Annotated in this window: 57 protein-coding genes and 1 pseudogene (2 of these 58 only partly in view); 31 read left to right on the plus strand and 27 right to left on the minus strand. The window is 49.4% G+C overall.

The window, feature by feature from the left end:
- On the plus strand, positions 1-1,864 hold the 3' portion of the coding sequence (acnA, locus tag C0K55_RS05435) for an aconitate hydratase AcnA (RefSeq protein WP_001516489.1). Its footprint begins 812 nt before the window's first position; only the last 1,864 of its 2,676 coding nucleotides appear in the window; its start codon lies beyond the left edge, outside the window; it ends in the stop codon at positions 1,862-1,864.
- 63 nt (positions 1,865-1,927) lie between these two features.
- Here acnA and ribA read toward each other — a convergent pair whose 3' ends face one another.
- On the minus strand, positions 1,928-2,518 hold the full coding sequence (gene ribA / locus C0K55_RS05440) for a GTP cyclohydrolase II (RefSeq protein WP_001176295.1): 591 nt from the start codon (positions 2,516-2,518) through the stop codon (positions 1,928-1,930).
- A gap of 169 nt (positions 2,519-2,687) precedes the next feature.
- Between ribA and pgpB the strand changes: the two genes are divergently transcribed.
- The 5 genes from pgpB (at position 2,688) to yciH (ending at position 6,341) form a co-directional block, all read left to right on the plus strand.
- Entirely contained in the window at positions 2,688-3,452 is a 765-nt protein-coding gene (pgpB, locus tag C0K55_RS05445; RefSeq protein ID WP_085448987.1) for a phosphatidylglycerophosphatase B, read from the plus strand.
- Between the two features lie 148 nt (positions 3,453-3,600).
- Complete coding sequence (gene lapA / locus C0K55_RS05450) at positions 3,601-3,909, plus strand: lipopolysaccharide assembly protein LapA (protein ID WP_000876278.1); 309 nt, start codon at positions 3,601-3,603, stop codon at positions 3,907-3,909.
- Between the two features lie 6 nt (positions 3,910-3,915).
- On the plus strand, positions 3,916-5,085 hold the full coding sequence (gene lapB, locus C0K55_RS05455) for a lipopolysaccharide assembly protein LapB (protein ID WP_000891363.1): 1,170 nt from the start codon (positions 3,916-3,918) through the stop codon (positions 5,083-5,085).
- Positions 5,086-5,277: 192 nt separating this feature from the next.
- Complete coding sequence (gene pyrF / locus C0K55_RS05460; protein WP_000176253.1) at positions 5,278-6,015, plus strand: orotidine-5'-phosphate decarboxylase; 738 nt, start codon at positions 5,278-5,280, stop codon at positions 6,013-6,015.
- The gene (yciH, locus tag C0K55_RS05465) at positions 6,015-6,341 is read left to right on the plus strand and encodes a stress response translation initiation inhibitor YciH (protein ID WP_001516486.1); all 327 of its coding nucleotides are present in this window, start codon (positions 6,015-6,017) and stop codon (positions 6,339-6,341) included. The genes pyrF and yciH overlap by 1 nt, the downstream gene beginning before the upstream one ends.
- A gap of 127 nt (positions 6,342-6,468) precedes the next feature.
- Here yciH and osmB read toward each other — a convergent pair whose 3' ends face one another.
- From osmB to C0K55_RS05480, 3 genes are all read right to left on the minus strand, one after another.
- Positions 6,469-6,687 (minus strand): osmotically-inducible lipoprotein OsmB, encoded by a 219-nt coding sequence (gene osmB / locus C0K55_RS05470; RefSeq protein WP_000498252.1) that lies wholly within the window; start codon positions 6,685-6,687, stop codon positions 6,469-6,471.
- A 268-nt stretch (positions 6,688-6,955) separates the two neighbouring features.
- Positions 6,956-7,705: a DNA-binding transcriptional regulator YciT gene (gene yciT, locus C0K55_RS05475; RefSeq protein WP_001088603.1), complete on the minus strand. Its 750-nt coding sequence runs from the start codon at positions 7,703-7,705 to the stop codon at positions 6,956-6,958.
- 88 nt (positions 7,706-7,793) lie between these two features.
- Entirely contained in the window at positions 7,794-7,967 is a 174-nt protein-coding gene (locus tag C0K55_RS05480) for a YciZ family protein (RefSeq protein ID WP_001288366.1), read from the minus strand.
- Between the two features lie 38 nt (positions 7,968-8,005).
- Between C0K55_RS05480 and C0K55_RS26490 the strand changes: the two genes are divergently transcribed.
- On the plus strand, positions 8,006-8,134 hold the full coding sequence (locus C0K55_RS26490; RefSeq protein ID WP_214678595.1) for a hypothetical protein: 129 nt from the start codon (positions 8,006-8,008) through the stop codon (positions 8,132-8,134).
- On the opposite strand, the gene pdeR is transcribed toward C0K55_RS26490, so the two are convergent.
- Positions 8,116-10,101, minus strand: a complete 1,986-nt coding sequence (pdeR, locus tag C0K55_RS05485; protein ID WP_000849463.1) for a cyclic di-GMP phosphodiesterase — start codon at positions 10,099-10,101, stop codon at positions 8,116-8,118. The genes C0K55_RS26490 and pdeR overlap by 19 nt on opposite strands.
- Positions 10,102-10,154: 53 nt before the next feature.
- On the opposite strand from pdeR, the gene C0K55_RS05490 reads away from it, so the two are divergent.
- Positions 10,155-10,277, plus strand: coding sequence for a hypothetical protein (locus tag C0K55_RS05490; RefSeq protein WP_000323866.1), 123 nt, complete (start codon positions 10,155-10,157; stop codon positions 10,275-10,277).
- Positions 10,278-10,339: 62 nt separating this feature from the next.
- Here C0K55_RS05490 and C0K55_RS05495 read toward each other — a convergent pair whose 3' ends face one another.
- From C0K55_RS05495 to fabI, 3 genes are all read right to left on the minus strand, one after another.
- The gene (locus C0K55_RS05495) at positions 10,340-12,274 is read right to left on the minus strand and encodes an exoribonuclease II (protein WP_000484960.1); all 1,935 of its coding nucleotides are present in this window, start codon (positions 12,272-12,274) and stop codon (positions 10,340-10,342) included.
- 67 nt (positions 12,275-12,341) lie between these two features.
- Entirely contained in the window at positions 12,342-13,481 is a 1,140-nt protein-coding gene (locus C0K55_RS05500; protein WP_105265993.1) for a CMD domain-containing protein, read from the minus strand.
- Positions 13,482-13,623: 142 nt separating this feature from the next.
- Positions 13,624-14,412 carry an enoyl-ACP reductase FabI gene (gene fabI / locus C0K55_RS05505; RefSeq protein ID WP_000506507.1) on the minus strand — a complete coding sequence of 263 codons (789 nt, stop codon included), beginning with the start codon at positions 14,410-14,412 and terminating at the stop codon, positions 13,624-13,626.
- 423 nt (positions 14,413-14,835) lie between these two features.
- On the opposite strand from fabI, the gene C0K55_RS05510 reads away from it, so the two are divergent.
- The 5 genes from C0K55_RS05510 to C0K55_RS05530 all read left to right on the plus strand — a co-directional run bounded on the left by C0K55_RS05510 (position 14,836) and on the right by C0K55_RS05530 (position 22,328).
- Positions 14,836-15,402, plus strand: a complete 567-nt coding sequence (locus tag C0K55_RS05510) for a TetR/AcrR family transcriptional regulator (RefSeq protein WP_000202112.1) — start codon at positions 14,836-14,838, stop codon at positions 15,400-15,402.
- 148 nt (positions 15,403-15,550) lie between these two features.
- A complete protein-coding gene (locus C0K55_RS05515; protein WP_001516483.1) occupies positions 15,551-16,672 on the plus strand; it encodes an efflux RND transporter periplasmic adaptor subunit in 1,122 nt (373 codons plus the stop codon).
- Positions 16,672-19,779, plus strand: a complete 3,108-nt coding sequence (locus tag C0K55_RS05520) for an efflux RND transporter permease subunit (protein WP_000492824.1) — start codon at positions 16,672-16,674, stop codon at positions 19,777-19,779. Before C0K55_RS05515 ends, C0K55_RS05520 begins: the two co-directional genes overlap by 1 nt.
- A gap of 3 nt (positions 19,780-19,782) precedes the next feature.
- On the plus strand, positions 19,783-21,156 hold the full coding sequence (locus C0K55_RS05525; RefSeq protein ID WP_000946209.1) for an efflux transporter outer membrane subunit: 1,374 nt from the start codon (positions 19,783-19,785) through the stop codon (positions 21,154-21,156).
- Between the two features lie 8 nt (positions 21,157-21,164).
- A complete protein-coding gene (locus C0K55_RS05530) occupies positions 21,165-22,328 on the plus strand; it encodes a multidrug effflux MFS transporter (protein ID WP_061090512.1) in 1,164 nt (387 codons plus the stop codon).
- A 61-nt stretch (positions 22,329-22,389) separates the two neighbouring features.
- Here the strand turns inward: C0K55_RS05530 and sapF are convergent, their stop codons facing one another.
- The 7 genes from sapF to pspF all read right to left on the minus strand — a co-directional run bounded on the left by sapF (position 22,390) and on the right by pspF (position 29,422).
- Complete coding sequence (gene sapF / locus C0K55_RS05535) at positions 22,390-23,196, minus strand: peptide ABC transporter ATP-binding protein SapF (protein ID WP_000573415.1); 807 nt, start codon at positions 23,194-23,196, stop codon at positions 22,390-22,392.
- A 1-nt stretch (position 23,197) separates the two neighbouring features.
- Positions 23,198-24,190, minus strand: coding sequence for a peptide ABC transporter ATP-binding protein SapD (sapD, locus tag C0K55_RS05540; RefSeq protein WP_001128856.1), 993 nt, complete (start codon positions 24,188-24,190; stop codon positions 23,198-23,200).
- Positions 24,190-25,080 (minus strand): peptide ABC transporter permease SapC, encoded by an 891-nt coding sequence (gene sapC, locus C0K55_RS05545; RefSeq protein WP_001146144.1) that lies wholly within the window; start codon positions 25,078-25,080, stop codon positions 24,190-24,192. Before sapC ends, sapD begins: the two co-directional genes overlap by 1 nt.
- A complete protein-coding gene (gene sapB / locus C0K55_RS05550; RefSeq protein WP_000583280.1) occupies positions 25,067-26,032 on the minus strand; it encodes a putrescine export ABC transporter permease SapB in 966 nt (321 codons plus the stop codon). Before sapB ends, sapC begins: the two co-directional genes overlap by 14 nt.
- Positions 26,029-27,672 carry an ABC transporter substrate-binding protein SapA gene (gene sapA / locus C0K55_RS05555; protein WP_001250188.1) on the minus strand — a complete coding sequence of 548 codons (1,644 nt, stop codon included), beginning with the start codon at positions 27,670-27,672 and terminating at the stop codon, positions 26,029-26,031. The genes sapB and sapA overlap by 4 nt, the downstream gene beginning before the upstream one ends.
- 300 nt (positions 27,673-27,972) lie before the next feature.
- Positions 27,973-28,218, minus strand: a complete 246-nt coding sequence (locus C0K55_RS05565; RefSeq protein WP_001015094.1) for a YmjA family protein — start codon at positions 28,216-28,218, stop codon at positions 27,973-27,975.
- A 226-nt stretch (positions 28,219-28,444) separates the two neighbouring features.
- Positions 28,445-29,422, minus strand: coding sequence for a phage shock protein operon transcriptional activator (gene pspF, locus C0K55_RS05570; RefSeq protein ID WP_001516479.1), 978 nt, complete (start codon positions 29,420-29,422; stop codon positions 28,445-28,447).
- 165 nt (positions 29,423-29,587) lie between these two features.
- Between pspF and pspA the strand changes: the two genes are divergently transcribed.
- The 8 genes from pspA to tyrR all read left to right on the plus strand — a co-directional run bounded on the left by pspA (position 29,588) and on the right by tyrR (position 35,777).
- Positions 29,588-30,256: a phage shock protein PspA gene (pspA, locus tag C0K55_RS05575; RefSeq protein WP_000511027.1), complete on the plus strand. Its 669-nt coding sequence runs from the start codon at positions 29,588-29,590 to the stop codon at positions 30,254-30,256.
- 54 nt (positions 30,257-30,310) lie between these two features.
- Positions 30,311-30,535, plus strand: a complete 225-nt coding sequence (gene pspB, locus C0K55_RS05580; RefSeq protein WP_001274965.1) for an envelope stress response membrane protein PspB — start codon at positions 30,311-30,313, stop codon at positions 30,533-30,535.
- Positions 30,535-30,894 (plus strand): envelope stress response membrane protein PspC, encoded by a 360-nt coding sequence (gene pspC, locus C0K55_RS05585; protein ID WP_016248746.1) that lies wholly within the window; start codon positions 30,535-30,537, stop codon positions 30,892-30,894. The genes pspB and pspC overlap by 1 nt, the downstream gene beginning before the upstream one ends.
- A gap of 8 nt (positions 30,895-30,902) precedes the next feature.
- Positions 30,903-31,124 (plus strand): phage shock protein PspD, encoded by a 222-nt coding sequence (pspD, locus tag C0K55_RS05590; RefSeq protein ID WP_105265994.1) that lies wholly within the window; start codon positions 30,903-30,905, stop codon positions 31,122-31,124.
- A 74-nt stretch (positions 31,125-31,198) separates the two neighbouring features.
- Positions 31,199-31,513 carry a thiosulfate sulfurtransferase PspE gene (gene pspE / locus C0K55_RS05595; protein ID WP_000473116.1) on the plus strand — a complete coding sequence of 105 codons (315 nt, stop codon included), beginning with the start codon at positions 31,199-31,201 and terminating at the stop codon, positions 31,511-31,513.
- A 119-nt stretch (positions 31,514-31,632) separates the two neighbouring features.
- The gene (locus tag C0K55_RS05600) at positions 31,633-33,030 is read left to right on the plus strand and encodes a YcjX family protein (RefSeq protein ID WP_016248745.1); all 1,398 of its coding nucleotides are present in this window, start codon (positions 31,633-31,635) and stop codon (positions 33,028-33,030) included.
- Entirely contained in the window at positions 33,027-34,088 is a 1,062-nt protein-coding gene (locus C0K55_RS05605; protein WP_000138736.1) for a YcjF family protein, read from the plus strand. Before C0K55_RS05600 ends, C0K55_RS05605 begins: the two co-directional genes overlap by 4 nt.
- A 147-nt stretch (positions 34,089-34,235) precedes the next feature.
- Positions 34,236-35,777, plus strand: coding sequence for a transcriptional regulator TyrR (gene tyrR, locus C0K55_RS05610; protein WP_001516475.1), 1,542 nt, complete (start codon positions 34,236-34,238; stop codon positions 35,775-35,777).
- A gap of 44 nt (positions 35,778-35,821) precedes the next feature.
- On the opposite strand, the gene tpx is transcribed toward tyrR, so the two are convergent.
- Positions 35,822-36,328: a thiol peroxidase gene (gene tpx / locus C0K55_RS05615; RefSeq protein ID WP_000078458.1), complete on the minus strand. Its 507-nt coding sequence runs from the start codon at positions 36,326-36,328 to the stop codon at positions 35,822-35,824.
- Positions 36,329-36,446: 118 nt separating this feature from the next.
- Between tpx and ycjG the strand changes: the two genes are divergently transcribed.
- A complete protein-coding gene (ycjG, locus tag C0K55_RS05620) occupies positions 36,447-37,412 on the plus strand; it encodes an L-Ala-D/L-Glu epimerase (RefSeq protein WP_001516473.1) in 966 nt (321 codons plus the stop codon).
- Here ycjG and mpaA read toward each other — a convergent pair.
- Positions 37,387-38,115, minus strand: a complete 729-nt coding sequence (mpaA, locus tag C0K55_RS05625) for a murein tripeptide amidase MpaA (protein ID WP_105265995.1) — start codon at positions 38,113-38,115, stop codon at positions 37,387-37,389. The genes ycjG and mpaA overlap by 26 nt on opposite strands.
- A gap of 182 nt (positions 38,116-38,297) precedes the next feature.
- On the opposite strand from mpaA, the gene mppA reads away from it, so the two are divergent.
- The 3 genes from mppA (at position 38,298) to C0K55_RS05640 (ending at position 43,111) form a co-directional block, all read left to right on the plus strand.
- Positions 38,298-39,911, plus strand: coding sequence for a murein tripeptide ABC transporter substrate-binding protein MppA (gene mppA, locus C0K55_RS05630; protein ID WP_016262045.1), 1,614 nt, complete (start codon positions 38,298-38,300; stop codon positions 39,909-39,911).
- A 188-nt stretch (positions 39,912-40,099) separates the two neighbouring features.
- On the plus strand, positions 40,100-41,182 hold the full coding sequence (locus tag C0K55_RS05635; protein ID WP_233432056.1) for a glycoside hydrolase family 25 protein: 1,083 nt from the start codon (positions 40,100-40,102) through the stop codon (positions 41,180-41,182).
- Positions 41,183-41,185: 3 nt separating this feature from the next.
- A complete protein-coding gene (locus tag C0K55_RS05640) occupies positions 41,186-43,111 on the plus strand; it encodes a GH25 family lysozyme (protein WP_105265996.1) in 1,926 nt (641 codons plus the stop codon).
- 58 nt (positions 43,112-43,169) lie between these two features.
- Here C0K55_RS05640 and ynaI read toward each other — a convergent pair whose 3' ends face one another.
- The gene (ynaI, locus tag C0K55_RS05645; protein WP_001516470.1) at positions 43,170-44,201 is read right to left on the minus strand and encodes a low conductance mechanosensitive channel YnaI; all 1,032 of its coding nucleotides are present in this window, start codon (positions 44,199-44,201) and stop codon (positions 43,170-43,172) included.
- 244 nt (positions 44,202-44,445) lie between these two features.
- On the opposite strand from ynaI, the gene C0K55_RS05650 reads away from it, so the two are divergent.
- Positions 44,446-44,703 (plus strand): DUF2534 family protein, encoded by a 258-nt coding sequence (locus C0K55_RS05650; RefSeq protein ID WP_000605648.1) that lies wholly within the window; start codon positions 44,446-44,448, stop codon positions 44,701-44,703.
- Between the two features lie 51 nt (positions 44,704-44,754).
- Here C0K55_RS05650 and uspE read toward each other — a convergent pair whose 3' ends face one another.
- The 4 genes and pseudogenes from uspE to C0K55_RS27105 form a co-directional block, all read right to left on the minus strand.
- Positions 44,755-45,714: a universal stress protein UspE gene (uspE, locus tag C0K55_RS05655; RefSeq protein ID WP_001516469.1), complete on the minus strand. Its 960-nt coding sequence runs from the start codon at positions 45,712-45,714 to the stop codon at positions 44,755-44,757.
- Positions 45,715-45,865: 151 nt separating this feature from the next.
- Positions 45,866-46,618 carry a fumarate/nitrate reduction transcriptional regulator Fnr gene (fnr, locus tag C0K55_RS05660; RefSeq protein WP_000611910.1) on the minus strand — a complete coding sequence of 251 codons (753 nt, stop codon included), beginning with the start codon at positions 46,616-46,618 and terminating at the stop codon, positions 45,866-45,868.
- Between the two features lie 194 nt (positions 46,619-46,812).
- Positions 46,813-47,328, minus strand: a complete 516-nt coding sequence (gene ogt / locus C0K55_RS05665; RefSeq protein ID WP_001516468.1) for a methylated-DNA--[protein]-cysteine S-methyltransferase — start codon at positions 47,326-47,328, stop codon at positions 46,813-46,815.
- A 10-nt stretch (positions 47,329-47,338) separates the two neighbouring features.
- Positions 47,339-47,493: pseudogene (locus C0K55_RS27105) on the minus strand (p-aminobenzoyl-glutamate transporter); the annotation flags it as partial.
- Between the two features lie 447 nt (positions 47,494-47,940).
- Here C0K55_RS27105 and smrA point away from each other — a divergent pair.
- The gene (gene smrA, locus C0K55_RS05670) at positions 47,941-48,504 is read left to right on the plus strand and encodes a DNA endonuclease SmrA (protein ID WP_001516467.1); all 564 of its coding nucleotides are present in this window, start codon (positions 47,941-47,943) and stop codon (positions 48,502-48,504) included.
- 30 nt (positions 48,505-48,534) lie between these two features.
- On the opposite strand, the gene C0K55_RS05675 is transcribed toward smrA, so the two are convergent.
- On the minus strand, positions 48,535-49,767 hold the full coding sequence (locus C0K55_RS05675) for a sensor domain-containing diguanylate cyclase (protein ID WP_000207190.1): 1,233 nt from the start codon (positions 49,765-49,767) through the stop codon (positions 48,535-48,537).
- Positions 49,768-49,962: 195 nt separating this feature from the next.
- On the opposite strand from C0K55_RS05675, the gene C0K55_RS26495 reads away from it, so the two are divergent.
- The 4 genes from C0K55_RS26495 to dbpA all read left to right on the plus strand — a co-directional run bounded on the left by C0K55_RS26495 (position 49,963) and on the right by dbpA (position 52,858).
- Positions 49,963-50,010: a hypothetical protein gene (locus tag C0K55_RS26495; protein WP_214678597.1), complete on the plus strand. Its 48-nt coding sequence runs from the start codon at positions 49,963-49,965 to the stop codon at positions 50,008-50,010.
- 13 nt (positions 50,011-50,023) lie between these two features.
- Positions 50,024-51,007 carry a zinc transporter ZntB gene (gene zntB / locus C0K55_RS05680; protein ID WP_000452014.1) on the plus strand — a complete coding sequence of 328 codons (984 nt, stop codon included), beginning with the start codon at positions 50,024-50,026 and terminating at the stop codon, positions 51,005-51,007.
- A gap of 274 nt (positions 51,008-51,281) precedes the next feature.
- Positions 51,282-51,455, plus strand: a complete 174-nt coding sequence (ynaL, locus tag C0K55_RS26080) for a proline-rich small protein YnaL (protein WP_001296046.1) — start codon at positions 51,282-51,284, stop codon at positions 51,453-51,455.
- 29 nt (positions 51,456-51,484) lie between these two features.
- Positions 51,485-52,858, plus strand: a complete 1,374-nt coding sequence (gene dbpA / locus C0K55_RS05690) for an ATP-dependent RNA helicase DbpA (protein WP_000123768.1) — start codon at positions 51,485-51,487, stop codon at positions 52,856-52,858.
- Between the two features lie 94 nt (positions 52,859-52,952).
- Here the strand turns inward: dbpA and ttcA are convergent, their stop codons facing one another.
- The 4 genes from ttcA to nifJ form a co-directional block, all read right to left on the minus strand.
- Positions 52,953-53,888, minus strand: a complete 936-nt coding sequence (gene ttcA / locus C0K55_RS05695; RefSeq protein ID WP_038354511.1) for a tRNA 2-thiocytidine(32) synthetase TtcA — start codon at positions 53,886-53,888, stop codon at positions 52,953-52,955.
- A gap of 176 nt (positions 53,889-54,064) precedes the next feature.
- The gene (gene uspF / locus C0K55_RS05700; protein WP_010376343.1) at positions 54,065-54,499 is read right to left on the minus strand and encodes a universal stress protein UspF; all 435 of its coding nucleotides are present in this window, start codon (positions 54,497-54,499) and stop codon (positions 54,065-54,067) included.
- 140 nt (positions 54,500-54,639) lie between these two features.
- A complete protein-coding gene (gene ompN, locus C0K55_RS05705; RefSeq protein ID WP_000837952.1) occupies positions 54,640-55,773 on the minus strand; it encodes a porin OmpN in 1,134 nt (377 codons plus the stop codon).
- Positions 55,774-56,138: 365 nt separating this feature from the next.
- Positions 56,139-57,486, minus strand: the end of a protein-coding gene (gene nifJ / locus C0K55_RS05710; protein ID WP_000628247.1) for a pyruvate:ferredoxin (flavodoxin) oxidoreductase. The gene runs 2,177 nt beyond the window's last position; only the last 1,348 of its 3,525 coding nucleotides appear in the window; its start codon lies beyond the right edge, outside the window — the gene reads right to left on this strand; its stop codon occupies positions 56,139-56,141.

The following is a 57,486-nucleotide window of genomic DNA, read 5'->3' on the forward strand; positions in this document are numbered from 1 at the left end:
CACTCAGATGCTGCGTAAACATGGCGTAGTGGGTAAATTCGTCGAATTTTACGGCGATGGACTGGATTCGCTGCCGCTGGCAGATCGCGCGACAATTGCCAACATGTCACCGGAGTACGGCGCGACCTGTGGCTTCTTCCCAATAGATTCGGTTACCCTCGATTACATGCGTTTAAGTGGACGCAGTGAAGATCAGGTCGAACTGGTCGAAAAATACGCCAAAGCGCAAGGAATGTGGCGTAACCCGGGCGATGAACCGATTTTTACCAGTACATTAGAACTGGATATGAATGACGTTGAAGCCAGTCTTGCCGGACCAAAACGGCCGCAGGATCGCGTTGCGCTGGCAGATGTACCAAAAGCTTTTGCCGCCAGTAACGAACTGGAAGTGAATGCCACGCATAAAGATCGCCAGCCCGTCGATTATGTTATGAACGGGCATCAGTATCAATTGCCTGATGGCGCAGTGGTTATTGCCGCAATAACATCGTGTACCAACACGTCTAACCCCAGCGTGTTGATGGCTGCCGGGTTGCTGGCGAAAAAAGCCGTAACTCTGGGGCTGAAACGACAACCGTGGGTTAAAGCGTCGCTGGCTCCCGGCTCGAAAGTGGTTTCTGACTATCTGGCAAAAGCCAAACTGACACCGTATCTCGATGAACTTGGCTTTAATCTTGTAGGTTATGGCTGTACAACCTGTATCGGTAACTCTGGCCCATTACCCGATCCTATCGAAACGGCGATCAAAAAAGGTGATTTAACCGTTGGAGCGGTGCTGTCTGGTAACCGTAACTTTGAAGGGCGTATTCATCCACTGGTTAAAACCAACTGGCTGGCCTCGCCGCCGCTGGTTGTTGCTTATGCGCTGGCGGGCAATATGAACATCAACCTCGCTTCCGATCCACTTGGACATGATCGCAAAGGCGATCCGGTATATCTGAAAGATCTCTGGCCATCAGCACAAGAAATTGCTCGCGCGGTTGAGCAAGTCTCAACAGAAATGTTCCGTAAAGAATATGCGGAAGTTTTTGAAGGCACGGCGGAGTGGAAAGAGATTAACGTTGCGCGATCAGATACCTACGGATGGCAGGATGATTCGACCTATATTCGGTTATCGCCTTTCTTTGATGAGATGCAGGTAACACCAGCGCCAGTGGAAGACATTCACGGTGCGCGAATCCTGGCAATGTTGGGGGATTCGGTTACCACTGACCATATTTCTCCGGCAGGCAGTATTAAGCCCGACAGCCCGGCAGGGCGATATTTGCAGGGTCGTGGCGTTGAGCGTAAAGACTTTAACTCCTACGGTTCGCGGCGTGGTAACCATGAAGTGATGATGCGCGGCACGTTTGCCAATATTCGCATTCGTAACGAAATGGTGCCTGGCGTTGAAGGAGGGATGACGCGCCATTTGCCTGCCAGCGAGGTTGTCTCTATTTACGATGCAGCGATGCGCTATAAGCAGGAGAAAACACCGCTGGCGGTGATTGCCGGGAAAGAGTATGGATCTGGTTCCAGCCGTGACTGGGCAGCAAAAGGTCCGCGTCTGCTCGGTATTCGTGTGGTTATTGCCGAATCGTTTGAACGTATTCACCGTTCGAATCTAATTGGTATGGGTATTCTGCCGCTGGAGTTCCCTCCAGGCGTGACGCGTAAAACGTTAGGGCTGAGCGGGGAAGAAAAGATTGATATTACCGATCTACAAAGTCTACAACCGGGCGCGACGGTTCCGGTGACGCTAACGCGAGCGGAGGGGAGTCAGGAAGTTGTGCCGTGCCGTTGTCGTATCGACACCGCGACGGAATTAACCTATTACCAGAACGACGGTATTTTGCATTATGTCATTCGTAATATGTTGAAGTAACTGTGCTTTACTTGCCGGATGAGGGGCATCCGGCAAGCAGGCCGAATTTGCATTAAACGAGGATTATTTGTTCAGCAAATGGCCCATTTTTTCCGCTTTGGTATCGAGATAATGCTCGTTATTTGGGTTACGACCGACAATCAACGGCACGCGTTCAACAATGTTAATCCCTGCTTCGGTCAGAATTTCGACTTTTTTCGGGTTGTTGGTTAACAGACGGACTTCGTTGACACCAAGTAACTTGAACATATCGGCGCAAAGAGTGAAATCGCGTTCATCAGCGGCGAAGCCTAACTGGTGATTAGCCTCTACGGTATCGTAGCCTTGATCCTGCAACGCGTAAGCGCGAATTTTATTCAGCAGACCAATGTTACGTCCTTCCTGACGGTGATACAGCAAAATACCACGGCCTTCTTCGGCTATTTGTGTCAGTGCCGCTTCAAGCTGGAAGCCACAATCGCAGCGCAAGCTGAACAGGGCGTCACCGGTCAGACATTCGGAATGGACGCGCGCAAGTACCGGGGTATGCCCGGAAATATCGCCATAGACTAGCGCGACATGATCGTGTCCGGTTGCCAGTTCTTCAAATCCCACCATCAGGAAATCGCCCCAGGGGGTTGGCAGTTTAGCTTCTGCCACACGTTTAAGCTGCATGAAATTCTCCAGATAATGCTGGTTCTGTATCGGCTTATTTTGCCATAACGCGAAGGTGTTCACCTAATCACGACGCGTCAATCGTTCACTGAATGGCACAAATCTGTCAATTTTTCCAGGTCAGAGCATTTTCAGTTATGATTGTGAGACTTATAAGGAAGGAGAGACCATGCGTTCGATTGCCAGACGTACCGCAGTTGGAGCAGCACTATTACTTATCATGCCGGTAGCGGTATGGATTTCTGGCTGGCGTTGGCAACCTGGAGATCAAAGTTGGCTGTTAAAAGCGGCCTTTTGGGTCACTGAAACCGTCACTCAGCCCTGGGGCGTCATTACGCATCTTATTTTATTCGGCTGGTTTCTCTGGTGTCTGCGTTTTCGCCTCAAAGCCGCAGTTATGTTATTTGCTATTCTGGCAGCGGCAATTCTTGTCGGACAGGGAGTTAAATCCTGGATCAAAGGTAAAGTTCAGGAGCCACGTCCTTTTGTTATCTGGCTGGAAAAAACACATCATATTCCGGTTGATGAGTTCTACACTTTAAAGCGAGCAGATCGCGGTAATTTAGTGAAAGAACAGTTGGCTGAAGAAAAAAATATCCCGCAATATTTACGTTCTCATTGGCAGAAAGAGACGGGGTTTGCCTTTCCTTCCGGCCACACGATGTTTGCCGCCAGTTGGGCCTTGCTCGCCGTTGGGCTGTTGTGGCCACGTAGGCGAACTTTAACCATTGTGCTCTTGCTGGTCTGGGCAACGGGAGTAATGGGAAGCCGCTTGCTGCTGGGGATGCATTGGCCGCGCGATCTGGTGGTGGCTACGTTGATTTCGTGGGCGCTGGTGGCGGTGGCAACCTGGCTCGCGCAACGTATTTGTGGGCCATTAACACCACCGCCGGAAGAAAATCGTGAGATAGCGCAGCGAGAACAAGAAAGTTAAAACTGGTTGAATTTCCGAATTTAACCCTCAAATCATCAACAATGATTGTGGCTACCATTTCGCAGACGTCGTGAAAATGGTACTTTAAAGGGCTATTGCGGTAAGTTGACCATAATTTATTCGCTCTAACCACATAACGGGAAGTAATGTGAAATATTTACTCATTTTCTTACTGGTGTTAGCGATTTTTGTGATTTCTGTCACGTTAGGTGCGCAGAATGATCAGCAGGTAACGTTTAATTATCTGTTAGCGCAAGGGGAGTATCGTATCTCTACTTTGCTGGCGGTATTGTTTGCTGCGGGGTTTGCTATCGGTTGGTTGATTTGTGGCCTGTTCTGGCTGCGAATTCGTGTTTCTCTGGCACGCGCTGAACGTAAAATAAAGCGACTGGAAAACCAGCTTTCACCTGCGACTGGCGTGGCGGTAGCGCCTGATTCGTCAGTAGCGAAGGAATAACTTTCTATGCTGGAGTTGTTGTTTCTGCTCTTGCCTGTAGCCGCTGCCTATGGCTGGTATATGGGCCGCAGAAGTGCGCAACAAAACAAGCAAGATGAAGCCAACCGCCTGTCACGTGATTACGTAGCAGGGGTTAACTTCCTGCTTAGTAATCAACAGGACAAAGCGGTGGATCTGTTCCTCGATATGCTGAAAGAGGATACAGGCACCGTTGAAGCCCACCTTACGCTCGGAAACTTATTCCGTTCGCGTGGCGAAGTCGATCGCGCTATTCGTATTCATCAAACCTTAATGGAAAGTGCCTCGTTGACCTATGAGCAGCGTCTGCTGGCAATTCAGCAACTGGGGCGTGATTACATGGCGGCGGGTTTATACGATCGCGCGGAAGATATGTTTAATCAACTGACTGATGAAACCGACTTCCGAGTTGGCGCATTGCAACAACTGTTGCAAATCTATCAGTCCACCAGTGAATGGCAGAAAGCAATTGATGTTGCAGAACGCCTGGTGAAGCTTGGTAAAGATAAACAGCGAGTCGAAATCGCCCATTTCTACTGTGAATTAGCCCTTCAGCACATGGCCAGTGACGATCTCGATCGCGCTATGGCCTTGTTGAAAAAAGGGGCGGCAGCCGACAAAAACAGCGCCCGCGTGTCCATTATGATGGGACGTGTTTTCATGGCAAAAGGGGAGTACGCAAAAGCGGTCGAGAGCCTGCAACGCGTTATCTCCCAGGACAGAGAGCTGGTCAGCGAAACGCTGGAAATGCTGCAAACCTGCTATCAGCAACTGGATAAAACTGCCGAATGGGCAGAGTTTCTCCAGCGTGCGGTGGAGGAGAATACGGGGGCAGATGCTGAACTGATGCTTGCCGACATCATTGAAGCGCGCGATGGCAGCGAAGCCGCACAGGTCTATATTACGCGCCAGCTACAACGCCATCCGACGATGCGCGTGTTCCACAAGTTGATGGATTACCACCTTAACGAAGCGGAAGAAGGGCGCGCCAAAGAGAGCCTGATGGTGTTGCGTGACATGGTGGGCGAGAAGGTGCGTAGTAAGCCGCGTTACCGCTGCCAGAAGTGTGGTTTTACTGCATACACGCTTTACTGGCATTGTCCGTCCTGCCGTGCCTGGTCAACCATTAAACCGATTCGTGGCCTGGATGGACTGTAATTTATAAAAAAAACTATCTTTAGTTACAACATACTAATGGTTATTTTTACAAATAGCTTCGGTAACGCCTGAGCAGAAAAAGACTGGCAGGGGGAAAATCGTAACTGTTAATTTTTTATTTCCACGGGTAGAATGCACGCCGTTTACCTGTTTTGCGCCACTTCCGGTGCCCATCATCAAGAAGGTCTGGTCATGACGTTAACTGCTTCATCTCCTTCCCGCGCTGTTACTCATTCTCCTGTTGTTGTTGCCCTTGATTATAATAATCGTGACGCTGCGCTGGCGTTTGTCGACAAGATCGACCCACGCGATTGCCGTCTGAAAGTAGGCAAGGAGATGTTTACCCTGTTTGGGCCGCAGTTTGTTCGTGAACTGCAACAACGTGGTTTTGATATCTTCCTCGACCTGAAATTCCACGATATTCCCAATACCGCAGCGCACGCCGTGGCAGCGGCGGCTGACTTAGGCGTGTGGATGGTAAACGTTCATGCCTCTGGCGGCGCACGTATGATGACCGCAGCACGTGAGGCGTTGGTTCCGTTTGGCAAAGATGCGCCGCTATTAATCGCTGTGACTGTACTCACTAGTATGGAAGCCAGCGATCTGGCCGATCTTGGTGTGACACTGTCACCGGCAGATTATGCAGAGCGTCTGGCGGCGCTGACGCAAAAATGCGGCCTTGACGGTGTTGTGTGTTCAGCCCAGGAAGCTGTGCGGTTTAAACAAGCATTTGGTCAGGATTTCAAACTGGTGACGCCGGGTATTCGCCCGCAGGGGAGCGACGCTGGCGATCAGCGCCGCATTATGACCCCGGAACAGGCGCTGGCGGCAGGCGTTGATTATATGGTGATTGGTCGCCCGGTAACGCAATCGGCGGCCCCGGCGCAAACGCTGAAAGCGATCAACACCTCGTTACAACGGAGTGCATGATGAGTGATTCTAACAGCCGTCTGGTCTACTCAACGGAAACTGGACGTATTGATGAACCCAAAGCGACCCCTGTACGACCAAAAGGCGACGGAGTGGTGCGCATCCAACGGCAAACCAGTGGGCGTAAAGGTAAGGGCGTATGCCTGATTACCGGCGTCGATCTCGATGATGCCGAACTGATAAAGCTGGCGGCTGAACTGAAGAAAAAATGCGGCTGCGGCGGGGCAGTAAAAGATGGAATTATCGAAATCCAGGGGGATAAGCGTGATTTATTAAAATCACTGCTTGAAGCGAAAGGGATGAAGGTAAAACTCGCAGGCGGTTAACAAAAAAAGCCACGGAAATATTTTCGTGGCTTTCGTTTATTTCACTGTGTGTATTATTCAGTTATTTCGTACTGAACCGAGTCAAGCGTATTATAATAGCGAGTTGCTAATCGACATTTATTTACGATTATTTACCGACCTGGTGACCGATAATACCACCAACTGCTGCACCACCTAATGTACCCAGCGTGCTGCCATCAGTCAGTACTGCACCGCCTAAAGCCCCTGCACCTGCACCGATTGCGGTGTTTCGGTCCCGTTTAGACCAGTTAGAACAGGCACTTAGAGACATTGCCAGTGTAATTGCCAGAACAGCCGCGGTCATTTTTTTGCTCGTTACAAACATAATACTCTCTCCTGAATTTATGATTCACGGAAGTAAGCTCTCTATAACTATAATAGTTCAGAATAGGCCATGTAAAATTATTCCGTGAAATCCTCTCGCGCGCAGGGTTATATCACGCAGGTGATAGTGACTTCCTGTTATATCGCTGATAATAAGTTTATAACGTTAGGGTGTTAATAACAGGTAAATAGTCTTAATTATCAACCAGGAATCATCTTAGTGCGGATGATTTGCGTTAGAGCAAATCATCCGTAAGGAAGGAAAGTGATTATATGTCAACGACGTGAACGATTAATTTACTGTGTTCCAAAGACATCAGATCGCTGGCGCTAATCTTTGAATCGGTTATAACGCGTTTGATTCTCTCAACAGGGCCGATGGAGTAAGAATGTACGGCACCAAACTTTGAGCTGTCAGTCAGGACAATGGTTTCGCACTCTTTTTCCAGTACAGCATTGACCACATCGGTACGCATCATGTCGCGACCTGTAAACCCGGTTTCAGGTTGCCAGCCATCGATACCAATAAATGCCTTACTGAAATGCACCTGTTGGATACACTGACGTGTCAGAGGACCAACCATACTTTCGCTTTTTTTCTGGTACACACCGCCAAGTAAAATGACTTCACAAGGGGCGTCTTTCAATAAATGCGCTATATAGCTGCTGACCGTAATGATGGTGACATTTTTCTTTTGCTCACCCAATGTGCGGGCCAGAAGGGCATTACTGCTGCCATTCTCGATAAAGATGGTTTCTCCCGCTTGAACCAGTGAGGCGGCAAACTCAGCGAGTTCACGTTTCAGCGTATAATTATTCATCATACGGGTTTCGACATCATCGCTATCAAGCGAAACAGCAAAACCATGTGCACGGCGTAGATAGCTAAGTTTTTCGAGGGTGTTGAGATCCTGGCGGATAGTAACTTCGGAAACTCCAGTGGCTTTCGCCAGATCGGTTACGCTAACCTGACCCTGGTCAATGACCATCTGTAGAATAGTTTGTTGTCGGGAATTCATCGCTGTAATTCTTATAACGTTATAATACTCAATAAAAAATGCTGACGCGCCGGGCATCCTTAAATAGGGAAAACTGAAAGCACGATTGTTAAATCTCCCATGGTGCCTTCGGGATGTCTGGCGTAGATGCAGCAACCTGGCGCAAGAGTTCTGCTTTAAGTATCTCAAGATTATGGATCGCAGAGTGGTAATCGCCTGCCACAAGGATATCTAACACAATATCAATACGTTCGGCAACGCGCTGGGCATCAAATTCAGACATCAAGGGTATCCTTAAGGCAAAAAAGGTGAAAATAAATAATGCAAAAATTGCCGCTAAAAGAGAAGTGCTTAACGGCAAAGGTTAATTATCATTCACGAATACGATATGTAATGGAATTATATACCGTTAAATATATATATTCGTCTCTTTATGCGCGTTTCAGATAACGTTTATACCAGCGTTCAAACGCTACGGCGGGCATCGGTTTGGCAAACAAGAATCCTTGTCTCTCATTGATGCCGTTTTTGGTTAAAAAAGCATCTTCTTTTGCGCTTTCTACGCCTTCGGCAATAACCTGCAGGTTCAAGGCCTGAGCTACGGCGACAATTGCCCGTACCAGCGACTGTGAGACAGGTTGTTTGTGAATATCACGGACAAAAACCTGGTCGAGTTTAATGGCATCGATAGGAAATCGTGCCAGTTGAGAAAGGGAAGAGTAGCCAGTGCCGAAATCATCCAGGTGAACCTGTGCGCCTAATTGACTGAATTGCTGAATAACGGAAAGCGCCAGCTCGTCGTTTTCAATCAGGCAGCTTTCAGTCAGCTCGACATCAATAGGGCAATACTCAAATTTAAGTTCCTGGAGTACCTGTTTCAGGTCAGTGAAAATAGTTTGATCAGCGAGTTGGCGTGCTGAGACATTGACTGCCACCCGAAGATTGATGCCTTTATCTCGCCATTTTGCCACCTGGCGAACGACGTCAAGAATAACCCAACGACCCAGAGGCACAATCAGACCGGACTCTTCCGCATAGGAAATAAAGTCCAGTGGGGGAATTAGTCCGCGTTCGGGCGACTGCCAGCGCACCAGAGCTTCCAGACTGCGCACTTCACCGCGCCAGGTGATTTTCGGTTGATAGTGAATAACTAACTGATCGTTTTCCAGTGCTTTACGCAGGTTGGTATCCAACCACAGATATTCAAATACCCGTTGATTCATTTCTGGTGAAAAAACGCAAAATTGCCCTCGACCGCCTTCTTTGGCACTGTACATTGCCGTATCGGCGTGGCGAATAATTGCCGCACTGTCTGGGCCATGTTGCGGTGAAAGTGAAATACCGATCGAACAGCCAGTATAAACTTCGATTAAACCAATGCGAAAAGGCTGACGCAGGCGGGTCAAAATCCGCGATGCCATTGCTTCCAGGGCACTTTGTGAGGTGTTTGGTGCGAGTACCAGAAATTCATCGCCGCCAGAGCGCGCCAGTACCTGATCCGGCTCAAGACAGCTTAAAATGGCCAGTGAAACCTCGCGTAACAACTGGTCGCCAAACAAATGCCCGTAGGCATCGTTCACTTTTTTAAAATTGTCTAAATCGAGATAAACCACGCCGACTTTACTTTCATCCACCTGATTAATGGCGTGATCGATTAATTCCTGCATAGCGTTACGATTCGGCAGCCCTGTAATGCTGTCGGTGTTAGCCAGAATTCGCAAGCGCTCCTGGGCGTGGCGTTCTTCGGTGATATCGGTGCCGGAGCAGATTAAATAGATCTCATTTTTGCCGCTGCCGCTATGCACGAATTTGTTGCGAAACAGAAACAGCCGCTGGCCTTTACGCGTGGGTATCCAGATTTCTACCTCATATGCATTGCCGTTTCGAAAAAATCCACGGTTATTGCGCATGGATGCCGCAGCTTCACGACGACTCATAAACAGTTTAAACACACTTTGCCCGATGACATCGTGTTCTTTCAGCCCCGTGTACTCTTCACATAACCGGTTAAAACGCTGGATATTTCCCCGACTGTCCAGAATCACTATTGCAGAGTGGGCTTCAGAAACCACTTGTTCTGCAAAGGACAGTCCGTGTGATAAATCACGAGCTACCGCCGGTGTGTCATGCCATGCTGACGCGTTTCCACCCCATTCACGCTTATTGATTTTTCGTCCCACCAGATGAACAGAAAGATCACTCTCATCGACTGTCAGGCTCATCATCAGGCTGGAGGTGATAACCGTCATTTCCCGGATACGAGCAGCCTGTTCGGCAGATAACTGCAGAGTACGTTCAGGTTCCGTTGTTTCGGTGGCGGAAAAACGCAAAACATCACTGTTTTCCGACAACCGCCAGTATGGGTTGTGCGATCCGAGAAAGTTGTACAACGTTGTGGACTCCCTAATGGTTTTCATGATGCATACCCTCCGGTTAACAGCGGAGTCCCGCAGTTAAATGAACGGTTCATATGGCTTACATGAAATTAATGGCGGTTAAACGTATTGTTTTTTTTATATATTTATTTGTAATCCAGTTTTGGGAAAACGCCAGTTTTCAAACGGATGTCATTAAAAAAAATCTGCTGAGATAAACGAATGTGGGGGAAGGGAAAGGCAAACGGCCCATCCGTAATGAATGGGCCGTAAAAAGAGATTACGCGACAGGGCGCGCAATAATGCTGCGGGTTTCCATGCGTACTTCGGCAATGGTGACGTCGATAACGTCGGTTACTTTGTAAACTGTTTCACCTTTAATTTGTACGGTGCCGTTTTCCTGACTGCAAACCAGCTCATCGCGCACGGCGTGTAAGAACGGTGCAGGGATAAAGGCGATAGCGCCGTTATCGACCAGACGCACACGCATACCGCCCCGGCTGATATCGACGATTTCTGCCGCAAAACGGGTGTCAGTGCCCGCTTTGTCTTTCAGGAAACGCGCGTACAACCAGTCCCCGACATCACGTTCTGCCATCCGGTTGAGACGACGACGCTCTGCCATTTGGGTGGTGATCTCATCCTGCGGACGCGTCGCCGTTTCGCCTTTGATGATCGCTTTCAGCAAACGATGGTTGATCATGTCGCCATACTTGCGAATTGGTGAAGTCCAGGTGGCATACGCTTCCAGACCGAGGCCAAAGTGAGGACCCGGTTCGGTGCTGATTTCCGCAAAAGACTGAAAACGGCGAATGCGGCTGTCGAGGAAGCCAGTCGGTTGCGCATCCAGCTCACGACGCAGTTTGCAGAAACCGTCCAGTGTGAGCACTTCTTCGGCATCAACATGCAGGCCATGCGTTTTCAGCAATGCTGCCAGCGCCTCGGCATTTGCCGGATCAAAGCCCATATGCACGTTATAGATACCGAAACCGAGCTTATCGCGCAGCACGCGGGCCGCACAAATGTTAGCGGCGATCATCGCTTCTTCGACAATACGGTTAGCAATACGGCGTGGTTCAGCGACGATATCCAACACTTCACCTTTTTCACCGAGAATAAAACGGTAATCCGGGCGATCTTTAAACACCAACGCATGGTTATTACGCCATTCGCCGCGACGCTGGCAAATTTGCGCTAACAGGCGGATTTGTCCGGCAATCGCATCACTTTCTGGCTGCCAGTCGCCGGTGTTTTCCAGCCAGTCGGAAACCTGGTCATAAACCAGTTTGGCTTTGGATTCGATGGTAGCGGCAAAAAATTCGATGTTGTCTTCAATGGTGCCATCAGCAGACAACGTCATCCGACATGCCAGTACCGGGCGCACTTCATTGGCACGCAGTGAGCAGAGATCGTCAGAAAGCTCGCGCGGCAGCATCGGGATGTTGAAGCCCGGCAGATAGTTGGTGAATGCGCGAATTTTCGCTGCTTTGTCCAGCTTGCTGCCTTCGGCAATCCACGCGGTTGGATCGGCAATTGCGACAATTAACTGCAGTTTGTCATCCGGTAACGCCTTCGCGAAGAGGGCATCATCCATATCTTCCGTGCTGGCACTGTCGATGGTGACAAAGTCCAGCGCGGTGAGATCTTCACGAACCAAACCCTCATCGAGCATTTCGGTGGCGACGCCATCTGGTGCTTCTTTTTCCAGGTTATGGCGCGCCAGGGTTACCCACCAGGGCACGAAGTGGTCATCACCAAAAGTGATGTATTGAGTCAGGTCGGCATAGAAAGAACGATCGCCTTTCAGCGGATGGCGGCGCATTTCGGCAACCGCCCAGTCGCCTTCTTTAAACTCATGATTCAGCCCGCGGGCAGCGCGGCAAGGAATAGCGTCTTTTAAGAGTGGATGATCAGGCACGATGGCCAGACGGTCATTCTTGCCCTGAACTTTACCCACGAAACGAGTCAGAAACGGTTCAACCAGTTCTTCTGGCTCTGCGGATTCACGATCTTTTTCACTGTGGATCACCGCGATAATTCGGTCGCCATGCATGACTTTTTTCATCTGCGGCGGCGGAATGAAATAACTTTTCTGTGCGTCGACTTCCAGGAAGCCAAAGCCTTTTTCAGTGGCTTTTACCACCCCTTCAGCGCGGGGCGTCTGGGAGTGCAGTTGCTGTTTAAGCTGCGCTAGCAGCGGGTTGTCCTGAAACATAATTGTCTATTTTGGTGGCCATTAGAGCGGCTGACAGTTTTACGCGATTCTGCCTGACGCAGCAAGGTTAATGTGTCTCACCCAACGCGATTTTTAAGCGATTTATCCAACCACAAAACCCGCTCCATACCAGCAGATTGATAACCTGCGCTGATGATGTTTCATGTTCGAGTAACGGGCTAAACTGGGCGGCGCTAAAGCGATCGGGTGCTCGTGTCAGCCATTGTATCGCCTGAACCGTAGCACGCTCAACAAAATGGCAGTCAGCCCACTGGTTTATTTCGTTTTCGCCCTGACGCAGAATGGATATTGCTTCTTTATATTCAAATGTTGAATGTATGAGAGAGGTGAAACAGGCAGCACTGCCGTTAATTCGTGCGCTGAGTAAAGCAGCAAGTTGATGGCTGGATTTTGTTGTTACCAACGGGCTGGATAACAACGCCACAAAGAGTGAAAACGAGGCAGGATGCAGATTCAGGATTGCTGCCAGTTGGCGAAGTTCAGAGCCTGGCAACAGGAGAGCATTCGTCTCTTGCTCTCCAGAGAATTTTTCCCCATCGTAGCAGGCACGCCAGCCGGTTGATACTTCAGCAAAAAGTGAGCTGTCAGCGTAGCTTTGCACGTCCAGACCGGGTAACCAGCGTACAGGTTGTCCAAGATAAGCCTGAAAAGTCGCAATTGCTCGCGCCTGAAAACCAACAAAACCAATAATTTGATTGATAATTACACAGTCCCAGGCGGTAAGCCCGACATCGTGAAGATGCTGGCGCGATCGGTTGTCGATAATCGATGGAGAGCCGGCCAGTTGACGGGCATATTGCGTGATTTGTGCCAGACGATGATTACTTTCCCTGGAGGAGTCTGGTCCGGGAAGCGGTGTCAGACGCGCGGAATAGTAGTTGCATAAACGCTGGACGCCGCAGACCTGAGCAACGGTCAGAGCGGTCGACAGGCGTTCATAGGCGGTGAATGTCTGTAAACGGGTCGCCGCAAGCTGATTGGGAAATAGCTCTACAGCAAGAGTACGCGCCGGGATCAGCCACGAATGAAAGGGATCAAGTGTTTCTTCGTCAAGGATCACGTCGAGCAGAAAAGGATCGGTAACCTGTGCAGCTTCCGGAACCAGAGGCAGAACGTCATGTTCTGCAGTGCTGGATTGCGTTTCGTGATACCAGTGGCTTTTGCCTGAACTGTGGCGTTGTTCCATGGGCGTTCCTTGGTCATAACGGAAATCGTTATCCTGACGCAAGGCGGAGAGGGGAGAAAGACGGATCGGTGATAACAAATATCAGAAAGGTATAACAGAGAAATGGGCGGCGCAACGCCGCCCATCATTACCCACAGAACGATTATTTCAGTTCCAGCTCGTTCATTGCAGCGATGCTGAAACCGCCGTCAACGTGAACCACTTCACCGGAGATACCGGCAGAGAGATCGGAACACAGGAACGCTGCGGAGTTACCCACATCCTCAATGGTAACCGTACGACGAATCGGAGTAACCGCTTCGCAGTGTGCCAGCATTTTACGGAAGTCTTTGATGCCAGAAGCGGCCAGAGTGCGGATCGGGCCAGCAGAGATGGCGTTAACGCGCACACCTTCCGGACCCATCGCGTTAGCCATATAGCGCACGTTCGCTTCCAGAGACGCTTTCGCCAGACCCATAACGTTGTAGTTCGGGATAGCGCGCTCAGCGCCCAGATAGGAAAGAGTCAGCAGGGCAGAACCCGGATTCAGCATAGAACGGCAAGCTTTTGCCATTGCAACGAAGCTGTAAGAGCTGATGTCGTGGGCAATTTTGAAGCCTTCACGAGTCACGGCGTTAACATAGTCGCCATCCAGCTGATCGCCAGGTGCAAAACCAATAGAGTGTACGAAACCGTCAAATTTCGGCCAGACTTTACCCAGTTCTGCGAACATGGTGTCGATGCTGGCATCTTCGGCAACATCGCACTGCAGAACGATGCTGGAACCTAATTGAGCGGCAAATTCTTCTACGCGGCCTTTCAGTTTATCGTTCTGGTAGGTGAATGCCAGTTCAGCTCCTTCGCGGTGCATCGCCTGAGCGATACCGTAGGCGATGGACAGTTTACTGGCAACACCGGTTACCAGAATGCGCTTACCGGAAAGAAAACCCATAGCTTTAATCCTTATTGTTGATGCTTGTTGTGCCTGAAAATCAGGCGATTCGTCGTTTTAGTAAACAGTACGAACAGATAAACGGTTATTATAATCAACCTGGCTGTGGGTGGCTATAGTTGCGCTTTCTGTACGGGGGAGAAGCTACAGTACAGAACATTTTGTTCTATCTGATCCTGACATCTTCAGGGGCAGGTTATGGGAATATCTCATAGAATCTGGCGACAACACGTCGCTGCCTTTCTCTGATGAACTGACATCAACGTAATATTTCAACCATCTTCACAGAATCTCCACAATCTCTTCATTATCAGAATATGCATCATGAATAAGATAAAAATACTTTCCATTACTTTGGAGAAACGTATAATTAGCCAAAATGAGAATGATCATTCTCACTAAGTGGAAGGCCAGGAGACAGAAATGACTAGCAAGCTGGAGATACGTCACAAACAGCGCCAGGATGAAATCATCAACGCCGCCCGTCGGTGTTTTCATCGCTGCGGTTTTCATGCCGCCAGTATGTCGCAAATTGCCAGCGAAGCTCAGCTTAGCGTCGGGCAGATCTACCGTTACTTCGCCAATAAAGACGCCATTATTGAAGAGATGGTTCGCCGTATCATCGACTTTCGTATTGCTCAGATGGACATTGACGCGCGTACCGATCGCTTCCCGGAAGTCCTTGCCTTGCGGAAATCCTTAAATGAAGACGACGACGCGTTGATGCTGGAAGTGGCCGCAGAAGCAACACGCAACCCGCGGGTGATGGCAATGCTCGAGGAAGCTGACGCCAGAATGTTCGCTAACGGTTGTGCGCATATGAAAAGAATGCATCCCCATCTTAGCGATGAGCACATTCGTTGTTGCGTTGAGGTGCTCGCCACTATGATGGAAGGTACGGTTTATCGTCGTTTAACACCGCAAAAAAGCGATCCACAACGTCTGCAGGAAATATATCAGGATATTATTAGTATGTTGATAAATAAATAAGAACAGAATTAACCGATAGCGGGGGATATTAATCCCCCTTATTTCATTGCGAAATTTATTTCGCGATGCGGGTTCGTTATATCTGAATATCCCTGACATATCCTCATTAATTTTAATGAGGAGGGTATTGTTCACCCTGGAGAAAATAATGAAGTATATAGCAACGTCTGTAGTGGCAATGCTGCTCTTATCTGGTTGTGATAATACGCAAAATAACAATTCATCCCCGTCGGAAACAGAAGTGGGCGTTGTTACGCTCAAATCTCAACCGGTTTCTGTAGTCAGTGAATTAACCGGGCGCACCAGTGCGGCACTCAGTGCTGAAGTACGTCCGCAGGTTGGGGGAATTATCCAGAAACGCTTGTTTAAGGAAGGTGATCTGGTTAAGGCCGGACAGCCGCTCTACCAGATTGATTCGGCCAGTTATCGGGCGGCATGGAATGAAGCCCGTGCTGCGTTGCAACAGGCGCAGGCACTGGTAAAAGCCGATTGCCAGAAAGCGCAGCGTTATGCCCGACTGGTGAAAGATAGCGGCGTGTCACAACAGGATGCTGATGATGCTCAGTCTACCTGTGCACAAGATAAAGCCAGTGTAGAAGCGAAAAAAGCTGCACTGGAAACCGCGCGAATTAATCTTGACTGGACCACGGTCACCGCGCCGATTTCCGGGCGCATAGGCATTTCGTCGGTGACGCCTGGCGCACTGGTAACCGCGTCGCAGGATACGGCGTTAACGACTATTCGTGGTCTGGAAACGATGTACGTTGATCTCACTCGCTCCAGTGTCGATTTACTGCGTCTGCGCAAACAGTCGCTGGCAACCAACAGCGATACCATGAGCGTCTCACTTATCCTGGAAGATGGTACAACGTATAGCGAAAAAGGTCGGCTGGAACTCACCGAAGTGGCCGTTGATGAATCTACCGGTTCGGTGACATTACGGGCGATTTTCCCTAATCCACAGCAGCAGTTGTTACCGGGTATGTTTGTTCGCGCTCGTGTCGATGAAGGCGTGATGGAAAACGCTATTCTCGCGCCGCAACAAGGTGTTACGCGTGATGCTAAAGGTAATGCTACCGCGCTGGTGGTGAATAAAGACAATAAAGTAGAGCAGCGCACGCTCGAAACGGGAGAAACCTACGGTGATAAATGGCTGGTGTTGAACGGCCTGCACAACGGTGACCGACTGATTGTCGAAGGTTCCGCCAAAGTAACTTCAGGGCAGACCGTCAAGGCCGTTGAGGTTCAGGCTAATGGAGGCAATGCCTGATGTTTTCGCGTTTTTTTGTTCGCAGACCCGTCTTTGCCTGGGTTATCGCCATTTTGATTATGTTGGCGGGGATTCTGGCCATTCGCACATTACCCGTCGCGCAATATCCTGATGTTGCGCCGCCGACCATCAGAATTTCAGCTACTTATACCGGTGCTTCTGCCGAAACGCTGGAAAACAGCGTAACTCAGGTTATCGAACAACAACTTACCGGGCTGGATAATTTGCTCTACTTCAGTTCCACCAGTAGTTCGGATGGCTCAGTCAGTATTAATGTGACGTTTGAACAAGGCACTGACCCTGATACCGCGCAGGTGCAGGTACAAAATAAAATACAGCAGGCGGAGTCACGTTTACCGAGCGAAGTACAGCAAACCGGTGTCACGGTGGAGAAATCACAAAGCAACTTTTTGCTGATTGCTGCCGTATATGACACTACCGACAAAGCGACCAGTTCCGATATTGCTGACTGGCTGGTGAGTAATCTTCAGGACCCGCTGGCGCGTGTTGAAGGCGTAGGGAGTCTGCAAGTTTTTGGGGCTGAATATGCGATGCGCATCTGGCTTGATCCAGCCAAACTGGCCTCATACTCGCTGATGCCATCCGATGTACAAAGTGCAATTGAAGCGCAAAACGTGCAAGTTACTGCCGGGAAAATCGGTGCTTTACCGTCATCGAACACGCAACAATTGACGGCAACAGTTCGTGCTCAGTCACGCCTGCAAACCGTTGAGCAATTTAAAAATATTATTGTTAAAAGCCAGTCAGACGGCGCGGTTGTTCGCATCAAGGATGTGGCTCGCGTTGAGATGGGTAGCGAAGATTATAACGCCATCAGTAAGTTGAACGGTCATCCGGCCGCAGGGGTAGCCGTGATGCTCTCACCGGGAGCGAATGCGTTAAACACGGCGACGCTGGTAAAGGATAAAATCGCAGAATTTCAGCGCAACATGCCACAGGGATACGACATCGCTTACCCAAAAGACAGCACTGAATTTATTAAAATCTCCGTAGAGGACGTAATTCAGACGCTGTTTGAAGCCATCGTACTGGTGGTTTGTGTGATGTATTTATTCCTGCAAAACCTGCGCGCTACGCTGATCCCGGCGTTAGCCGTGCCGGTCGTCTTGCTGGGGACGTTTGGCGTTCTTGCGTTGTTTGGCTATTCGATTAATACCCTGACGTTATTTGCAATGGTACTGGCGATCGGCCTGTTGGTGGACGATGCCATTGTGGTGGTGGAGAACGTCGAACGTATTATGCGTGACGAAGGACTGCCTGCGCGTGAAGCAACGGAAAAATCAATGGGCGAAATTTCTGGCGCTCTGGTTGCTATTGCTCTGGTACTGTCTGCCGTATTTCTGCCAATGGCGTTCTTTGGGGGATCTACGGGGGTAATTTATCGTCAGTTTTCGATAACCATTATTTCCGCCATGCTGCTTTCCGTGGTGGTCGCATTAACGCTGACTCCTGCGCTTTGTGGTTCTGTCCTCCATCATGTTCCACCGCATAAAAAAGGTTTTTTCGGCGCATTCAACCGCTTTTACCGTCGTACTGAAGAAAAGTACCAGCATGGCGTCCTTTATGTTTTGCGTCGTGCGGTGCGGGCTATGGGTGTCTATGTCGTGCTGGGCGGTGGAATGGCTCTGATGATGTGGAAACTGCCGGGCAGTTTCTTACCCACTGAAGACCAGGGCGAAATCATGGTGCAGTACACGCTGCCAGCCGGAGCGACCGCAGCTCGTACAGCAGAAGTAAACCGCCAGATTGTTGACTGGTTCCTGGTAAACGAAAAAGCAAACACTGATGTCATTTTTACCGTTGATGGTTTTAGTTTTAGTGGTAGCGGGCAGAACACCGGGATGGCGTTTGTCTCGTTGAAAAACTGGTCACAACGTAAGGGTGCAGAAAATACCGCCCAGGCCATTGCCTTACGGGCAACCAAAGAGTTGGGGGCAATTCGTGATGCTACGGTATTTGCCATGACTCCACCTGCGGTTGATGGTCTGGGGCATAGCAATGGCTTTACGTTTGAATTAATGGCAAGTGGTGCTACTGACCGTGAAACCTTACTTCAAATGCGTAACAAGTTGATTGAACAGGCTAATCAAAGCCCTGAGCTGATTTCTGTACGTGCCAATGACCTGCCGCAAATGCCGCAATTGCAGGTAGATATTGATAACAATAAAGCTGTATCGCTGGGTTTGAGTTTAAGTGATGTCACCGATACGCTGGCCAGCGCGTGGGGCGGTACTTATGTGAATGACTTTATTGACCGTGGCCGTGTGAAAAAAGTCTACATTCAGGGCGACAGTGAGTTTCGTTCTGCGCCGTCAGACTTAGGGAAATGGTTTGTGCGCGGTAGCGATAACGCCATGACGCCATTCTCTGCTTTTGCTACTACGCGCTGGATCTATGGCCCGGAAAAACTGGTGCGTTACAACGGCTCCGCGGCTTATGAAATTCAGGGGGAAAACGCGAGTGGTTTTAGTTCTGGCGACGCGATGGCAAAAATGGAAGCTCTGGCAAACAACCTTCCGGCAGGGACAACCTGGGCCTGGAGTGGCTTGTCATTGCAGGAGAAACTGGCCAGCGGTCAGGCACTGAGTCTGTATGCGGTCTCTATTCTGGTGGTTTTCCTCTGCCTTGCAGCACTGTACGAAAGTTGGTCAGTTCCGTTCTCGGTCATTCTGGTGATCCCGCTGGGGCTGCTCGGTGCGGCGCTGGCGGCCTGGATGCGTGATTTAAACAACGACGTTTACTTCCAGGTGGCGCTATTAACCACTATCGGTTTGTCGTCGAAAAACGCCATTCTGATTGTGGAATTTGCCGAAGCGGCGGTTGCTGAGGGCTATTCCCTGAGTCGTGCGGCATTACGCGCGGCGCAGACCCGTTTACGTCCAATCATCATGACCTCGCTGGCGTTTATTGCGGGGGTTATGCCGCTGGCGATGGCGACCGGTGCAGGTGCGAACAGCCGCATCGCCATTGGTACGGGCATTATTGGCGGTACGCTGACCGCTACATTACTGGCCATCTTCTTCGTTCCTCTGTTTTTTGTGCTGGTTAAACGTTTGTTTGCCGGTAAACCGCGCCGTCAGGAGTAAGTTATGTTGCGTCGTTCTCTAATTTTTCTGGTGCTGTTGAGTGCGGGATGTGTCTCGCTCGATCCCCACTACAGCACGCCCGAATCCCCAATCCCGGCGAGCTTGCCGGGAGCACAGGGGCAGGGGAAGGCAATCAGCCATGACTGGCAACAGGTGATCCACGATCCCCGATTGCAGCAAGTGGTGACCATTGCACTGAACAGTAACCGCGATGTGCAAAAAGCGATTGCTGATATTGACTCAGCGCGGGCGCTCTATGGGCAAACTAATGCGTCGTTATTCCCGACGGTGAATGCAACCTTAAGTTCGACCCGCAGTCGTTCGCTGGCGAATGGCACGGGGACCACTGCTGAGGCTGACGGTACGGTGTCCAGTTTTACGTTAGATCTGTTTGGTCGTAATCAGAGTTTGTCACGGGCAGCGCGAGAAACCTGGCTTGCCAGTGAATTTACAGCCCAGAACACCCGTTTAACGCTGATTGCCGAAATCAGCACCGCCTGGCTGACCCTGGCGGCCGATAACAGCAACCTGGCTCTGGCAAAAGAAACGATGGCCAGCGCAGAGAACTCATTGAAAATTATCCAGCGCCAGCAGCAGGTTGGCACGGCGGCAGCGACAGATGTCAGCGAGGCGATGAGTATCTATCAGCAGGCGCGCGCCAGCGTTGCCAGCTATCAGACGCAAGTGATGCAGGATAAAAATGCCCTGAACTTACTGGCGGGTACAACACTTACGGAAAATCTGCTACCGGGAACACTGGAAAGCCTGCCGGAGCAGATGATAAGCCTGGTTCCTGCGGGAGTGTCATCTGACGTTTTGCTGCGTCGCCCGGATATCCAGGAAGCGGAACATAATCTGAAGAGCGCCAATGCTGATATTGGTGCCGCGCGGGCTAACTTTTTCCCGACGATTTCGCTGACTGCAAGTGCTGGCGTCGGCAGCGACGCATTATCGTCGCTGTTCAGCCACGGAATGCAGGTCTGGTCATTTGCGCCCTCGGTAACATTACCGCTGTTCACCGGCGGTAGTAATCTGGCGCAGCTTCGTTACGCAGAAGCACAAAAGCGCGGGCTTATTGCCACCTATGAGAAAACCGTTCAGAGCGCTTTCAAAGATGTTGCTGACGCGCTGGCTCGTAGAGCAACAGTTGAAGAACAACTGGATGCACAGCGTCAGTATGTTAAAGCTGAACAACAAACGGTCGATATTGGCCTGCGCCGCTATCAGGCCGGTGTCGGTGATTACCTGACCGTGTTGACGGCACAACGCACTTTGTGGAGCGCACAGCAGGCGTTACTGGCATTGCAACTGACTGATTTCACAAACCGGGTAACACTCTGGCAGTCGCTGGGCGGCGGCATGTCATCACTTAAGTAAGGAATAGTATGGCTAGAGTCTCTCTTTCATGGGCATTGATTCTTGGTCTTTTAGCCGGTATCGGCCCGATGTGTACTGACCTTTATTTGCCCGCATTACCTGAGATGTCGGAGCAACTGGCGACAACCACGACCATAACGCAATTGACGTTGACCGCGTCACTAATCGGTCTTGGCGTAGGGCAACTGTTATTTGGCCCTCTGAGCGACAAAATAGGACGTAAACGCCCGTTAATCTTGTCGTTACTATTGTTTATTGTCTCCTCCATTTTGTGCGCGACAACTAACAATATTTACTGGCTGGTGGTCTGGCGTTTTATTCAGGGGATCGCGGGGGCAGGTGGTTCGGTGCTCTCTCGTTCTATTGCTCGTGACAAATATCAGGGGGTAACGCTGACCCAGTTCTTTGCACTGTTAATGACGGTGAATGGCCTGGCTCCGGTATTGTCGCCAGTGCTGGGAGGTTACATTGTCAGCACCTTTGACTGGCGCACTTTATTCTGGGTAATGGCTGAAATTAGCACCGTACTGTTGCTGGGCTGTCTGTTATTTATCCATGAGACATTGCCAGAAAATAAAAGGGGCTCATCATTACTATTAACCGGACGAAGTGTGGTGCAGAACCGCCGTTTCATGCGTTTTTGCCTGATTCAAAGTTTTATGCTGGCTGGCTTGTTTGCGTACATCGGTTCTTCGTCTTTCGTATTACAGAAAGAATTTGGCTTTAGCCCAATGCAATTCAGCCTGGTGTTTGGCCTTAACGGCATCGGGCTTATCATCGCTTCATGGGTCTTCTCACGACTGGCCCGACGACTTAACCCGATGAAATTGTTGAGAGGCGGCCTGGTAGCGGCGATTCTGTGTGCATTGCTCACTGTCTTATGTGCATGGTTGCAGTTACCCATTCCGGCACTGGTGGCATTATTTTTCACCATCGCATTTTGTAGCGGCATAGGCACTGTTGGTGGGGCTGAGGCAATGAGTGCTGTAGGGACGCAAGAATCAGGAACGGCATCTGCGCTGATGGGGATGAGTATGTTTGTCTTTGGCGGTATAGCTGCGCCGTTATCGGGAGTAGGTGGGGAAACTCTGTTAAAAATGAGTCTGGCGATTACGGTGTGTTACACGTTGGCATTGCTGGTTGCTCTCACCAGAATCGACAGTCAGAAGTAATGGATTAATGAATGCCTCATTCTGACGGGGATTTCCCCCTGTCAGAATGAGGCGCCGAAGATTAACGATCTTTGCGCCACGCATCTGCCGTCAACGCTTCGCCAAAGTGCCCGGAAATGAGCCGCTTGGTGAGTTCATGTAGCGGCGATGCCAGCACGTCAGCCGTACTGCCGCGCTCGACCACTTCGCCCTGATGCATGACCAGAACCTGGTCGCTGATATGCTTCATCATCCCGATGTGTTGGGTAACATAAATATAAGAAATGCCCTGTTTTTCTTGTAACTCCAGCATCAGGTTAATCAACTGCGAACGCATCGACATATCCAGCGAGGCGAGAGCTTCATCCGCGATAATGACTTTAGGGCGCAATATTAGTGCGCGAGCCAGACCCAGACGCTGTTTTTGCCCTGGTGCCAACATATGCGGATAGTAACTGACGTGATCCGGCAGCAGTCCGACCATACGCATCGTTTCAATAATCTGTTTGCGCCGCTGCTCAGGCTCGAGGTCAGTGTTCAGGCGCAGCGGAAAATCCAGGATCTGCGAGATACGCTGACGTGGATTCAACGAGGTCGACGGGTCCTGAAAGATCATGCGAATCCGCTGGCTGCGGAAAGAGTAATCGCCAAAATGCAGCGGATGATCGTCAATCAATAACTCACCGCTGGTTGGCTCAATCATTCCCGCCAGCATTTTCGCCAGCGTCGATTTTCCGGAACCGTTCTCGCCAATAATCGCCAGCGTCTGGCGTTCACGCAGCGTAAAGCTCAAGGGTTTTACGGCTTCTACGGTCTGACGACGAAACCAGCCGGTTCGGTAGCGGAACGTTTTGCTTAAATTACGCACTTCGAGCAGGGTTTCTATCATCTCACTCTTTCTCCATGTTCAGCGGGAAATGACAGGCATAGAGATGATTTTTCGCCCCCGTCAAACGCGGCGTCACAATACATTCTCGTTGTGCATACGGGCAACGTGGTCCCAGACGACAGCCAATCGGTAATTGTTCCAGCAGAGGGATGGCACCGGGCAGCGTATTGAGGCGACTTTTATGCGGCATCGCGCTGCCGAAGTCCGGTATCGCGCGGATCAACGCCTGGGTATAAGGATGATGCGGCATCGTCACCAGCTCCTTACTTGGCGCGGATTCCACCGTTTGGCCACAGTAAAGCACGTTAATTTTATCCGCCCATTGGCTAAGCATTTGTAAGTCATGGCTGATAAGCAAAATGGTGGTGTTACTGTTCTGATTCAGACGCGTCAGCAGGCGAAAAATTTGCGCCTGGGTGGTTGGCTCCATCGAGTTTGTCGGTTCGTCAGCTATCAGCAGACGTGGTTGATTTGCCAGCGCGATGGCAATCATCACTTTCTGGCATTCACCTTCGGTTAACTCATACGGAAAGCTGCGCATCGCATCTTTGTGATCTTTAATCCCCACACGGTGCAGCAGCTCAATGGCACGGCGTTTGCGCCAGCCAAAACGCTGCCACCAACGCCCTTTGTAGGTCCAGGCCGGGATATTTTGCATCAACTGACGACCCACACGTTCAGAAGGGTCGAGACACGATTGCGGTTCCTGAAAGATCATCGATACATTGTGCCCAACCAGCTTGCGCCGTTCGCGCGCGGAGAGACGCAACAGATCGATATCATCAAAACGCATACGGTCAGCGGTAACACGCCAGTTATCTTTATTAACGCCACAAATCGCTTTCGCAATCAAACTTTTGCCGGAGCCAGACTCGCCAACAAGGCCACGGATTTCACCTTCGGTTAAGGTCATACTCACGCGGTCAACGGCTTTAACCCACTCATCACCGGTTTTAAATTCAATGGTCAGGTTACGAATATCCAGTAACGGCATTATTCCACCCCCGCAATAATCGCACGACGTACACCATCGCCAAGGAGGTTAACCAACAACACGCTGATCATAATTGCCGCTCCAGGCAGCATCACGGTCCACGGGGCGACATAAATCAGCTCCAGTGCATCGCCAAGCATCGCTCCCCATTCAGGCGAGGGGAGTTGCGCGCCGAGATCGAGAAAGCCCAGCGCGGCGATATCAAGAATTGCCATCGACAGTGCGCGGGTGATCTCTGTGACCAGTCCGGCGGTAATGTTCGGCAACACGGCAAACCAGAGAATATTCAGCGTCGTTGCGCCATCCAGACGGGCAGCAATAACGTACTCTTTTTCCAGCTCATCATGCACCATGCTGTAGACCGAACGCACCATACGCGGCAGTAACGCCAGCCAGACGGCAAACATTGCGTGCGACAAACTCGGCCCGGCAAACGCGACGACGATAATCGCCAGCAGCAGGGACGGGATCGCCAGTAAAGTATCCAGAATATGGTTAAGCACCGCTGACCGTAAACCATGCGTAGCACCGGCGAAGGTGCCGAGCACAAGACCACAGATTGTCGCGGCAAGCGTCACCACAAATGCGCCGCCGACGGTAGGCGCAGCACCGCTCAGTAAACGGCTTAAAACATCGCGACCAAGGTCATCGGTGCCGAGGAAAAAAGAGACTTCTCCGTAGCGCGACCATGACGGCGGCAACAATTGATAACCGAGAAATTGCTGGTCGATGTCGTAAGGCGCAAACCAGCCGCCAAAAATACACAACACAGCCAGCCCCGCGCAGCCGTACAGGCCGACCATTGCAGCGGCATCACCATAGAATTTGCGCCAGGCGGTACGCAGCGTGCCGGGCGGGCGCTTCTCGCTGTATACGCTATCGTAAGGCATACCATTCCTTATGTTTCAGAGGGTTAGCCATGGCACCCAAAATATCAGAAATCACGTTAACAATAATGACCAGTGAACCGCAGACCATCACTCCGGCGGAAATGGCTGCGTAATCCTGCTGGCGGATGGCGTTAATTAACCAGCGGCCAAGTCCAGGCCAGCTAAAGACCATTTCGGTGATCATCGCCAGTGTCAGCATGGTGGAGAACTGTAATCCCAGGCGAGGGATGACAGGAGGTAACGCGTTATGTAACACGTGGCGACGCAAAATAGTAAAGCGCGACAAACCGCGGGTTGCCGCTGCTTTCACATAGTTCTGGTCATACACTTCGATGGTGCTGATACGCATCAGACGGATCACTTCGGTAGTCGGTGCAACCGACAGGGTGATGACTGGCAATACCATATGACGCATTGCGCTCATGATCATTTCATCCCGCCACGGTGAGTCCGAAAGCCAGGCATCAATCAACGCAAAACCGGTAATCGGTTTCACTTCGTAGAGCAGATCGAAACGCCCTGAAACGGGCAGCCAGCCTAATGTAAGCGAACAAAACAGCGTCAACAGAAGTGCCAGCCAGAAAACAGGGATTGAAAAGCCCAATAACGCGATGGCGTTGATCAAATTATCCTGCCACTTATGGCGTGTAATTCCGGCAATCATCCCCACGGGGATCCCAACAATCAGCGCAAAACCGAAGGCGAGAATGCACAGCTCCATCGTCGCCGGGAAGACCTCTTTTAACTGCTCGGCAATCGGCTGACCGTTAATGCTGGAAACGCCAAAATCCCAGTGGATCAGGCCGTTAAACCAGAACACCCATGCATTCCACAGCGACGCGCCTTGTAACGGCGCATGTGGCGTGAAATAGCTCAAACTGAAGCCAACAAAGGTCAGCAGGAACAAGGTCACGATCAATAACAAAATGCGGCGTAAGGTGAAGATAATCATGGTTTTTTCACCTCATTTTGCTTTTCGCGGTACACCCCTGCGAAGGAGGCGTTACCAAACGGGCTAAGAACCAGCCCTTTGATATCGTAACGGTAGGCCTGCAAGCGCAGTGACGAGGCCAGCGGCAGAATGGGCAACTCCTGCGCCAGAATACTTTGCGCTTCGTCATAGGCTTCAATACGCGCAGCCAGTTGCTGCGAGGAGAGCGCCTTACGCAATACGCTGTCAAATTTCGGATCGCACCAGTGGGCAAGGTTGGTCTGGGAGTGAATGGCCGCACAGCTTAGTAACGGACGGAAGAAACTGTCCGGATCATTACTGTCCGTCGCCCAACCGGATAACGTCAGATCATGGCTCATATCCATCAATCGCGCCTCCTGAAAACGACCTTCTACCGGTACAATCACCACTTTCACGCCGACCTGCGCCATATCCGCCTGAATGAGTTCGGCGGTCTTCAGCGGGCTGGGGTTCCACGCCTGTGAGCGCGTCGGCACCCACAGTTTCAGCGTTAAGTTTTCCAGCCCCAACGCCTTCAACTGTTCGCGTGATTTCGCTGGATTGTATTCGGTAATTTTAGCCTCGTTGTCATAAGCCCACGAGGCGCGCGGTAAAATTGAGGCCGCAGTTTCAGCCGTACCGTAATAGATAGATTGCATCAGGCGCTGGTTATTGATCGACAACGCCAGCGCGTGGCGGACTGCTGGATTATTTAGCGGCGGTTTGGCGGTGTTAAACGCCAGATAGGCAACGTTCATCCCCGGACGCAGCGTTAAACGCAAACGCGGGTCATCGCGCAAAATAGATAGCTGACTGGCAGCGGGCCAGGCCAGAACGTCACATTCACCGGTCAAGAGTTTCGACAGCCGTCCGGTGCCGCCAGAGCCTAAATCCACCACCACCTGCGGCATCAACGGCTTGCCTCGCCAGAATTCATCATGACGTTGTAAGCGAATATATTGCCCCGTGCGATTTTCCGACAGTTTATACGGTCCGGTGCCGACGGGCTGGCGGTCGAGTTGCTCCTGGCGATCTTCTTGCTCTAACTTCTGGGCGTATTCGGCAGACATTACCGACGCATAGTGGGTTGCCAGGTGCCATAAAAAGGAGGCGTCAGGCTGGGACAGACGGAACTCAACGGTGTGATTATCCAGCTTGCGGACGCTTTTAACGTTGTCGGCAAATTGCAGACTGTCGAAATAGGGGAAGTTGCTACCGTTGACGTTATGCCACGGGTTGCTGCGGTCAAAAATTCGCTGGAAGGTAAACACCACATCATCGGCATTCATTTTGCGTGTGGGAGTAAACCAGGCCGTTTTTTGAAACGGGACATCGCGGCGCAGGTGGAAGCGATAGGTCGCGCCGTTGTCGAGCACTTCCCAGCTTTCGGCAAGTTCCGGCATCAGACGATAGGTATAAGGATCGACATCCAGCAGTCGATCATAAAACTGGGCGGCAAGGGTATCGACAATTAACCCACTGCTCGCTTTGGATGGGTTAAAGGTGTTGACTTGTCCGCTGACGCAATAGACAAAACCGCTGTCGCGGATATCAGCGTGCGGGGCGGGTTCAGGCGCGGCTATTGCCTGACCACTCACAAGTCCAGCAATCACCAAAAGAGACGATAATACCTGGCGCATAATATTAAGGGATTTTATGTAAAGAGGCTATCTTACTAATATTTAATGACATTTGCCATTACCGTTTGTGTTCAGGGGTCGTAATGAGGGCCGTGTGGTTGGTCGTTGAACAGGTGGCGTCGCCATCTGTTCAACATTCGTACCCGTGATTTCTTTATAACTATAACTCACAGAACAACTTAGCGAGGTGCAGACAGGCGCGATCGTGAGACTGACTGCAGATTGCTGACAAGGTGTGTCTCATTTTTAGCCGGATGCGGTACGGCCTACAATCCTGGCCGGGCGTCCACTATTAAATGATTACTCATTACCCCATTGATTCAAGAACTCTGCGATCTCATCAATGTGCGCGGGATTAATCCCTGCTTCAGCGGCCATTTCATGCTGGGCTTCTTCGCTGATCTCTTCATTGTTCATCAAACGGGTGAGCAGTAACTGGAAGTAGTGGGCCAGCGCCGTGCGCTCAGATTCTGCGACAGATTTTGCGCATTCGCTCGCGTATTCATCGGCAATATCGAAATATTTCAGTGGGATATCGTGGTTCATGGTTTACCCTGGGGTTAATGCGTTAAGCATAGGGGCGGATGATAGCACTCGTGATCCGGGTCATACATCTTTTTATAGATAACGGCGCTGCGCACCGCCAGTGCGCCAGGCTGCGTCTGGCGAAACCCGTATCATGCACTAGCTGACAGTATATTGAATTTAAACGGTTTTGTTGGTCGAACAGGACGTTTACGCCGCATCCGGCAAGTGACATTGCCTAACCCCGCTAAATCTGGTGCTTTTTCAACAATGCGCGGAACTGATGATAGGTTAATCCCAGTAATTCAGCCGCGCGTTTCTGGTTATATTTCCCCTGTTGCAAACTGAGCTGAAGTAACTCTTTTTCCTGCAGCATCTGAAATTCGCGCAAATCCACCGGCAACGCCGGAAGTGATGTCGTTTCTGAAACGGCGATAGCTTCTTCCGGTGGACGCTGTTTAAAGGGATCAATAATGATGTCATCAAGCGGATAATCGCTGGTGCCGTGGCGATACACCGAACGTTCCACCACGTTTTTCAATTCACGAATATTTCCCGGCCAGCGATAATTTAGCAGCGTTTCTCTGGCGCGTTCCGTAAAACCCGGGAATAGAGGCAGTTTGATTTCCCGACACATTTGGATGGCAAAGTGTTCCGCCATCAGCATAATATCGCCTTCACGCTCACGCAGCGGCGGCAGTTGCACCACGTCGAAAGCCAGACGGTCGAGCAGGTCGGCGCGAAAAGTGCCTTCATTGACCATCGCCGGAAGGTCGGCGTTCGTGGCACATACCAGCCGCACATTGACCTGTAATGGCTGACTACCGCCGACGCGTTCCAGTTCACCATACTCGATCACGCGCAACAATTTTTCCTGCACCATCATCGGTGCCGTAGCGAGTTCATCAAGAAACAACGTGCCGCCGTCTGCGCGTTCAAATCGTCCCGGATGACGTTTTTGCGCGCCGGTAAACGCGCCAGCTTCATGGCCAAACAGTTCGGAATCCAGCAGATTTTCATTTAACGCCGCGCAGTTAAGAGAAATAAACGGCCCTTGCCAACGCGAAGAAAGGTAGTGCAGGCGGCTGGCGATCAACTCTTTACCGGTGCCGCGCTCGCCAATAATCAACACTGGTTTGTCCAGCGGCGCGAGATGCGAAACCTGTTCCAGCACTTCGAGAAAGCTGTTCGCTTCACCGAGTAAGTTATCTTTGTATTCAGCCATGATGAAATTCGCCACTTGTTAGTGTAATTCGCTAATTCATCCTGGCATGTTGCTGTTGAATCTTCAATCAGATCTTTATAAATCAAAAAGATAAAAATTGGCACGCAAATTGTATTAACAGTTCAGCAGGACAATCCTGAACAAAGAAATCAAGAGGACAACATTATGGGTATTTTTTCTCGCTTTGCCGACATCGTGAATGCCAACATCAACGCCCTTTTAGAGAAGGCGGAAGACCCGCAGAAATTGGTGCGTCTGATGATCCAGGAGATGGAAGACACTTTGGTTGAAGTGCGTTCTACTTCGGCGCGTGCGCTGGCGGAAAAGAAACAACTGACTCGCCGGATTGAACAAGCGTCGGCTCGTGAAGTTGAGTGGCAGGAAAAAGCCGAACTGGCACTGCTGAAAGAGAGAGAAGATCTGGCGCGTGCAGCGTTAATTGAAAAACAGAAACTGACCGATCTGATTAAGTCCCTGGAACATGAAGTGACGTTGGTGGACGATACGCTGGCGCGCATGAAGAAAGAGATAGGCGAACTGGAAAACAAGTTGAGCGAAACCCGCGCTCGCCAGCAGGCATTAATGCTGCGTCATCAGGCGGCGAATTCGTCGCGCGATGTGCGCCGTCAGTTAGATAGCGGAAAACTTGATGAAGCGATGGCGCGTTTCGAATCTTTCGAACGTCGTATCGACCAGATGGAAGCAGAAGCAGAAAGCCACAGCTTTGGTAAACAACGATCGCTTGATGAGCAATTTGCTGAACTGAAAGCCGATGACGCAATCAGCGAGCAACTGGCGCAATTAAAAGCCAAAATGAAGCAAGATAATCAATAATAACACCCCAGGCGGCGTCTGAACGCGCCGCCGCTCATCGTCTAAGGAGTACTTATGAGCGCGCTATTTCTGGCTATTCCGTTAACCATTTTTGTGCTGTTTGTTTTGCCTATCTGGTTATGGCTGCATTACAGCAACCGCTCCAGCCGCGGTGAATTGTCGCAAAGTGAACAGCAGCGATTAGCGCAACTGGCAGATGAGGCAAAACGGATGCGTGAGCGTATTCAGGCGCTGGAGTCCATTCTTGATGCTGAACATCCGAACTGGAGGGATCGCTAATGGCGGGTATTAATCTCAATAAAAAATTATGGCGCATCCCACAACAGGGCATGGTGCGTGGTGTCTGCGCAGGGATTGCCAATTATTTTGATGTGCCCGTAAAACTGGTGCGTATTCTCGTGGTGCTGTCGATATTCTTCGGCCTGGCGCTGTTTACCCTGGTCGCTTACATCATCTTGTCATTTGCCCTTGACCCGATGCCGGACAACATGGCGTATGGTGAACAACAACCTTCCAGCAGCGAATTGCTGGATGAAGTCGACCGTGAACTGGCGGCCAGTGAAACGCGTTTACGCGAGATGGAACGTTATGTCACTTCCGACACTTTCTCGCTACGTAGTCGTTTCCGTCAACTGTGAGGAAAGTTATGAATATTCGCTGGCAACAGGCCGGGCAAAAGGTGAAGCCTGGTTTCAAATTAGCAAGCAAGCTGGTACTTCTTACCGCACTGCGCTACGGCCCGGCGGGCGTTGCTGGTTGGGCGATAAAATCTGTTGTTCGTCGGCCGCTGAAAATGTTGCTGGCTGTGGCGCTGGAACCGCTGTTAAGTCGGGCCGCTAATAAACTGGCACAGCGCTATAAAAGGTGAGGGGAGTTTCGCAAAAATTGTTAAATCTCAGGCGTATAATGGATAGCAATTTTCATCCATAGAAGGACGCTTACATGTTTAAAAAAGGGTTACTAGCGCTGACGCTGGCGTTTTCACTGCCTGTTTTTGCCGCTGAACACTGGATCGATGTTCGTATTCCAGAACAGTATCAGCAAGAGCACGTTCAGGGAGCCATCAATATTCCCCTGAAGGAAGTGAAAGAGCGTATTGCCACCGCCGTTCCGGATAAAAACGACACCGTTAAAGTGTATTGCAACGCAGGGCGTCAGTCCGGACAGGCAAAAGAAATCCTCAGCGAAATGGGGTACACCCACGTTGAAAACGCCGGTGGTCTTAAAGATATTGAGATGCCGAAGGTCAAAGGTTAAAAGAATTACTCATTGAGCGGTGTAAATAACACCGCTTATTTATTTGATAAATCAAAATTAACCCACATTATTACCTCCAGCATCTCATCCTTTCTACAGCTTTCTGGCACAGGACAGCAATGAAGCGACTCAAAAATGAACTTAATGCGCTGGTGAATCGTGGTGTCGACAGGCACTTGCGACTGGCCGTAACCGGTCTTAGCCGCAGTGGGAAAACAGCGTTTATCACCGCGATGGTTAATCAGTTGCTCAATATTCATGCCGGAGCACGTTTGCCGCTATTAAGTGCGGTGCGTGAAGATCGTCTGCTGGGCGTAAAACGCATTCCCCAGCGTGACTTTGGCATTCCGCGCTTCACCTATGATGAAGGTCTGGCGCAATTATATGGCGATCCTCCGGCCTGGCCGACGCCAACGCGCGGCGTCAGCGAAATCCGCCTGGCATTGCGTTATAAATCGAATGATTCGCTGCTGCGTCATTTCAAGGACACCTCCACGTTGTATCTGGAGATTGTTGATTATCCCGGCGAGTGGCTACTCGATTTGCCAATGCTGGCACAGGATTATTTAAGCTGGTCGCGGCAGATGACGGGCTTGCTTAATGGTCAGCGTGGCGAGTGGTCGGCAAAATGGCGGATGATGTGCGAAGGGCTGGACCCGTTAGCTCCTGCCGACGAAAATCGTCTTGCGGACATTGCCGCCGCGTGGACCGATTATCTCCACCATTGCAAGCAGCAGGGGCTGCACTTTATCCAGCCTGGTCGCTTTGTCTTGCCTGGCGATATGGCGGGAGCGCCTGCGTTGCAGTTCTTCCCGTGGCCGGATGTTGACGCCTGGGGTGAGTCCAAACTGGCACAGGCCGATAAACACACCAACGCCGGGATGCTGCGTGAGCGGTATAACTATTACTGCGAGAAAGTGGTGAAAGGTTTCTATAAGAATCACTTTCTGCGCTTCGACCGCCAGATTGTACTGGTGGATTGCCTGCAACCGCTCAACAGTGGTCCGCAGGCTTTTAACGATATGCGCCTGGCGCTGACGCAACTGATGCAGAGTTTTCATTATGGGCAGCGCACGCTGTTCCGGCGCTTGTTCTCGCCGGTTATCGACAAATTACTGTTTGCTGCGACGAAAGCGGACCATGTGACCATCGATCAGCACGCCAATATGGTTTCATTACTGCAACAACTGATTCAGGACGCCTGGCAAAATGCGGCGTTTGAAGGGATCAGCATGGATTGTCTGGGGCTGGCCTCAGTTCAGGCGACCACCAGCGGCATTATCGACGTTAACGGTGAGAAAATTCCGGCGCTGCGCGGCAATCGATTGAGCGATGGCGCACCGCTCACTGTTTATCCTGGCGAAGTTCCCGCACGTTTGCCCGGTCAGGCGTTCTGGGATAAGCAAGGTTTCCAGTTTGAGGCGTTTCGTCCGCAGGTAATGGATGTCGACAAACCGCTGCCGCATATTCGTCTTGATGCCGCGCTGGAATTTTTAATAGGAGATAAATTGCGATGACCGAACCGTTAAAACCACGTATTGATTTCGACGGTCCGCTGGAGGTCGATCAGAACCCTAAATTCAGGGCGCAGCAGACCTTTGACGAAAGTCAGGCGCAAAATTTTGCACCGGCGACGCTCGACGCAGCACAGGAAGAAGAAGGGCAAGTTGAAGCGGTGATGGATGCCGCATTACGCCCGAAACGCAGTCTGTGGCGCAAAATGGTGATGGGCGGGCTGACGCTGTTTGGCGTGAGCGTTGTTGGTCAGGGGGTGCAGTGGACGATGAATGCCTGGCAAACCCAGGACTGGGTGGCGCTGGGCGGTTGTGCCGCTGGGGCATTGATCATCGGTGCTGGCGTTGGCTCTGTGGTGACGGAGTGGCGGCGGTTATGGCGCTTGCGCCAGCGTGCTCATGAGCGTGATGAAGCGCGAGATTTGCTGCATAGCCACGGTACTGGAAAAGGGCGAGTTTTTTGTGAAAAGCTGGCGCAGCAGGCGGGGATCGATCAGTCGCATCCGGCGCTGCAACGCTGGTATGCCTCGATCCATGAAACGCAGAACGATCGCGAAGTCGTCAGTTTGTATGCCCATCTGGTTCAGCCGGTGCTGGATGCGCAGGCGCGCCGCGAAATCAGCCGTTCAGCGGCAGAATCTACGCTGATGATTGCCGTCAGTCCGCTGGCGCTGGTGGATATGGCGTTTATTGCCTGGCGCAATCTGCGGTTGATTAATCGCATCGCCACGCTGTATGGCATTGAACTGGGTTATTACAGCCGTTTGCGTCTGTTTAAACTGGTGCTGCTGAATATCGCTTTCGCCGGGGCCAGTGAACTGGTGCGCGAAGTGGGGATGGACTGGATGTCGCAGGATCTCGCCGCACGCTTGTCGACGCGCGCTGCCCAGGGGATTGGTGCCGGGCTACTGACTGCGCGTCTGGGAATTAAAGCTATGGAACTTTGCCGTCCGTTGCCGTGGATTGACGATGACAAACCCCGTCTGGGTGATTTCCGTCGTCAGCTTATCGGTCAGGTAAAAGAGACGCTGCAAAAGGGCAAAACGCCCAGCGAAAAATAACGCAATATCGGGTACTGATCGGATATCTTTACGCCGAAGTGCCCGTTTATTCGTCTTTGTGTCAATGTTTGTTGACAGAAACCTTCCTGCCACTCGAATAGTGTCATATCATCATATTAATTGTTCTTTTTTCAGGTGAAGGTTCCCATGCGTCTGGAAGTCTTTTGTGAAGACCGACTCGGTCTGACCCGCGAATTACTCGATCTACTAGTACTAAGAGGCATCGATTTACGCGGTATTGAGATTGACCCAATCGGGCGGATTTACCTTAATTTTGCCGAGCTGGATTTTGACAGTTTCAGCAGCCTGATGGCGGAAATTCGCCGTATAGCAGGTGTTACCGATGTACGTACGGTGTCGTGGATGCCTTCCGAGCGTGAACATCTGGCGCTGAGCGCATTGCTTGAGGCATTGCCTGAACCCGTGCTTTCTGTCGATATGAAAAGTAAAGTGGACATGGCGAATCCGGCGAGTTGTCAGCTATTTGGTCAGAAACTTGAGCGTTTACGCAATCATACCGCTGCGCAATTGATTAACGGATTTAATTTTTTACGTTGGCTGGAGAGTGACCCGCAGGATTCGCATAACGAACATGTGGTGATCAACGGGCAGAATTTCTTGATGGAGATAACGCCGGTCTATCTTCAGGATGAAAATGACCAGCACGTTTTGACTGGTGCGGTGGTGATGCTGCGTTCGACGATTCGTATGGGGCGTCAGTTGCAAAATGTGGCTGCGCAGGACGTCAGCGCCTTTAGCCAGATTGTCGCCGTTAGCTCGAAAATGAAACACGTTGTCGAGCAGGCGCAAAAACTGGCGATGTTAAGCGCGCCGCTACTGATCACGGGTGACACGGGTACAGGTAAAGATCTCTTTGCTTATGCCTGTCATCAAGCCAGCCCTCGTGCCGGTAAACCTTATCTGGCGCTGAACTGTGCATCTATTCCGGAAGATGCCGTTGAGAGCGAACTGTTTGGGCATGCCCCGGAAGGGAAGAAAGGGTTCTTTGAGCAAGCGAACGGCGGTTCGGTGCTGCTGGATGAGATTGGTGAGATGTCGCCACGGATGCAGGCTAAACTGCTGCGTTTCCTCAATGATGGCACCTTCCGTCGGGTTGGCGAAGATCATGAAGTGCATGTTGATGTGCGGGTGATTTGCGCGACGCAGAAGAATTTGGTTGAGCTGGTGCAAAAAGGCGTATTTCGGGAAGATCTCTATTATCGCCTGAACGTGTTGACGCTGAATCTGCCGCCGTTGCGTGACTGCCCGCAGGATATCATGCCGTTAACCGAATTGTTCGTCGCGCGCTTTGCCGACGAGCAGGGAGTGCCGCGTCCGAAATTGGCTGCCGATCTGAATACCGTGCTGACACGTTATGGTTGGCCGGGTAACGTGAGGCAATTGAAAAATGCGATTTACCGTGCACTAACGCAACTGGATGGCTACGAACTGCGCCCACAAGATATTTTGCTGCCAGATTATGACGCTGCTACCGTCCCTGTGGGGGAAGATGCGATGGAAGGTTCGCTGGATGAGATCACCAGCCGATTTGAACGATCGGTATTAACCCAGCTTTATCGCAATTACCCCAGCACGCGCAAACTGGCAAAACGTCTGGGTGTTTCCCATACCGCGATTGCCAACAAATTGCGTGAATACGGCCTGAGTCAGAAGAAGAGCGAAGAGTAAACACGTAAAATGCCTGATGGCGCAATACCATCAGGCATAATAACTTACGCTTTCAGTACAGCCAGAGCTGCGTCGTAATCCGGCTCGGTGGTGATTTCATTCACCAGTTGGCTGAAAATCACATTGTCATTTTCATCAATTACGACAACTGCGCGCGCTGCCAGACCTTTCAAGGGGCCTTCAGCGATCTCAACACCGTAAGCTTTCAGGAATTCGCTATTACGGAAAGTGGAAAGGGTGATTACATTGTTCAGACCTTCCGCACCGCAGAAACGAGACTGGGCGAATGGCAGATCGGCAGAAATACACAGTACAACGGTGTTATCGATTTCTGTCGCCAGTTGGTTAAACTTACGTACTGATGCGGCGCAAACACCGGTATCAATACTCGGGAAAATGTTCAGCACTTTGCGTTTACCCGCAAACTGACCGAGGGTGACGTCAGACAGATCTTTTGCCACGAGAGTAAAAGTCTGCGCTTTGCTACCCACTTGCGGGATGGAATTGGCGACTGTAACCGGGTTGCCCTGGAAATGAACGATTTGTGACATGATTATCTTTCCTGTTTACATATAGTTAACGTCACATCTAGTTTATGCTAACTGTCAATAACACAGCAAACGCTATTTGCGCTTAATCCGCAAACCACCGCGGCAACAAGGAGTAAAGATGAGAACCGTAAAGGTATTTGAGGAAGCCTGGCCGTTACATTCCCCGTTTGTGATTGCGCGAGGTAGCCGTAGTGAAGCGCGTGTGGTGGTGGTTGAACTGGAAGAGGATGGTGTTAAAGGCGTAGGGGAATGTACTCCCTATCCGCGCTACGGTGAAAGTGATGCTTCGGTAATGGCGCAAATTATGAGTGTTGTGCCGCAACTGGAAAAAGGACTGACACGAGAAGAGTTGCAAAAAATTTTGCCCGCTGGTGCGGCACGCAATGCGCTGGATTGTGCGTTGTGGGATCTCTGTGCGCGTAAACAGCAGCAGACGTTAGCTGAATTTATCGGCATAACGCTTCCCGACACTATTACCACGGCGCAGACAGTGGTTATTGGTACGCCGGATCAGATGGCCAGCAGTGCATCAGCACTCTGGCAGGCGGGGGCGAAATTGCTGAAAGTGAAGCTGGATAACCATCTTATTAGCGAGCGGATGGTGGCGATCCGCGCAGCGGTTCCGGATGCGACGTTGATTGTTGATGCTAATGAATCCTGGCGCGCGGAAGGGTTGGCGGCGCGATGTCAGTTGTTGGCTGATTTAGGCGTCGCTATGCTGGAACAGCCGCTCCCGGCACAGGACGATGCGGCGCTGGAGAATTTTATTCATCCGTTACCCATTTGTGCTGATGAAAGCTGCCATACCCGCAGTAACCTGAAGGCGCTGCAAGGGCGCTATGAGATGGTTAACATCAAACTCGATAAAACCGGCGGGCTAACAGAAGCGCTGGCGTTGGCGACCGAAGCGCGTGCACAAGGTTTTAGCCTGATGTTGGGCTGCATGCTATGTACTTCACGTGCCATTAGCGCCGTTTTACCGCTGGTGCCGCAGGTCAGTTTTGCTGATCTTGATGGCCCGACCTGGTTGGCGGTGGATGTGGAGCCGCCGCTACAGTTTACGACCGGCGAATTGCATCTTTAGGATGCCAACGCAGTAAATTCGCCATTGCAAAGAGATACTTTTCGCTGGCTTCATCTGAGGAGACAGGCGGAAACTCGGCGGTAATACAGTGCAAGTTCAGATCAGCACACCAACTGCCGAAGGAGCCGGGCGTTTCATAGCCGACGCTGGTCACCAGCGGTAATTCAAACGCCTGAGCCAGCCATTCACCTAATTCACTGTGCCAGGGATCTTCAATACAAGCCAGCGGATCGTGAAAAGAGACTATCCAGGCGGGTTGGATACGATGAATGAGCTGGCACAACGCCTGGGTTTCAGGTTCTGAGCCTGGTTTATCTCCGGTCAGCAAGACCACATCGCGCTTTTCGGCGGCGCTGTTCCAGCGGTACACCGTTTCACCTTCTTTCCAGTTCGCTGCAGGAAAGTTTCTGTTCAAATCCACACCATTAGCATTGGCTCGTAAACCAAGCTGGCAACCGTCAGGATTCACACAGAGCACGACATGATGGCGGCGCAGAGAAGGGGTTAATGTGCGTAATGCGCAGGAGAGGGTGACGACGGAAGAATTTTCGTCGCCGTGGGTGCCAGCCAGAATCAACCCACTTTCGCTGCTGGCTGCAGACGCCGGAAACCAGATCAATGGCGCACCTAATAATGAACGTCCGTAATGTTCGGTTCCTGGCGGAAAAGCGCCCCGTTCGGCGCGCGGGCGGGTCACGGTCATAATCGTCTCGAATATAAGAAGTATTACAGGCAGTGTTGTGCAAATTTTGCGGATTATCAAATCCTTTTCGACAACGATATGTTATCGATCCTTTATCACTTTTTTACCGGAAGTTATTTGCATTTCTTCAAGGAGAAACAAATAATTACGCATCAATCTTAACATCGTTTTGAGGGTATCTTATGAAGCACTCTGTTTCAGTCACTTGTTGTGCGCTGTTAGTCAGCAGCATTTCCCTGTCGTATGCTGCAGATGTTCCGGGCGGCACAGTACTGGCAGAGAAACAGGAGTTGGTGCGCCACATTAAAGATGAGCCTGCATCATTAGATCCCGCGAAAGCCGTGGGTTTGCCAGAGATTCAGGTCATTCGCGATTTGTTTGAAGGGTTGGTGAATCAGAACGAGAAAGGCGAGATTGTGCCTGGCGTTGCTACCCAGTGGAAAAGTAATGACAACCGCATCTGGACTTTTACCCTGCGCGATAACGCCAAATGGGCCGATGGTACACCGGTAACGGCACAGGATTTTGTCTATAGCTGGCAGCGTCTGGTGGATCCGAAAACGTTGTCTCCGTTTGCCTGGTTTGCCGCACTGGCTGGAATCAACAACGCCCAGGCAATTATTGATGGTAAGGCTACGCCAGCTCAACTTGGCGTCACCGCTGTTGATGCCCATACTCTGAAAATTCAGCTTGATAAACCGTTGCCCTGGTTTGTGAATTTAACCGCTAACTTTGCTTTTTTCCCGGTGCAAAAAGCCAACGTTGAAAGTGGTAAAGAGTGGACGAAGCCCGGGAATCTGATCGGCAATGGTGCTTATGTACTTAAAGAGCGCGTAGTAAATGAAAAGCTGGTCGTGGTGCCGAATACCCATTATTGGGATAACGCTAAAACGGTGCTGCAGAAAGTGACTTTCCTGCCAATTAACCAGGAGTCCGCCGCGACCAAGCGCTATCTTGCAGGTGATATTGATATCACTGAATCCTTCCCAAAAAATATGTATCAGAAACTACTGAAGGATATTCCAGGGCAGGTTTATACGCCGCCGCAGTTGGGGACGTATTATTATGCATTTAACACGCAAAAAGGGCCAACGGCAGATCAACGAGTCCGTCTGGCATTAAGCATGACGATTGATCGTCGTCTGATGGCAGAAAAAGTATTAGGTACAGGTGAAAAGCCGGCATGGCATTTTACGCCAGATGTTACCGCCGGATTTACGCCAGAACCTTCGCCGTTTGAGCAAATGAGTCAGGAAGAACTGAATGCCCAGGCGAAAACATTGTTGAGCGCTGCCGGATATGGTCCACAGAAACCGTTGAAACTTACACTGCTGTATAACACTTCGGAAAATCACCAGAAAATTGCTATTGCCGTCGCGTCGATGTGGAAAAAGAATCTTGGTGTAGATGTCAAATTACAAAATCAGGAATGGAAAACCTATATCGATAGTCGTAACACCGGTAACTTTGATGTTATTCGCGCCTCGTGGGTCGGGGATTATAATGAACCATCGACTTTCTTGACGCTGTTAACATCAACGCACTCAGGGAATATTTCACGTTTTAACAATCCGGCATACGACAAGGTACTGGCTCAGGCATCGACTGAAAATACCGTTAAAGCGCGCAACGCCGATTACAACGCGGCAGAGAAAATCCTGATAGAACAAGCACCGATTGCGCCGATTTATCAATATACTAATGGTCGGTTAATCAAACCGTGGTTGAAAGGTTATCCAATTAATAACCCGGAAGATGTGGCGTATAGTCGGACTATGTATATAGTGAAGCATTAATATGATGTCATCTGGCGCGGTTAAGCGCGCCAGATTTAACAATCCCGATAAAATCCCTTCTTTTTTTAAATCCTCCCTATAAAAAATCATTCCAACGATGGAATTTTGAAATTTTCTGGCAATATCGAACATAAATAATAATCAAATGTTTTATTTGTCAGGTGTATTACATACGCTGAATATAAGCTGTGCTTTACTTTTCTTTACAACGTAAAGTGAATTGCATTCCTGGTGAAATATCTTCATTAGAAAACAGACATACAGCTAAAAAATGGGGTGGTAAAATGAAAAAACTTTCAGCTATTCCGTTAGTTATCTCGTTATTATTCATTAATTATTCCTCTTTAACGCTGGCCGCAGAATCACTGCCCGATGCCTCATCGCTGGGACTGGAAAACTTAACGAATGATCTCTCCCGGCAAGAATTGTTTGTGAAAATTCTGGAATCGGATCCTTCGCGTGATAAAGAGTTTGATTCCTTTGCTGTAAAAAAATATTTTAAATTTCCGGCTGATGTTGCTTACGATTCAGTATTGAATCAACCACGACCCAGTTCTTTATTTGGTGTGGATATCAGCCATCATAACGGCAGGAACTTCCCGATCGAACTGTTGGCAAAAAATAAGTCTGTGTTCTTGTATATGAAGTCCAGTCAAGGAACACGTTATGTTGATCCTGAATTCGCCGGCTTTTGGCAGCGGGCCGGCGATACTGAACGAGGGATAAAACTTCACCGTGGAGCCTACCACTTTCTTTCCAGCGGTACACCGGCAGACGACGCAGAATTGTGGGGACGCAAGCAGGCAATGACGTTTGTCAAAGTTATCAAAGCTAACGGTGGGCTAAGGGCGACAGACATGCCACCGGCAGTGGATGTTGAGTGGGATGTGGATTCATTAACGGGTAAGGACCGCTGGCAGAAGCGCAAACCTGCGGAAATTATAACAATGATCAAGGCTTTTACCGCGCAGGTAGAAGCCGATTTAGGGCGTAAACCGGTTATCTACACTGCACGTGCGTGGTGGAAAGATGCCGTTGGTGGGGAAAATAGTTTCGCCCAGGTCGCAGAACATAAACTGTGGCTGGCTGATTACTCTAATCAGGCACAGGCCAGTGAAACCCCGCGTTCAATTAACCAGACAAAATGGGCAATCTGGCAGTTTACCGATGCTGCACAGCTTAATTTGGGATCGAGTAAGAAATTCGATGCCAGTATTTATAAAGGACCGACTGCTGAGTTTTATTCCACTCTTGGTGTTCAGGAGTTTTAAATTATGAACAAACGATGGCTAATTTTATGTAAATCGGCCCTTGGGCTGTTCATTGCAGGAATATCACTGGGAATGACTGACGTCCTGGCAGATGATATTTGCAAAAATGGCGCAATGGTCCCTGATGAATATTGTCATTTTTTTATCCATTATGGCTCTGAGAACCCTGGGAGACTGGATATCCGAATCAGTGACGCATTAAAAATACCTGATCAGGATGCAGCAAAAACTCGCTCTATCGGGTTGATTATTGCAATTTCAAAATATCCACTTTTGCATGAGGATATTCCTGCCGCAGCGGTAGATGGCCAAAGAATGGCTGATTTTCTTATCAACGGACAGAAGTTTGATGAGGTTATTTTATTAAAAGATCAGGATGCATCGCTGGATAATATTAATTATTTTTTGAAAGAATATCTACCTGCCAGAGGGACGATGTTTGATAAGAAAGCCCGTTTGTTAATTGCTTATTCAGGACATGGGCGTTTTGGTACTCAAAATGGTAATTCTGATAAAGCACCGGCATTTGTTTTGAGTAATGCTACAGATATCGATGGTTCAAAAGGGATGTATGAAATGCCAGCGCTGAATGCACAGCTTAATATTCTGGCAAAGCGTTATTTCCATGTTCTGACTTTAGTCAATGCTTGCTTTGGTTCTGGCTTGTATGGCATGACCATCGGAGCGGGTAACTCTAACTCGTACAGTAATCCAGGTGCGTATGCAATAGCTGCCGGTGACGATAAAACAGAGGTTTACTCGCTGGATGCAAAGCGCGGAAGTGTCTTTTTTGATACAATTATCAAAGGGGTAACGAATGGTGTTGCCGACGAACGTTTTGGTAAGTCATATATGGTAAAGGTAGATGGTAAGAAAGAATACTATGCCGGAATAACCAGAACGTTGAGTTTATTTATCTATGTTAACGATCAATATTCAGATATTAATGAAAAGCTGGATGAACAAGGGAAGGGATTACATTTAAGTGATGCCTGGATTGGTGCAACAGAAATACCCGCAGGCCCTGGGGGATTCTTCTTCATCAATGAGCCTGCGGCAAGTCGTCTGGATAATAAGACTCAACTGGCTGCGGGAAAAGCAGGAGAGTTTACTAATATCGATGTGGCATCATTCTCTATTGATAAGCCAGATTCTTCCCCCGCAGATAATCAAGAAAAAGATAATAAATTAATTGAGATTCCTTATGGTCCCGTAAGTGCAATTCCCAATCGTCCTGATATTCGTATTTTTAAAACGCCGGAGATTTATCCGATCCATGGACATGATATTTCATCTAATGATGGTGAGATCGACTGGAAATTGTTTCAGGAAAAATCGTCTGCGCGTTTTGTATATACGAGAGTAGTTGGCTGGAGAGGTCCCGATTCATCATTTAAGTCTCACTGGAAACAATTAGCTGATTCCAAATTTGACCGTGGAGGTTATTTCAAATTTGATTTTTGTCGCACTCCTGAAGCACAACTGGAAACGGCAAAAAGCCTCCTGCCTGCTGATCCAAATATGTTACCGCCCGGTATTTTATTGGTAAACCCTGAAGGTGAAGATACAACTCAACTAGCCTGTTTTAAAAAATCGGGAATGGCGAAAGCACGTAATGATATTTTGCACTTTGCTGGTCTGGTCTATCAAAATTATCATAAGACCCCCATATTTTATGGCAATCATAATAATCTGTCCCACTTCATGGATAGTCGATTCGAGCAGTATATGGTGTGGATGGGGTATTGGGGACAAGCTGGCGTGAAGCTTGAGGGGCGCAATCCCTGGACGCTTTGGCAATATTCAGGGAATGAAACTGTACCGGGGATCGGCCACAGCACTGAGTCGGAAGTTTTCTTTGGTACTGAAGAACAGTATGTTCAGTTTAAAGCGGGTGAGAATAATGTAGCACTGGCTGCTGTTAATTGAAAAAATAAATAAGACTGGATGGCAAATATGTATATCGCCATCCAGTTTCTGCGGGTTGTTACTTCATCTGATCCGGCGGTGTAATATTATCCATATACAACGTCTGGCTTGGGAAGGCAAAATCTGCGCCATGCGACTGTACAATATCGATAATCTTCAAATAAACATCCTGTTGGACTGCCAGCCATTCGGCCCATACCGTGGTTTTGGTAAAGCAATAAACCATGATATTTAATGACGAGTCAGCAAACTGGTTGAAATAGACCAGTAAGGTTTGTCGCTGATCGATGTCGGGGTGATTTTTCAGCATTTCGCGTACTGCTTCGACAACGGCACCCACTTTTGCCGCGTCTTCATAACGTAAACCGATGGTCGTAGTAATACGACGGTTGGTCATGCGTCCCGGGTTTTCTACGCTGATAGACGAAAACAGCGAGTTTGGCACGTACAGAGGACGGTGATCAAAGGTGTTTATTTTAGTGATACGCCAGCCAATTTCTGCCACCGTACCTTCGATATTTCTGTCCGGTGAACGGATCCAGTCGCCAATGCTAAAGGGGCGATCGAAATAGAGCATAATCCCGGAAAAGAAGTTACTCAAAATATCTTTACCGGCCATACCGACAGCAAGACCACCAATACCACCGAAGGTCAGCAACCCGGAAAGGCTCATACCAAAATGTTCACCGTAAAGCAGAACAATCACCACAATTATGCAGATTTTGATGATACGTGACATAATCCGCGCACTGGTGATATCACGGCCTTTTTTTATCTGTTGTTTTTCAAACTGGTTAATCAGAAGGAATAACTTAACCGTCAGAATAAGCGCAATCAGTGACGTACAAATAAAATCGACGGCGTCTGGTGTGATAAATTTGAGTTTGTAATTTTCAATGACATAATTAATGATGCTGCCAACAGCACTAATAATTATGGTGTAGATCAAAAATTGAACCGCATGGAATAAGAATCCTTTCTTGTTACGATTCCCACGACGAAACAAAAAGCTCATCAGAATCAATGCTGCGCAGCTACCGAAAATAATGACCAGATTAAGCGCATTATTTGTAAACAGTTCAGCGATCATTGTTTTATCAGGCTCCTCCAGATTGGTTGAAGTCATGCCGGAAACCCCTGGCGGTGCTATTTTACCGCGACAAATGATTCATATCATCAATAGTAAGGGAAGGAAGTAGCAACATCAGCGAATTGATCAATAGATTGATGATATAAACGTCAACAATCTGACGCCTTCAGAGCAGACAACGACAAAATGTCATGGTATTGTTACGCGTAAGTAACAGAGAGTTTGTTTGCACAAGGATTACATTATGATCATGATGAAATTAAAGTCAGCGAGGGGAAGAAAGTTTCTCTTAGGCTTGTTGGCGGTTTTTATTATTGCGGCGTCGGTGGTGACTCGCGCAACCATTGGTGGTGTTATTGAACAATATAATATTCCGCTGTCTGACTGGACGACATCAATGTATGTGATTCAATCTTCGATGATTTTCGTGTACAGCCTGGTTTTTACCGTGTTGCTGGCAATCCCGCTGGGAATTTATTTCCTCGGCGGCGATGAGAAATAAGCAAGAAGAAAAGGCCCGAAGTATCGGGCCTCGTGAGTAATTAAAGAACGATTAATCGTCGTCGTCTTCTTCTTCGTCATCCAGTTCAACAGGCGTCTGGTATTGATCGGGTTTGATTACCAGCAGGTCGCAACGGAGATGATCAATCACCTGTTCCGCCGTATTGCCAAGGAATGCCGCGGAAATTCCGGTTCGTCCTACGGTGCCAAGAACGACAATTCCTGCCTGCAAATGTTCCGCCAGATCAGGAATCACTTCTTCCGGCAGACCTTTTTCGACGTGCGTCATGTTTTCATTAATACCGAATTTCTGCCGCAGGGCTTTCATCGCCAGCAAATGTTGTCCGCGGATAGCGTCGTTATAAACGCTTGGATCAAATTCCGGCAGCTCAATAGCAATATTAATAGGAGTAACGGGATACGCGCCAACCAGATGGACTTCGGTGTGATTCACCTGTGCAGCCAGTTCAATCGTCTCTTTCACCAGTTTTTCATTGAGCGCATTATGATACGGCTCTTCGCTGGCGAGATTTACTGCCACCAACGCCTTACCGCCTTCCGGCCACGGTTGATCTTTCACCATCCACACCGGACTTGGGCATTTACGCAACAGATGCCAGTCGGTAGGGGTAAAGATAACCGCTTCCAGACGATCATGTTGGTGTGCCATTTTCAGGACTAAATCGTGCCCACCGCTGACCACTTCCTGAATGATGGCTTCGAAAGGACGGTTATGCCAGACCACTTTGATTTCAATGGGGACGCCAGCGTTAAGATAATATTTCGCCTGCTCGTGTATCCACGCAGTTCGCTGACTGATAACACCCTGACGCATGGCGGTGCGCTCGTCCGGGGAGAGCAGGGTAGTCATTTCGTATGAGAAATCATAAATCGGCAAAAAAGCTTTAATTTTGCCACCAATCCGTTGATGTAAATAAACAGCTCGCCGTAATGCTGGTTGATCGTCCTGGTTAGGATCGATAACAACGAGCATGTTCTGATACATAGCCATACAGGGTCTCCTTACAACAACTGTCAATGCAGTTTGTAATTAAAAGATTAACCCATATCTGGTGAATGAAACAGTGATGAACCTTCTGCCAGATCAATAAATCAGAAAAATTTAATGATATGACAGAAGGATAGTCGATTATGCGGAAAAATCAGGCGACGTTGCGCGTATGACCAGCAAGCAGGGCCAGCGCATCGTTATTTTCGATGGTGATGTATTTACCTTTGACTGCCAGCATGCCGCTTTTTTGGAAGCGTCCCAGCAGACGGCTGATGGTTTCTACCGTCAGGCCCAGGTAGTTGCCGATATCGCCACGAGTCATCGTCAGGCGGAATTCACGAGGGGAGAAGCCGCGTTGGGCAAAACGACGGGACAGGTTGTAGATAAAAGCAGCCAGACGTTCTTCTGCATTTTTCTTCGACAGCAGCAGAATCATGTCCTGATCGCCTTTAATTTCACCGCTCATCAGACGCATCATCTGCTGACGCAGATTCGGCATTTTACCAGACAGATCGTCCAGTGTTTCGAACGGGATTTCACATACCATTGACGTTTCCAGCGCCTGGGCGAAGCTAGGGTGATGACCGCTGCCAATAGCGTCAAAACCTACCAGATCGCCTGCTAAATGGAAGCCAGTGATTTGCTCGTCGCCTTGCTCTGTGATGGTATAACTTTTAATCGTACCGGAGCGGATGGCATAAAGCGATTTAAGTTCATCACCAGCCTTAAACAGCGTCTGGCCTTTCTGAATAGGCTTCTTTCGCTCAATGATATTATCAAGCTGATCAAGCTCATGTTCGTTTAGTGTGAACGGGATGCAAAGCTGACTGATGCTGCAATCCTGGCAATGGATAGCACAACCGCCAGACTGAATGCGCCGTATAATTCGCTTTTCCGGGATCATAGGTCTGCTCAAGCCGTAATTGATATTTGTCAATTTTAACATCTTTTTAGGGAGCAAGTAAGTCTAAGCAAACCTTAACAGCGGAGAATTCCGATAATAGATGTAAATATATATCTATCTACTTGAAAATTCTTAAATTATTAAGGATGGCTTTACATAAAACTGTGAGCAAACCGGCACAAATTGTTTAAGGTCTACAGCAGCAGATAGCCTTCATGGCGCAATAACCACTCTTTTCGCTGCACTCCGCCTGCATATCCGGTCATCGTGCCGTTTCGTCCAATAACCCGGTGGCAAGGTACGACAATACTGATCGGATTTGAACCGTTCGCCGCGCCAACGGCGCGCGCTGCGCCCGGACGACCCAGATGTTCTGCCAGTTGACCGTAATGCATTACCTGGCCACAAGGAATAGTGCGCAATGTTTTCCACACTTCCCGCTGAAATGGAGTACCACCAGTAGCGGTAGGAAGGGTATCAATAATGCTAAGATTACCGGCAAAATAGTCGCGAAGTTTGTCGCTAAGACCGCCGGGATTGGTTGCGGAAATTCGCTCATAACCTTCTTTGCGATAATGGATGTCCAGCAATTGCACCATGCGATCACTGTACTCTTCCCATTCAACCGCCCGCAGACGGAATTGTTCATCGCAAATCACCCATAGTGGACCCAATGGGGTGGCAATTTTTTCTTCAAGTAATCTCAGCATCCGTTCTCTCTCAAGACAAACGTGGGTAAAACCCGGACTAATCAGTAGACCGACAAGATACCATGCCAGCAATATCAGCAGCCATACCACCAAGAATATAAGAGGAGACAGTAAGGCTAACAAATTGTAGGTATCCAGTTTGGCGGCTGGCTTATATCGTTGCAGAAGTCAGAGAAACAGAGATATTAGTGCTGATGGTTATATAGAGGTGCAAACAATGCAAAAAAGGGGGCAGGCAGCCACTGCTGATCGCGTTTTTAGTCTGCGAATGTGATTATCTTCTGCGCACGCATAAAAAAATAGAGCCTGTCGACATCCGCCAGACTCTACAGTACACACAGCAGTGCATCCGCGTCTTTATTCCGGCCTGGGTTCCTGTCTGCCGGTGACAGTGTTATAACGGTTTTACCACTCTGTTGCCAATTTTCTTCAGTGACCGGTTTCACGAAAATATAAGTTAAATCAGCCGCTATACAACTGAGTCATCATGCATTAATGCTTCGCCGTAATATATGTTGTTCCTAATCTGCATACGGGAAATTGCGCCAGACCGTTGTCGGCCTGATGGGGCACAGTTATTATATCGCGCTCTGTATTGCGTGAGGATGCTACATGAACCCTGACGACAAATCGCTGTTTCTTGACGCCATGGAAGATGTCCAGCCACTGAAATGCGCTACTGATGTCTACTGGCATCCAACGCGTAACCAACGTGCGCCGCAGCGTATAGATACGCTGCAACTTGATAATTTTCTCACCACCGGATTTCTTGACATTATTCCACTAAACCAGCCGCTGGAATTTCGTCGGGAAGGGTTGCAACATGGGGTGATTGATAAGCTACGCAGCGGCAAATATCCGCAGCAGGCCAGCCTGAATTTACTGCGCCAGCCGGTGGAGGAGTGCCGTAAAATGGTATTCAGTTTTATTCATCAGGCGCTGGCGGACGGCTTGCGAAATGTGCTTATTATTCATGGCAAAGGGCGGGAAGATAAATCACACGCGAATATTATTCGTAGCTATGTGGCGCGTTGGCTGACGGAGTTCGAAGACGTACAGGCCTATTGCACCGCACTACCGCATCATGGCGGTAGTGGGGCATGTTACGTCGCGCTGCGTAAAACGGTGCAGGCGAAGCTGGAAAACTGGGAACGCCACGCTAAACGTAGTCGATAATTAAATGACGCTTCCGCGTTTTTGAATATATCAGGCGGCTAACACGCGGTTGCGTCCGTCATTTTTTGCCCGATACAAGGCATCATCAACACGCTTAAACAGTTCATCGATGTTTTCATTTCCTTCGTGATGCGCCACGCCAATACTGACTGTGAAGCGCGGTAAGCCCGAAATACTCACTTTTGCCACGCTCAAGCGGATAGTTTCAGCCAACGAAAGTGCAGTATCCAACGGGGTTCTCGGCAACAATAAGACGAACTCTTCCCCCCCCCAACGAAACACCAAATCGCCTTTGCGGGCGCAACTTTCAAGAGTATGGGCAAGCGAGCATAACACTTCATCTCCTTTCTGATGACCGTATAAGTCATTGATATGCTTAAAACGATCGGTGTCGATGAGCAACAAACTATAATCCTGAGCTATTGCCAGGTGCTGCATCTGTCCGGGGTCGGTTATGTGATAAAACTGCCGACGGTTGAGTAATCCCGTTAGTGCATCATGGTGGGCTGCATGTTCCAGTTGTTCCTCCAGCCGTTTTTGCTCTGTAATATCATGTACGATGCATAACATTAACCTGTCGCCGTAAATCTCAATTGGCCCGGCATAAGTTTGCACATGCCGAATGGAGCCATCTGCCAGTTTATGGACAAAATTGAGAGGCTTATGGCCGCCGGGCAACCGTGAAATTTCATGCATGACTGGCATGATGCGACGCCCAAGCATATTTATTTCCCAGGTGTGCTTCTGACACATTGTTTCATGGTTGTAGCCGTAGAAATTGAGCGCGGCCAGATTAGCATCGACGATTTGGCCATCACGTGAGGGATCAATTAACAGCATCGGTGCAGAGTTGGTCAGAAAAAAACGAGCATAAAACCCTTGTTTTTTACGCTGATAATTCGCTGAACGACTGGCTTTTAACCCCAGTGTTGCTGGAGTTTCCATTCCTTCGAAGATAATTACTTTTCCCGTCTCACTCATCTCTTTGAGGGTCAATCGGCAGCTTAATGCCGCCTCTTCACCATTACGCTGGACAGTGAGAATTTCTACAATATCGAGCTGGTTATGCAAGTCTGTGAGGTATTTAGGAAGCTCGTTTTGCGAGGAGATGGAATAGAGGCCGGTACGTAGCTGACTAAAGGTGAGTTCTTGCATCAAAAGTCGCGCTGCACTATTGGCATAAATTAATTGTTCTTCAAAGGGTGAAACGATCCAGACAGGACTGGTTAATAAGTCCAGAGTATTGAAGTTGTGCGTAGTCATTGAGATCCCGTTATTTTTATCAATCTTTTGTTACTACCTGATCGCAAAAATGCCACGACAAATGATCAGATAATTCTGATAATGATAGACGCTATTTAACGCTTTACACGTTTTCAAATCAGGAAAAGTATTTTGCTTTCTGTATTTAATTTTGACAGGATTTTATTAATCATTTCAGGGTAATGGGGTGATGAGATGTTGCGTAAGATGACCAGAAGACTAGACTACAAAATAATGCGTTGACAATGGAGGCACTGTGGAAGTGATTAAGGGAGCGGACGTAAATGTCCCGGATGCAGTATTTGCCTGGATGTTGGATGGTAAAGGCGGAGTTAAACCGCTGGAAAATACAGATGATATAGATGAAGCGCATCCTTGCTGGCTCCACCTCAATTATGTGCACCATGACAGTGCCCAATGGCTGGCGACAACACCCTTGTTGCCAAATAACGTACGCGATGCGCTGGCGGGGGAAAGCACGCGGCCCAGGGTCAGCCGTCTTGGGGAAGGGACGTTGATTACTTTACGCTGCATTAATGGCAGTACTGATGAACGTCCCGATCAACTGGTCGCCATGCGTGTTTATATGGATGGACGGTTAATTGTCTCGACCCGACAACGTAAAGTGTTGGCGCTGGATGATGTGGTTAGCGATCTGGAAGAGGGAACCGGCCCGACCGATTGCGGTGGCTGGCTGGTGGATGTGTGTGATGCGTTAACCGATCATTCCAGTGAGTTTATAGAACAACTGCACGATAAAATTATCGACCTGGAAGATAATCTGCTCGATCAACAAATACCGCCGCGCGGTTTCCTGGCGTTGCTGCGTAAACAATTAATTGTGATGCGTCGCTATATGGCACCGCAGCGTGATGTTTATGCTCGCCTTGCCAGTGAGCGTCTGCCGTGGATGAATGACGACCAACGCCGCCGAATGCAGGACATTGCCGATCGTCTCGGACGCGGCCTGGATGAGATTGACGCCTGTATTGCCCGAACCGGCGTGATGGCAGATGAAATCGCTCAGGTCATGCAGGAAAATTTAGCGCGTCGTACTTATACGATGTCGTTGATGGCAATGGTCTTTTTACCCAGTACGTTTTTAACTGGGTTATTTGGTGTCAACCTCGGTGGTATTCCTGGCGGGGGATGGCAATTCGGCTTTTCGCTTTTTTGTATTCTGTTAGTTGTTCTTATTGGTGGTGTTGCTTTATGGTTGCATCGTAGTAAATGGTTGTAACAAAAGAAAATTTGTCTACTTCCTGTATATAAAAACGCCGTAAAGTTTGAGCGAAGTCAATAAACTCTCTACCCATTCAGGGCAATATCTCCCTCGCAGGTGAATGCAACGTCAAGCGATGGGCGTTGCGCTCCATATTGTCTTACTTCCTTTTTTGAATTACTGCATAGCACAATTGATTCGTACGACGCCGACTTAGATGAGTCGGCTTTTTTTTGCCTGTTATTTTTCAGCGTCTACCCTTTAAGAGTCCACCCCATGACCGGAGGGAAATATGACGACACTCATTTATTTGCAAATTCCTGTCCCTGAACCCATTCCTGGCGATCCCGTACCAGTGCCAGATCCCATCCCTCGTCCGCAACCCATGCCAGACCCGCCGCCAGATGAAGAACCGATTAAATTGTCGCATCGTGAGCGTAGATCTGCGAGGATACGCGCCTGCTAATTTTGCGTCGATGACCACGAGAATAGATTGTGACCGCTTTTTCTACCCTGAACGTTTTGCCTCCCGCCCAGCTCACTAACCTTAATGAGTTGGGCTATTTAACCATGACGCCGGTGCAGGCCGCCGCGCTTCCGGCGATCCTTGCCGGAAAAGATGTTCGCGTGCAGGCGAAAACTGGCAGCGGCAAAACGGCGGCATTTGGCCTTGGCTTGTTACAGCAAATTGATGCGTCGCTGTTTCAGACCCAGGCTTTAGTGCTGTGCCCGACCCGTGAACTGGCGGATCAGGTTGCCGGAGAGTTGCGCCGGCTGGCGCGTTTTCTGCCGAATACCAAAATCTTGACCTTATGCGGCGGCCAGCCGTTCAGCATTCAGCGCGATTCGCTGCAACATGCGCCGCATATCATCGTGGCAACGCCGGGTCGTTTGCTCGATCACCTGCAAAAAGGCACTGTATCGCTGGATACCCTGAATACGCTGGTAATGGATGAAGCCGACCGTATGTTGGATATGGGATTTAGCGACGCAATTGATGACGTCATCCGTTTTGCGCCTGCTTCTCGCCAGACGCTTCTGTTTTCTGCAACCTGGCCGGACGCAATTGCCGCGATTAGCGGTCGTGTACAACGCGATCCTTTAGCGATTGAGATTGATACGTCAGATGCTTTACCGCCTATTGAACAACAATTTTATGAGACATCCAGCAAAGGCAAAATTTCGTTGTTGCAGCGGTTATTAAGCTTGCATCAGCCATCATCTTGTGTGGTGTTCTGTAATACAAAAAAAGATTGCCAGGCTGTGTGTGATGCTCTGAATGAAGTAGGGCAAAGTGCATTGTCGTTACATGGCGATCTGGAACAACGCGACCGCGATCAGACGTTGGTTCGTTTTGCCAATGGTAGCGCACGTGTGCTGGTGGCGACCGATGTCGCGGCACGTGGTCTGGATATCAAATCTCTTGCGCTGGTGGTGAACTTTGAGCTGGCGTGGGACCCTGAAGTTCATGTACATCGCATCGGGCGTACTGCGCGAGCGGGGAATAGCGGTCTGGCGATCAGTTTCTGTGCTCCGGAAGAGGCGCAGCGGGCGAATATCATTTCTGACATGTTGCAGATAAAACTTAACTGGCAAACGCCACCAGCCAGCAGCGCCATTGTGCCGCTGGAAGCAGAAATGGCGACGTTGTGCATTGATGGTGGGAAAAAAGCGAAAATGCGTCCAGGCGATGTGCTGGGGGCGCTGACGGGGGATATTGGTCTGGATAGCACAGATATTGGCAAAATTGCCGTTCATCCAGCACATGTCTACGTCGCAGTGCGTCAGTCTGTTGCCCATAAGGCATGGAAACAGTTACAGGGCGGAAAGATTAAAGGGAAAACGTGCCGGGTGCGGTTATTAAAATAACGAAATGTTGAATTGCCGGATGCGACGCTGGTTGCGTCTTATCCGGCCAGCACAAGAATAGCCCGATAAGCTTGCGTATCGGGCGCTATCCTGGTTATTTCACTTCAACCACATTCAGGCGTAACTCATCCAACTGATTTTCATCTTCTTCAGGCTGCCAGCCCGCGGGTTGTAGTGGTAGCTCTTCGCGATCAAACGCCAGATCACCGCCGTTAACCACTTCAGAACCGTGGGTAATGCCTTTGAAATCGAACAGATTGGTATCGCACAGATGTGACGGCACCACATTCTGCATCGCGCTGAACATTGTCTCAATACGCCCTGGATAACGCTTATCCCAATCACGCAACATATCGGCAATCACCTGACGTTGCAGGTTAGGCTGTGAACCGCACAGGTTGCACGGAATAATCGGGAACGCTTTCGCATCGGCAAAACGCTGAATGTCCTTTTCACGGCAATAAGCCAGCGGACGAATTACGATATGTTTGCCGTCATCGCTCATCAGCTTTGGTGGCATACCTTTCATCTTGCCGCCGTAGAACATGTTTAAGAACAGCGTTTGCAGGATATCGTCACGATGGTGACCCAGTGCGATTTTCGTCGCGCCCAGTTCTGTTGCCGTGCGGTAAAGAATACCGCGACGCAGACGAGAGCAGAGTGAGCAGGTGGTTTTGCCTTCCGGGATCTTTTCTTTCACGATCCCATAAGTATTCTCTTCAACAATTTTGTACTCAACGCCCAGCTTTTCAAGATACTCCGGCAGGACGTGCTCCGGGAAACCGGGCTGCTTCTGGTCGAGGTTAACGGCAACCAGCGAAAAACTGATTGGCGCGCTTTGCTGCAAATTCCGCAGGATCTCCAGCATGGTATAGCTGTCTTTTCCCCCGGAAAGGCAAACCATAATGCGGTCGCCATCTTCAATCATATTGAAGTCAGCAATGGCTTCGCCCACATTGCGGCGCAGGCGTTTTTGTAATTTGTTCAGGTTGTATTGTTCTTTCTTACTAATTTCTTGATTTTGCAACATTTAATAGTAGCTCAATTCATTATATGGCATCAGAAGAGTATGCATCATGCCGGGATATCCGACAGCAGAAGTCTGATATAAAAACAGTGGCGTGTATGGTACGGATTAGAGGGGAAAATGTCAGCACATTTGCGAAATGAATCAAAAAGCCCGCAGCGACGTGCGGGCGTTAGTTATTAGCGCACGACCAGCACTGAACACTCTGCATGACGTACTACGGCAGCGGCGTTAGAGCCGAGCAGGTAGGTGGTAATATCCGGTCGATGGGAGGCAATGATGATCATATGAGCAGGGATCTTTTTCGCCATTTCCAGAATGCGGTCTTTTGGCGAACCTTCTTCAACATGGATATGCACTCTGTCAGTCGGCAGTTTGAATTTTTTAATGACTTCTTCCAGTTGCGATTTGGCTTCCGCTTTCAGGTCATCCATTGCCGGTAACTCTGCGGAATACGCTAAACCCAGAGAGGCATAGTAGGGCAGCGAAGGTATTACCGTCAGGAAATGAACCTCTGCATCATCAATTTTTGCCTCGGCTTCAACGTGACTAATCACGCGTTGAGTTAATTCTGAGTCGGATATATCGATAGGGACAAGAATCGTTCTGTTCATAAAACCTCCTGTTTTAGTATCCGCATAAAGTGTAACGCCAGATGACACTTTTTGTGTAATGACGGAGTTCACATTTTTAATTTAGATTAAACAGGATTCAATAAGTAGAAAAAGCCCGCCAGAGAGGCGGGCAGGCAGGATTAGAACTGATAAACCAGACCTAAAGCGACAATATCATCGGTAGAGATACCGTTGGCAGCGTAGAAGCTGTCATCTTCATCCAACAGGTTAATTTTATAGTCAACATAGGTTGACATATTTTTGTTGAAATAATATGTCGCGCCAACATCTGCGTATTTGACCAGATCTTTATCGTCAACACCGGCTGGATTATCAACACCACCAGCAGCGTTCAGGTCACGCCCTTTAGACATCAGGAAAGACACTGCCGGACGCAGGCCAAAGTCAAACTGATATTGGGCGGTGACTTCAAAGTTCTGGGTCTTGTTCGCAACGGCGTAATCACTGTTGCCAAATGGCGTCATATTACGTGTTTCGGAATACATGGTTGCCAGGTAGATGTTGTTAGCATCATATTTTAACCCGGCAGTCCACGCATCGGCTTTATCGCCGCCCGCCACAGTATGATTAACCTGATCATTGGTGCGGTCTGAGGAGGTGTATGCTGCACCCGCACTAAAGCCCATACCTAAATCGTAGGTTGTGGAAAGACCCCAGCCGTCGCCATTTTCATGACGAACATCACGTCCGTTATTAGTACCTTCCTGACCATTGCTCGCGCCTTCGTTGTTACCCTGATATTGCAAAGCGAAGTTCAGTCCATTAACCAGACCGAAGAAATCAGAATTACGATAAGTTGCTACGCCATTAGCACGACCGGTCATAAAGTTGTCCGCATTCGTGTAGGAGTCACCGCCAAATTCTGGCAGCATATCGGTCCAGCCTTCTATATCGTACATTACGCCGTAATTACGTCCGTAATCGAAAGAACCGTAATCAGCAAATTTCAACCCGGCGAATGCCAGACGAGTCCAGGATTGATTTTTTGAGGATTCAGTATTGTTTGCCTGAATATTGTATTCCCACTGACCATAACCAGTGAGTTGATCGTTAATTTGTGTTTCGCCTTTAAAACCAAGACGTGCATAGCTCTGATCGCCATCTTTCGCTGAACTATCAGAAAAATAATGTAGACCATCAACTTTGCCATAAAGATCCAATTTATTGCCGTCTTTATTATAAATTTCTGCCGCATGAGCAGCTCCTGCGGAGAGCAGGGCAGGAATTAAGAGTGCCAGTACTTTGCTTTTCATTGAAAAAATCCTTTAGTTATTTTATTTGCCTTTCTTTCCCTGTTCGGGAAGTGAAAACATCCTAAAGGAAAAGTTCCATTAGCCGATAAGTGTCATTTGTTACGTCTTAAGTAAAACCTTAATCAAATAATTCTTGAGAAATGACAATAAGTTTGATGAATGTTTTAGTGGTGATACATATAAAATAAAAATTATACATTTAAAAAGTGATGCGTTATTCTGCGCGGGTTATATGCCTTTATTGTCACAGATATTATTTTCTGTTGGGGCATTGCTACGATTACTTATTTCCCAACAAATAAAAAGACAAGCCCGAACTTTCATTCGGGCTTTTTTTTGTTCAGGATAATCCTTACCCTGTTACTCTACTCGGTGCCACTTTTATCCGTTTTCCCCGCCATTTGCGCGAGGAAATCATAGCGTTTTTGCAGATCGGCTGCGGCATCTTTCCATAACTGTTCCGCCACTTCTGGCTGTTGCGAATTCAGACGGCGGAAACGTTGTTCATGGAGCAATGTTTCTTCCAGAGCCTCTGATGGTGGACGTGAATCCAGCGCCAGTGGCAGTTTGCCTTCATCGGCACGACGTGGATCAAAGCGATACAGCGGCCAGAAGCCGGTTGCGGTGAGTTGGCGCATCTGGTCGTGACTCAATGCCAGGTCATAACCGTGCTCTTCACATGGACTGTAAGCAATGATCAGTGACGGCCCTGGATACGCTTCCGCTTCCTGAATCGCTTTCACTGTCTGGTTCAGTTGCGCACCGAGAGAAATCTGCGCCACATAAACATGACCGTACATCATCATACTGACACCGAGGTCTTTACGCGCTTTGCGTTTGCCGTGTTCACCAAACTTCGTTACTGCACCAAGAGGGGTTGCTTTCGACGCCTGACCGCCGGTATTGGAATAGCATTGCGTATCCAGTACCAGAATGTTGACGTTTTCCGTCAGACTTAATACATGATCCAAACCACCGAAGCCGATATCGTAAGCCCAGCCGTCGCCACCAATCAGCCATATTGATTTTTCCACCAGCGCATCAGCGTCGCGCAGCAGTTCATGAGCTTCAGCGATATCCTTTAGTTGCTGGCGCAACGCGGCAACCTGTTCGCGACGAACCTCTGGCGTGGCATCTGATTTCAACGCTGCCAGTAACTCCGCCGGGATTTTATCGGCAAACTGATCCAGCAGACGCAAAACACGGACACGATGCTGATCGACCGTCAGGCGGAAGCCCAGGCCAAATTCGGCATTATCTTCAAACAGTGAGTTCGCCCAGGCCGGACCACGACCGTTTGCATCAGTGGTATACGGTGTGGATGGCAGGTTACCGCCATAAATCGACGAACATCCGGTGGCGTTAGCGATCAACATTCGATCGCCATAGAGTTGAGTAAGCAATTTGATATACGGCGTCTCGCCACAACCGGAACAAGCACCAGAATATTCAAACAGCGGTGTGATCAATTGCGATGTACGAATATCAATACGTTCCAGTTTACTGCGGTCGATTTCTGGTAAGTTGAGGAAGAAGTCATAATTGATTTTCTCTTCTTCCACATGCTCCAGACGCGACATCATATTGATGGCTTTGATATCAGGATCCTGACGGTCTTTCGCCGGGCAAACTTCAACGCACAGATTACAGCCAGTGCAATCTTCCGGTGCGACCTGCAACACATACTTCTGCCCGCGCATATCGCGCGATTTC

Origin of the sequence: Escherichia sp. MOD1-EC6098 (assembly GCF_002965865.1) — a bacterium.
GTDB lineage: Bacteria > Pseudomonadota > Gammaproteobacteria > Enterobacterales > Enterobacteriaceae > Escherichia > Escherichia marmotae.

Bases quoted from the DNA above. Each gene is read 5' to 3' on its own strand.
- pspC (WP_016248746.1), top strand. From the start codon at position 30,535: ATGGCGGGTATTAATCTCAATAAAAAATTATGGCGCATCCCACAACAG.
- pspF (WP_001516479.1), bottom strand. From the start codon at position 29,422: ATGGCTGAATACAAAGATAACTTACTCGGTGAAGCGAACAGCTTTCTC.
- pspA (WP_000511027.1), top strand. From the start codon at position 29,588: ATGGGTATTTTTTCTCGCTTTGCCGACATCGTGAATGCCAACATCAAC.
- ynaL (WP_001296046.1), top strand. From the start codon at position 51,282: ATGACGACACTCATTTATTTGCAAATTCCTGTCCCTGAACCCATTCCT.
- lapB (WP_000891363.1), top strand. From the start codon at position 3,916: ATGCTGGAGTTGTTGTTTCTGCTCTTGCCTGTAGCCGCTGCCTATGGC.
- pspE (WP_000473116.1), top strand. From the start codon at position 31,199: ATGTTTAAAAAAGGGTTACTAGCGCTGACGCTGGCGTTTTCACTGCCT.
- C0K55_RS05530 (WP_061090512.1), top strand. From the start codon at position 21,165: ATGGCTAGAGTCTCTCTTTCATGGGCATTGATTCTTGGTCTTTTAGCC.
- tpx (WP_000078458.1), bottom strand. From the start codon at position 36,328: ATGTCACAAATCGTTCATTTCCAGGGCAACCCGGTTACAGTCGCCAAT.
- C0K55_RS05520 (WP_000492824.1), top strand. From the start codon at position 16,672: ATGTTTTCGCGTTTTTTTGTTCGCAGACCCGTCTTTGCCTGGGTTATC.
- pspD (WP_105265994.1), top strand. From the start codon at position 30,903: ATGAATATTCGCTGGCAACAGGCCGGGCAAAAGGTGAAGCCTGGTTTC.
- C0K55_RS05480 (WP_001288366.1), bottom strand. From the start codon at position 7,967: ATGTCTGAATTTGATGCCCAGCGCGTTGCCGAACGTATTGATATTGTG.
- fnr (WP_000611910.1), bottom strand. From the start codon at position 46,618: ATGATCCCGGAAAAGCGAATTATACGGCGCATTCAGTCTGGCGGTTGT.
- pgpB (WP_085448987.1), top strand. From the start codon at position 2,688: ATGCGTTCGATTGCCAGACGTACCGCAGTTGGAGCAGCACTATTACTT.
- uspE (WP_001516469.1), bottom strand. From the start codon at position 45,714: ATGGCTATGTATCAGAACATGCTCGTTGTTATCGATCCTAACCAGGAC.
- ycjG (WP_001516473.1), top strand. From the start codon at position 36,447: ATGAGAACCGTAAAGGTATTTGAGGAAGCCTGGCCGTTACATTCCCCG.
- C0K55_RS05525 (WP_000946209.1), top strand. From the start codon at position 19,783: ATGTTGCGTCGTTCTCTAATTTTTCTGGTGCTGTTGAGTGCGGGATGT.
- C0K55_RS05640 (WP_105265996.1), top strand. From the start codon at position 41,186: ATGAACAAACGATGGCTAATTTTATGTAAATCGGCCCTTGGGCTGTTC.
- sapF (WP_000573415.1), bottom strand. From the start codon at position 23,196: ATGATAGAAACCCTGCTCGAAGTGCGTAATTTAAGCAAAACGTTCCGC.
- ynaI (WP_001516470.1), bottom strand. From the start codon at position 44,201: ATGATCGCTGAACTGTTTACAAATAATGCGCTTAATCTGGTCATTATT.
- sapA (WP_001250188.1), bottom strand. From the start codon at position 27,672: ATGCGCCAGGTATTATCGTCTCTTTTGGTGATTGCTGGACTTGTGAGT.
- ogt (WP_001516468.1), bottom strand. From the start codon at position 47,328: ATGCTGAGATTACTTGAAGAAAAAATTGCCACCCCATTGGGTCCACTA.
- yciH (WP_001516486.1), top strand. From the start codon at position 6,015: ATGAGTGATTCTAACAGCCGTCTGGTCTACTCAACGGAAACTGGACGT.
- ompN (WP_000837952.1), bottom strand. From the start codon at position 55,773: ATGAAAAGCAAAGTACTGGCACTCTTAATTCCTGCCCTGCTCTCCGCA.
- pspB (WP_001274965.1), top strand. From the start codon at position 30,311: ATGAGCGCGCTATTTCTGGCTATTCCGTTAACCATTTTTGTGCTGTTT.
- C0K55_RS05515 (WP_001516483.1), top strand. From the start codon at position 15,551: ATGAAGTATATAGCAACGTCTGTAGTGGCAATGCTGCTCTTATCTGGT.
- fabI (WP_000506507.1), bottom strand. From the start codon at position 14,412: ATGGGTTTTCTTTCCGGTAAGCGCATTCTGGTAACCGGTGTTGCCAGT.
- uspF (WP_010376343.1), bottom strand. From the start codon at position 54,499: ATGAACAGAACGATTCTTGTCCCTATCGATATATCCGACTCAGAATTA.
- tyrR (WP_001516475.1), top strand. From the start codon at position 34,236: ATGCGTCTGGAAGTCTTTTGTGAAGACCGACTCGGTCTGACCCGCGAA.
- osmB (WP_000498252.1), bottom strand. From the start codon at position 6,687: ATGTTTGTAACGAGCAAAAAAATGACCGCGGCTGTTCTGGCAATTACA.
- yciT (WP_001088603.1), bottom strand. From the start codon at position 7,705: ATGAATTCCCGACAACAAACTATTCTACAGATGGTCATTGACCAGGGT.
- sapC (WP_001146144.1), bottom strand. From the start codon at position 25,080: ATGCCTTACGATAGCGTATACAGCGAGAAGCGCCCGCCCGGCACGCTG.
- smrA (WP_001516467.1), top strand. From the start codon at position 47,941: ATGAACCCTGACGACAAATCGCTGTTTCTTGACGCCATGGAAGATGTC.
- mpaA (WP_105265995.1), bottom strand. From the start codon at position 38,115: ATGACCGTGACCCGCCCGCGCGCCGAACGGGGCGCTTTTCCGCCAGGA.
- C0K55_RS05495 (WP_000484960.1), bottom strand. From the start codon at position 12,274: ATGTTTCAGGACAACCCGCTGCTAGCGCAGCTTAAACAGCAACTGCAC.
- C0K55_RS05605 (WP_000138736.1), top strand. From the start codon at position 33,027: ATGACCGAACCGTTAAAACCACGTATTGATTTCGACGGTCCGCTGGAG.
- C0K55_RS05600 (WP_016248745.1), top strand. From the start codon at position 31,633: ATGAAGCGACTCAAAAATGAACTTAATGCGCTGGTGAATCGTGGTGTC.
- C0K55_RS05490 (WP_000323866.1), top strand. From the start codon at position 10,155: ATGGCTTACATGAAATTAATGGCGGTTAAACGTATTGTTTTTTTTATA.
- sapD (WP_001128856.1), bottom strand. From the start codon at position 24,190: ATGCCGTTACTGGATATTCGTAACCTGACCATTGAATTTAAAACCGGT.
- mppA (WP_016262045.1), top strand. From the start codon at position 38,298: ATGAAGCACTCTGTTTCAGTCACTTGTTGTGCGCTGTTAGTCAGCAGC.
- sapB (WP_000583280.1), bottom strand. From the start codon at position 26,032: ATGATTATCTTCACCTTACGCCGCATTTTGTTATTGATCGTGACCTTG.
- C0K55_RS05650 (WP_000605648.1), top strand. From the start codon at position 44,446: ATGATCATGATGAAATTAAAGTCAGCGAGGGGAAGAAAGTTTCTCTTA.
- C0K55_RS05565 (WP_001015094.1), bottom strand. From the start codon at position 28,218: ATGAACCACGATATCCCACTGAAATATTTCGATATTGCCGATGAATAC.
- ttcA (WP_038354511.1), bottom strand. From the start codon at position 53,888: ATGTTGCAAAATCAAGAAATTAGTAAGAAAGAACAATACAACCTGAAC.
- ribA (WP_001176295.1), bottom strand. From the start codon at position 2,518: ATGCAGCTTAAACGTGTGGCAGAAGCTAAACTGCCAACCCCCTGGGGC.
- pdeR (WP_000849463.1), bottom strand. From the start codon at position 10,101: ATGAAAACCATTAGGGAGTCCACAACGTTGTACAACTTTCTCGGATCG.
- C0K55_RS26490 (WP_214678595.1), top strand. From the start codon at position 8,006: ATGCAAAAATTGCCGCTAAAAGAGAAGTGCTTAACGGCAAAGGTTAAT.
- C0K55_RS05500 (WP_105265993.1), bottom strand. From the start codon at position 13,481: ATGGAACAACGCCACAGTTCAGGCAAAAGCCACTGGTATCACGAAACG.
- C0K55_RS05675 (WP_000207190.1), bottom strand. From the start codon at position 49,767: ATGACTACGCACAACTTCAATACTCTGGACTTATTAACCAGTCCTGTC.
- C0K55_RS05510 (WP_000202112.1), top strand. From the start codon at position 14,836: ATGACTAGCAAGCTGGAGATACGTCACAAACAGCGCCAGGATGAAATC.
- pyrF (WP_000176253.1), top strand. From the start codon at position 5,278: ATGACGTTAACTGCTTCATCTCCTTCCCGCGCTGTTACTCATTCTCCT.